At 68.9% G+C, this 55,816-nt stretch carries 50 protein-coding genes (2 of these 50 cut by a window edge); 27 read left to right on the top strand and 23 right to left on the bottom strand.

The window, feature by feature from the left end; translation table 11 throughout:
* Window positions 1-414 carry the 5' end (the start) of an aromatic ring-hydroxylating dioxygenase subunit alpha gene (locus tag P8934_RS18120; RefSeq protein ID WP_278032244.1) on the bottom strand. The gene continues 873 nt to the left of window position 1, outside the view, so the window shows 414 of its 1,287 coding nt (coding positions 1-414); the start codon lies at window positions 412-414; the stop codon falls past the left edge of the window.
* 329 nt (window positions 415-743) lie between these two features.
* Between P8934_RS18120 and P8934_RS18115 the strand changes: the two genes are divergently transcribed.
* Window positions 744-1,850 (top strand): hybrid-cluster NAD(P)-dependent oxidoreductase, encoded by a 1,107-nt coding sequence (locus P8934_RS18115; RefSeq protein ID WP_278032243.1) that lies wholly within the window; start codon window positions 744-746, stop codon window positions 1,848-1,850.
* Window positions 1,851-1,869: 19 nt separating this feature from the next.
* Here the strand turns inward: P8934_RS18115 and P8934_RS18110 are convergent, their stop codons facing one another.
* Together P8934_RS18110 and P8934_RS18105 are read right to left on the bottom strand one after the other, a co-directional pair.
* Window positions 1,870-2,646 (bottom strand): SDR family NAD(P)-dependent oxidoreductase, encoded by a 777-nt coding sequence (locus P8934_RS18110; RefSeq protein ID WP_278032242.1) that lies wholly within the window; start codon window positions 2,644-2,646, stop codon window positions 1,870-1,872.
* Window positions 2,647-2,716: 70 nt separating this feature from the next.
* A complete protein-coding gene (locus P8934_RS18105) occupies window positions 2,717-4,513 on the bottom strand; it encodes an NAD(P)/FAD-dependent oxidoreductase (RefSeq protein ID WP_278032241.1) in 1,797 nt (598 codons plus the stop codon).
* 353 nt (window positions 4,514-4,866) lie between these two features.
* Between P8934_RS18105 and P8934_RS18100 the strand changes: the two genes are divergently transcribed.
* A complete protein-coding gene (locus P8934_RS18100; RefSeq protein WP_278032240.1) occupies window positions 4,867-6,822 on the top strand; it encodes a sigma-54-dependent Fis family transcriptional regulator in 1,956 nt (651 codons plus the stop codon).
* A 62-nt stretch (window positions 6,823-6,884) separates the two neighbouring features.
* On the opposite strand, the gene P8934_RS18095 is transcribed toward P8934_RS18100, so the two are convergent.
* Window positions 6,885-7,916, bottom strand: coding sequence for a LacI family DNA-binding transcriptional regulator (locus P8934_RS18095; RefSeq protein WP_278032239.1), 1,032 nt, complete (start codon window positions 7,914-7,916; stop codon window positions 6,885-6,887).
* A 119-nt stretch (window positions 7,917-8,035) separates the two neighbouring features.
* Here P8934_RS18095 and ltnD point away from each other — a divergent pair, with 119 nt between their 5' ends.
* From ltnD to P8934_RS18040, 11 genes are all read left to right on the top strand, one after another.
* Window positions 8,036-8,971, top strand: a complete 936-nt coding sequence (gene ltnD, locus P8934_RS18090) for an L-threonate dehydrogenase (RefSeq protein WP_278032238.1) — start codon at window positions 8,036-8,038, stop codon at window positions 8,969-8,971.
* 2 nt (window positions 8,972-8,973) lie between these two features.
* Window positions 8,974-10,281: a 3-oxo-tetronate kinase gene (gene otnK, locus P8934_RS18085; protein ID WP_278032237.1), complete on the top strand. Its 1,308-nt coding sequence runs from the start codon at window positions 8,974-8,976 to the stop codon at window positions 10,279-10,281.
* Window positions 10,278-10,925: a 3-oxo-tetronate 4-phosphate decarboxylase gene (gene otnC, locus P8934_RS18080; RefSeq protein ID WP_278032236.1), complete on the top strand. Its 648-nt coding sequence runs from the start codon at window positions 10,278-10,280 to the stop codon at window positions 10,923-10,925. Before otnK ends, otnC begins: the two co-directional genes overlap by 4 nt.
* A gap of 24 nt (window positions 10,926-10,949) precedes the next feature.
* Complete coding sequence (otnI, locus tag P8934_RS18075) at window positions 10,950-11,744, top strand: 2-oxo-tetronate isomerase (protein WP_278032235.1); 795 nt, start codon at window positions 10,950-10,952, stop codon at window positions 11,742-11,744.
* 40 nt (window positions 11,745-11,784) lie between these two features.
* The gene (denD, locus tag P8934_RS18070; RefSeq protein ID WP_278032234.1) at window positions 11,785-12,747 is read left to right on the top strand and encodes a D-erythronate dehydrogenase; all 963 of its coding nucleotides are present in this window, start codon (window positions 11,785-11,787) and stop codon (window positions 12,745-12,747) included.
* Between the two features lie 62 nt (window positions 12,748-12,809).
* Window positions 12,810-13,811 (top strand): TRAP transporter substrate-binding protein, encoded by a 1,002-nt coding sequence (locus P8934_RS18065; RefSeq protein WP_278032233.1) that lies wholly within the window; start codon window positions 12,810-12,812, stop codon window positions 13,809-13,811.
* Between the two features lie 64 nt (window positions 13,812-13,875).
* A complete protein-coding gene (locus P8934_RS18060) occupies window positions 13,876-14,475 on the top strand; it encodes a TRAP transporter small permease (protein ID WP_278032232.1) in 600 nt (199 codons plus the stop codon).
* Complete coding sequence (locus P8934_RS18055) at window positions 14,472-15,746, top strand: TRAP transporter large permease (protein ID WP_278032231.1); 1,275 nt, start codon at window positions 14,472-14,474, stop codon at window positions 15,744-15,746. The genes P8934_RS18060 and P8934_RS18055 overlap by 4 nt, the downstream gene beginning before the upstream one ends.
* A 23-nt stretch (window positions 15,747-15,769) precedes the next feature.
* On the top strand, window positions 15,770-17,230 hold the full coding sequence (locus P8934_RS18050) for an aldehyde dehydrogenase family protein (protein WP_278032230.1): 1,461 nt from the start codon (window positions 15,770-15,772) through the stop codon (window positions 17,228-17,230).
* 14 nt (window positions 17,231-17,244) lie between these two features.
* On the top strand, window positions 17,245-18,123 hold the full coding sequence (locus tag P8934_RS18045; RefSeq protein WP_278032229.1) for an NAD(P)-dependent oxidoreductase: 879 nt from the start codon (window positions 17,245-17,247) through the stop codon (window positions 18,121-18,123).
* A 16-nt stretch (window positions 18,124-18,139) separates the two neighbouring features.
* Window positions 18,140-19,060 carry a DMT family transporter gene (locus tag P8934_RS18040; RefSeq protein ID WP_278034062.1) on the top strand — a complete coding sequence of 307 codons (921 nt, stop codon included), beginning with the start codon at window positions 18,140-18,142 and terminating at the stop codon, window positions 19,058-19,060.
* 7 nt (window positions 19,061-19,067) lie between these two features.
* Here P8934_RS18040 and P8934_RS18035 read toward each other — a convergent pair whose 3' ends face one another.
* On the bottom strand, window positions 19,068-19,643 hold the full coding sequence (locus tag P8934_RS18035; RefSeq protein ID WP_278032228.1) for a biliverdin-producing heme oxygenase: 576 nt from the start codon (window positions 19,641-19,643) through the stop codon (window positions 19,068-19,070).
* Between the two features lie 112 nt (window positions 19,644-19,755).
* Between P8934_RS18035 and P8934_RS18030 the strand changes: the two genes are divergently transcribed.
* From P8934_RS18030 to ahpF, 3 genes are all read left to right on the top strand, one after another.
* Window positions 19,756-20,148 carry a ribonucleotide reductase subunit alpha gene (locus tag P8934_RS18030; protein WP_278032227.1) on the top strand — a complete coding sequence of 131 codons (393 nt, stop codon included), beginning with the start codon at window positions 19,756-19,758 and terminating at the stop codon, window positions 20,146-20,148.
* Window positions 20,149-20,285: 137 nt separating this feature from the next.
* The gene (gene ahpC, locus P8934_RS18025) at window positions 20,286-20,849 is read left to right on the top strand and encodes an alkyl hydroperoxide reductase subunit C (RefSeq protein ID WP_278032226.1); all 564 of its coding nucleotides are present in this window, start codon (window positions 20,286-20,288) and stop codon (window positions 20,847-20,849) included.
* A gap of 172 nt (window positions 20,850-21,021) precedes the next feature.
* The gene (gene ahpF / locus P8934_RS18020) at window positions 21,022-22,575 is read left to right on the top strand and encodes an alkyl hydroperoxide reductase subunit F (protein ID WP_278032225.1); all 1,554 of its coding nucleotides are present in this window, start codon (window positions 21,022-21,024) and stop codon (window positions 22,573-22,575) included.
* Window positions 22,576-22,683: 108 nt separating this feature from the next.
* Here the strand turns inward: ahpF and P8934_RS18015 are convergent, their stop codons facing one another.
* Window positions 22,684-24,771, bottom strand: a complete 2,088-nt coding sequence (locus P8934_RS18015; RefSeq protein ID WP_278032224.1) for a sensor domain-containing diguanylate cyclase — start codon at window positions 24,769-24,771, stop codon at window positions 22,684-22,686.
* A gap of 216 nt (window positions 24,772-24,987) precedes the next feature.
* Between P8934_RS18015 and P8934_RS18010 the strand changes: the two genes are divergently transcribed.
* Window positions 24,988-25,779 (top strand): EAL domain-containing protein, encoded by a 792-nt coding sequence (locus P8934_RS18010; protein ID WP_278034061.1) that lies wholly within the window; start codon window positions 24,988-24,990, stop codon window positions 25,777-25,779.
* A 7-nt stretch (window positions 25,780-25,786) separates the two neighbouring features.
* On the opposite strand, the gene P8934_RS18005 is transcribed toward P8934_RS18010, so the two are convergent.
* The 10 genes from P8934_RS18005 to P8934_RS17960 form a co-directional block, all read right to left on the bottom strand.
* Entirely contained in the window at window positions 25,787-26,152 is a 366-nt protein-coding gene (locus tag P8934_RS18005; RefSeq protein WP_278032223.1) for a DUF6164 family protein, read from the bottom strand.
* Window positions 26,153-26,195: 43 nt separating this feature from the next.
* On the bottom strand, window positions 26,196-26,750 hold the full coding sequence (locus P8934_RS18000; protein WP_278032222.1) for a hypothetical protein: 555 nt from the start codon (window positions 26,748-26,750) through the stop codon (window positions 26,196-26,198).
* Between the two features lie 82 nt (window positions 26,751-26,832).
* On the bottom strand, window positions 26,833-27,384 hold the full coding sequence (locus tag P8934_RS17995; protein WP_278032221.1) for a nitrous oxide reductase accessory protein NosL: 552 nt from the start codon (window positions 27,382-27,384) through the stop codon (window positions 26,833-26,835).
* 25 nt (window positions 27,385-27,409) lie between these two features.
* Entirely contained in the window at window positions 27,410-28,234 is an 825-nt protein-coding gene (locus P8934_RS17990; RefSeq protein WP_278032220.1) for an ABC transporter permease, read from the bottom strand.
* Window positions 28,231-29,169 carry an ABC transporter ATP-binding protein gene (locus P8934_RS17985; protein WP_278032219.1) on the bottom strand — a complete coding sequence of 313 codons (939 nt, stop codon included), beginning with the start codon at window positions 29,167-29,169 and terminating at the stop codon, window positions 28,231-28,233. Before P8934_RS17985 ends, P8934_RS17990 begins: the two co-directional genes overlap by 4 nt.
* Window positions 29,166-30,512: a nitrous oxide reductase family maturation protein NosD gene (locus P8934_RS17980; RefSeq protein ID WP_278032218.1), complete on the bottom strand. Its 1,347-nt coding sequence runs from the start codon at window positions 30,510-30,512 to the stop codon at window positions 29,166-29,168. Before P8934_RS17980 ends, P8934_RS17985 begins: the two co-directional genes overlap by 4 nt.
* A gap of 310 nt (window positions 30,513-30,822) precedes the next feature.
* A complete protein-coding gene (gene nosZ, locus P8934_RS17975; protein ID WP_278032217.1) occupies window positions 30,823-32,697 on the bottom strand; it encodes a TAT-dependent nitrous-oxide reductase in 1,875 nt (624 codons plus the stop codon).
* Between the two features lie 4 nt (window positions 32,698-32,701).
* A complete protein-coding gene (locus P8934_RS17970) occupies window positions 32,702-34,837 on the bottom strand; it encodes a NosR/NirI family protein (RefSeq protein ID WP_278032216.1) in 2,136 nt (711 codons plus the stop codon).
* Between the two features lie 94 nt (window positions 34,838-34,931).
* Entirely contained in the window at window positions 34,932-35,249 is a 318-nt protein-coding gene (locus tag P8934_RS17965; protein WP_278032215.1) for a cytochrome c, read from the bottom strand.
* Between the two features lie 171 nt (window positions 35,250-35,420).
* Window positions 35,421-35,882 (bottom strand): Rrf2 family transcriptional regulator, encoded by a 462-nt coding sequence (locus P8934_RS17960; protein ID WP_278032214.1) that lies wholly within the window; start codon window positions 35,880-35,882, stop codon window positions 35,421-35,423.
* 149 nt (window positions 35,883-36,031) lie between these two features.
* On the opposite strand from P8934_RS17960, the gene P8934_RS17955 reads away from it, so the two are divergent.
* The gene (locus tag P8934_RS17955; protein ID WP_278032213.1) at window positions 36,032-37,198 is read left to right on the top strand and encodes an NnrS family protein; all 1,167 of its coding nucleotides are present in this window, start codon (window positions 36,032-36,034) and stop codon (window positions 37,196-37,198) included.
* 115 nt (window positions 37,199-37,313) lie between these two features.
* A complete protein-coding gene (hemN, locus tag P8934_RS17950; protein ID WP_278032212.1) occupies window positions 37,314-38,699 on the top strand; it encodes an oxygen-independent coproporphyrinogen III oxidase in 1,386 nt (461 codons plus the stop codon).
* Window positions 38,700-38,777: 78 nt separating this feature from the next.
* On the opposite strand, the gene gdhA is transcribed toward hemN, so the two are convergent.
* Window positions 38,778-40,130: an NADP-specific glutamate dehydrogenase gene (gene gdhA / locus P8934_RS17945; RefSeq protein ID WP_278032211.1), complete on the bottom strand. Its 1,353-nt coding sequence runs from the start codon at window positions 40,128-40,130 to the stop codon at window positions 38,778-38,780.
* Between the two features lie 471 nt (window positions 40,131-40,601).
* On the opposite strand from gdhA, the gene P8934_RS17940 reads away from it, so the two are divergent.
* The 3 genes from P8934_RS17940 to P8934_RS17930 all read left to right on the top strand — a co-directional run bounded on the left by P8934_RS17940 (window position 40,602) and on the right by P8934_RS17930 (window position 44,078).
* Complete coding sequence (locus P8934_RS17940; protein ID WP_133634408.1) at window positions 40,602-41,087, top strand: SCP2 sterol-binding domain-containing protein; 486 nt, start codon at window positions 40,602-40,604, stop codon at window positions 41,085-41,087.
* A 72-nt stretch (window positions 41,088-41,159) separates the two neighbouring features.
* Window positions 41,160-43,271, top strand: coding sequence for an adenosylcobalamin-dependent ribonucleoside-diphosphate reductase (locus tag P8934_RS17935; RefSeq protein ID WP_278032210.1), 2,112 nt, complete (start codon window positions 41,160-41,162; stop codon window positions 43,269-43,271).
* Window positions 43,272-43,325: 54 nt separating this feature from the next.
* Window positions 43,326-44,078 (top strand): ribonucleoside-diphosphate reductase, encoded by a 753-nt coding sequence (locus P8934_RS17930; RefSeq protein WP_278032209.1) that lies wholly within the window; start codon window positions 43,326-43,328, stop codon window positions 44,076-44,078.
* A gap of 91 nt (window positions 44,079-44,169) precedes the next feature.
* Here the strand turns inward: P8934_RS17930 and P8934_RS17925 are convergent, their stop codons facing one another.
* The 4 genes from P8934_RS17925 to P8934_RS17910 form a co-directional block, all read right to left on the bottom strand.
* Window positions 44,170-44,448, bottom strand: coding sequence for a hypothetical protein (locus P8934_RS17925; RefSeq protein WP_278032208.1), 279 nt, complete (start codon window positions 44,446-44,448; stop codon window positions 44,170-44,172).
* Between the two features lie 133 nt (window positions 44,449-44,581).
* Complete coding sequence (locus tag P8934_RS17920; RefSeq protein ID WP_278032207.1) at window positions 44,582-45,328, bottom strand: anaerobic ribonucleoside-triphosphate reductase activating protein; 747 nt, start codon at window positions 45,326-45,328, stop codon at window positions 44,582-44,584.
* Window positions 45,325-46,257 (bottom strand): U32 family peptidase, encoded by a 933-nt coding sequence (locus P8934_RS17915; RefSeq protein ID WP_278032206.1) that lies wholly within the window; start codon window positions 46,255-46,257, stop codon window positions 45,325-45,327. Before P8934_RS17915 ends, P8934_RS17920 begins: the two co-directional genes overlap by 4 nt.
* A gap of 21 nt (window positions 46,258-46,278) precedes the next feature.
* Entirely contained in the window at window positions 46,279-47,274 is a 996-nt protein-coding gene (locus tag P8934_RS17910) for a peptidase U32 family protein (RefSeq protein ID WP_278032205.1), read from the bottom strand.
* A 199-nt stretch (window positions 47,275-47,473) separates the two neighbouring features.
* Between P8934_RS17910 and P8934_RS17905 the strand changes: the two genes are divergently transcribed.
* Window positions 47,474-47,902, top strand: a complete 429-nt coding sequence (locus P8934_RS17905) for a globin (RefSeq protein ID WP_278032204.1) — start codon at window positions 47,474-47,476, stop codon at window positions 47,900-47,902.
* Window positions 47,903-47,972: 70 nt separating this feature from the next.
* Here the strand turns inward: P8934_RS17905 and P8934_RS17900 are convergent, their stop codons facing one another.
* Both P8934_RS17900 and ytfE read right to left on the bottom strand, forming a co-directional pair.
* Window positions 47,973-48,119 carry a hypothetical protein gene (locus tag P8934_RS17900; protein WP_278032203.1) on the bottom strand — a complete coding sequence of 49 codons (147 nt, stop codon included), beginning with the start codon at window positions 48,117-48,119 and terminating at the stop codon, window positions 47,973-47,975.
* Window positions 48,120-48,353: 234 nt separating this feature from the next.
* Window positions 48,354-49,010, bottom strand: a complete 657-nt coding sequence (gene ytfE, locus P8934_RS17895; protein WP_278032202.1) for an iron-sulfur cluster repair protein YtfE — start codon at window positions 49,008-49,010, stop codon at window positions 48,354-48,356.
* A 153-nt stretch (window positions 49,011-49,163) separates the two neighbouring features.
* On the opposite strand from ytfE, the gene norR reads away from it, so the two are divergent.
* The 4 genes from norR to P8934_RS17875 all read left to right on the top strand — a co-directional run.
* Window positions 49,164-50,699, top strand: coding sequence for a nitric oxide reductase transcriptional regulator NorR (norR, locus tag P8934_RS17890; protein ID WP_278032201.1), 1,536 nt, complete (start codon window positions 49,164-49,166; stop codon window positions 50,697-50,699).
* Window positions 50,700-50,807: 108 nt separating this feature from the next.
* Window positions 50,808-51,425, top strand: coding sequence for a TetR/AcrR family transcriptional regulator (locus tag P8934_RS17885; RefSeq protein WP_278032200.1), 618 nt, complete (start codon window positions 50,808-50,810; stop codon window positions 51,423-51,425).
* On the top strand, window positions 51,422-52,804 hold the full coding sequence (locus P8934_RS17880) for an efflux transporter periplasmic adaptor subunit (RefSeq protein ID WP_278032199.1): 1,383 nt from the start codon (window positions 51,422-51,424) through the stop codon (window positions 52,802-52,804). Before P8934_RS17885 ends, P8934_RS17880 begins: the two co-directional genes overlap by 4 nt.
* Window positions 52,801-55,816, top strand: partial view of an efflux RND transporter permease subunit gene (locus P8934_RS17875; protein ID WP_278032198.1) — the 5' portion only. It continues 98 nt past the right edge of the window; only the first 3,016 of its 3,114 coding nucleotides appear in the window; it begins with the start codon at window positions 52,801-52,803; its stop codon lies beyond the right edge, outside the window. Before P8934_RS17880 ends, P8934_RS17875 begins: the two co-directional genes overlap by 4 nt.

The following is a 55,816-nucleotide window of genomic DNA, read 5'->3' as shown; positions in this document are numbered from 1 at the left end:
CATGTCGCTGCCGGCGAACAGCAGCCGGCCGTCCAGCTCGTAGGTCCACTGGTGGTAGGGGCAGACCAGCTTGGCCACCTTGCCCTTGTCGCTGACGCAGAGCCGGGAGCCTCGATGCCGGCAGACGTTGTGGAAGGCATGGATCTTGCCGTTATCGCCTCGCACGATGATCACCGGGTTGTCGCCCACCTCCAGGGTCATGAAGTTACCCTTGGCAGGAATCTCGCAGGTCATCCCGGCGAACAGCCACTCCTTCTCGAAGATCTCCTGCATGTCCAGGGCGAACAGCCGGGCATCGTTGTAGAAGGGCTGGGGCAGCGAGAAGTTTTGCCGGCGGTGCAACAGCATCTCGACGGTGGCTTCGCGTGCCGATGCCAGGGGATCATCCAGGCGTGCGGGAGACATGGGGTCCATGACGATACGTCCTCTAGCTGGGCCGCTCGGGCGGCCTCGGGGTTGTTCAGGGAAAACCGGGGTGCTGTGGATGGCCGCTCACGGGCGATGATGGTGGCGGATTGCGGCGAGTGTGGATCAGCGGCCCGGGGGGCAGTTGTCTGGCCGCGACGCGCGATGATGCGGCAGCGACGCGACAGGCCATGGTGGGAGGGGAGGCAGGAGGCCACGGGCATGTCCGTGTCGCTGGCAGGCAAGTCGCGGCCCCTCAGGCTGCGCAGAATGCGCTCAACGGCTGGCGGTGGTACCGCGGTCGGAGGCCTTCATGCTGCAGCCCGGGCGACACGACAATGACAATGAGCTTTCTCAATCCCGTCACGACCCAGACCTGGACCAACGGCCGTCACCTGGTGCGCTGCGTCAAGGTGATCCAGGAGACCTGGGATACCCGCACCTTCTGCTTCATGGCCGAACAGCCGGTGATGTTCTTCTTCAAGCCGGGACAGTTCGTGACCCTGGAACTGGAGATCGACGGCCAGCAGGTGATGCGCTCCTACACCATCTCCAGCTCCCCCTCCGTGCCCTACAGCTTCTCGATCACCGTCAAGCGCATTCCGGGGGGGATGGTCTCCAACTGGCTGCACGACAACCTGGGGGTCAACGACGAGTTGGCGGTGCACGGGCCGGCAGGCAACTTCAACGTCATCGACTACCCCGCCGACAAGGTGCTGATGCTCTCCGGCGGGGTAGGGATCACGCCGCTGATGTCCATGGCACGCTGGTTCTTCGATACCAATGCGGCGGTGGACCTGCAGTTCGTGCACAGCGCTCGGACGCCGCGCGACATCATCTTCCACCGCGAGCTCGAGCACATCTTTTCGCGGATCCCCGAATTCAGGCTGCATATCGTGTGCGAGCGCAGCGACGAGCTGGGCGACGCCTGGGCCGGCTTTCGCGGCTACCTCGGCCTGCCGATGCTCGAGCTGATGGCGCCGGACTTCATGGACCGCGAGATCTTCTGCTGCGGCCCCACGCCCTACATGCTGGCCATCAAGCAGCTGCTCCGGGCCCAGGGCTTCGACATGAGCCGCTACCATGAGGAGTCCTTCGGGGCCACGCCGGTCGAGGTGCAGGAGGAGGTCCTGGAGCATGTCGAGCAGGCAGAGGCGGAGGCCGAGGAGCTCGATGTCGCCGACATGATCAGCGTCGAGTTCCGCCAGTCCGGCAAGAGCGTGCGCATCCAGCCGGGCGACACGGTGCACACCGCGGCGGCCAAGCTGGGCCTGCACATTCCCAAGGCCTGCGGCATGGGGATCTGCGGGACCTGCCGGGTCCCGCTGGCTTCGGGCCAGGTCGACATGGAGCACAACGGCGGCATCACCGACGAGGACGTGGCGGACGGCTATATCCTCTCCTGCTGCAGCAAGCCACTGGGCGACGTGGTGGTGGAGTATTGACCGCGCCGCCCTCGGTCTTTCAGAGCGAAAAGCCACCATCGACGGCAATGGCCTGCCCCGTCACATGTTCCGCACAGGCCAGATAGACGGCCAGCTGGCCCATGTCCTCCGGGGTCTGGGCCACGCCCTGGGGTAGCAGCGTCTTCTGGTGGCGCTCCCAGGAGGCCTCCTCGCTCTCGCCCTCCTGGCGCCAGCGTCCCGAGAGCCCCTCCTCGCCTCGCCACATCCCGGTGCCGACGATGCCCGGGCAGAGCGCGTTCACGGTCACCCCCTCCGTCGCGACCTCCTTGGCGACGGCATTGGTGAAACCGATGACCGCGAACTTCGAGGCCGAGTAGTGGGACAGGTCCGGGAAGCCCACCTTGCCCGCGATCGATGCCACGTTGATGATCCGGCCGAAGCGTCTCGGGCGCATCATGCGCAGTTCCGCCTGGGTGCAGAGGAAGACCCCTCTGGCGTTGACTGCCATGATCCGGTCCCAGTCATCGGCCGAGAGCTCGGCGACCGACTTGATGCTGATGATCCCAGCGTTGTTGACGGCGATATCGAGGTGGCCGAAGGCGGCTGCCACGTCATTGACCAACTGGTTGATCGAGTCGGGCTCCGCCACGTCGACCTTCAAGGCCAGGCTTCGCCGGCCCAGTGCCTCGACCTTGCTGGCCGTTTCCCTGGCGATGTCGATATCCAGGTCAGCGACTGCCACGTCTGCCCCGGCCTGTGCCAGGGCCAGTGCGACTCCCTGTCCGATGCCGCGGCCACCGCCGGTGACCAGCGCCGTCTTGCCATTGAGTTGCATAGGGGATGCTCCCTTGAAGCGTGAAGGTGCTGGCCCGACACGCTCGGCGTGCCGGACCGTTGCGGGGGGATCAGGCGAGGTGGTGGACCTCCTGCAGGCCGTAGACCGGTGTCGGGATGCCCTCCTGGCGCGCCTTGAGCTGCAGTGCCAGGTACCGGGAGTAGTGGCGCGACTGGTGAAGGTTGCCGCCGTGGAACCACAGCGCCTCCTGCTGGGTGGGTTTCCACATGTTGCGCAGCTCGCCTTCCCAGGGCCCCGGATCCTTCGGGGTGTCGGAGCCCAGGCCCCAGCACTTGCCGACCTTGTCGGCCACCTCCTGGGAGATGATGCGTGCCGCCCAGCCGTTCATGGAGCCGTAGCCGGTGGCATAGACGATGAGGTCCGCGGGTAGCTCGGTGCCGTCGGTGAGGGTCACCGAGCGCGGGTTGATGCACTCGATGCCGACGCCACTGCGCAGCTTGATCTCGCCGTTGGCGACCAGGTCGCAGGCACCCACGTCGATGTAGTAGCCCGAGCCCCGCCGCAGGTACTTGAGGAAGAGGCCGGAGTCATCGGAACCGAAGTCCAGCAGGAAGCCGGCCTCCTCCAGCCGCTGGTAGAACTCGGCGTCCCGCTCGCGGATCTCGTCGAAGGCCGGCTTCTGGATGTCGGGCAGCACCTTGTAGGGGATCGAGGCGAAGATCAGGTCGGCCATGTCGTGGGTGATGCCGCTGCGCACGGCCTCCTCCGAGTAGAGCGGGCCGAGCACCACGTCCATCAGCGAGTCGGACTTCACGATATGGGTCGAGGAGCGCTGCAGCATGGTGACGTCGGCCTCGTTCTCCCAGAGCGCCGCGCAGATGTCGTGGGCGGAGTTGTTGGCACCCACCACGACCACCTTCTTGCCGCGATAGGCGTCCGGCCCGGGGTGCTGGCTGGAGTGCTGCTGCTCGCCCTCGAAGCGCTCGGCGCCCGGGAAGTGGGGAACATTGGGCATGCCCGACATGCCGGTGGCCAGCACCAGTTGCTGCGGCCGCAGCGTGACCCGCTCGCCGTCGCGGTTGACCTCGACGATCCACTCGCCCCTGCTCTCGTCGTAGCGGGCGCCCTCGCATTCGGTGGCGCCCCAGTAGTTGAGCTCCATCACTTTCGTGTACATCTCCAGCCAGTCGCCCAGCTTGTCCTTGGGCGCGAAGACCGGCCAGTTCTCGGGGAAGGGGATGTAGGGCAGGTGGTCGTACCAGACCGGGTCGTGCAGGCAGAGCGACTTGTAGCGGTTGCGCCAGGAGTCGCCGGGCCGCGGGTTCTTCTCCACCACGATGGTGGGGACATCCAGCTGGCGCAGGCGGGCGGCGAGCGCGATGCCACCCTGGCCGCCGCCGATGATCACGCAGTAGGGCTGGCGCGTGTAGCCCAGCTCCTGCTGCTCGCGCCGGCGCGCCTCCAGCCAGGTCTCGCGTGACTTGCTGGCCCCATGCTGGGCGCCCTTGGGGCGGCGCTCCCGGCTGGGCTCGGGATGGTCCTTGAGCTCCTGCATGGTGGTCAGCAGCGTCCAGCACCGGCCGTCCTTCAGACGCAGCAGCCCCTTGCCGTTGGCCACTGCCGTCTCGAAGGTGATCCAGGCCTCGATCACGCCATCGGCCTCGTTGGCCTCGCCGTCCAGGCGCCAGTTCGTGGGTCGCGTCTCGTCCAGGGTCGCCTCCAGCATGGCCTGGATCTCCTCCTTGCCCTCCAGCGTCTTGAGGTTCCAGGTGAAGGTGACCAGGTCCCGCCAGTAGCACTCCTCGCCGAACAGGTCCACGACCTGCTGGCGGTCTCTCTCGTGCAGGGCGGCCTCGAACTGCTCCAGCCATTGGGTGACGTCTTGGGTCGGCGTGCGTGTTGTCATCATTGTTCTCCACTGCTCGTCATGGGTAATCCCCCCTGGCTACAGCAGCATTCATGCCAGGCGCGGGACGCGATGGCCGGCATGGCTTTCAATGCATTGAAAAACAGGGAAATTGAGTTCTCTGGGCAGGGCCGGGGCCCGCCGGGCATCGGTGTCCTGGGCCGGCGGATGGCGTGCCACCTGTCACGCCCATGACGGCCAGGACGTTACAGCTGTAATGCCCGACCAAGGGCGAAGGCATTGTCGATTGACTCTCCGCCGGGGCGGCATAGGCTGGGAGCTGGCCTGCCAGACAACAACAACGGTCCCGTCACCCCTTCCTGCCTGGCGAGGCGGGACCCCGGGAGGCAGACATGAGCCTGCAAACCGAACAACGCCAGCATATCGATACCCTGATCCAGCTCAGCGAAGGCCGTGAGACGGGACTCGGTGCCTGCCGCGAGGTGATCCGTCGCTCCTGGGAACGCTGTGTCGATGAATACCGCCTCGACCCCAGCCGACCCCGCCCGGTGCGGGTGCTGACCCAGCAGGCACTGCGCGACCACCAGGAGTCGGTGGACGACCTGCTGCATGTGGCCCGTGCCGGGGTCGACCAGCTCCATGCCCAGGTGGCCCGGCTGGGCTACGTGCTGCTGCTTACCGACCATCGCGGCATCACCGTGGAGTTCCGTGGCCAGCGCCACCGGGACCGGGCGCTGCGCAAGGCGGGCCTCTATCTCGGGGCCGACTGGGACGAGCGCTATGCGGGGACCTGTGCCGTCGGCACCTGCATCCACGACACCCGGGCCATCACCTGTCATCACGGCGAGCACTTCGACGCGACCCACATCAACCTGACCTGCACGGCGGCGCCGATCACCGACCCCCAGGGCAACGTGATCGCCGTCCTCGATATCTCGGCCCTGGAGTCGCCGCGATCCCACGAGAGCCAGAATTTCGGCCTCTCGCTGGTGACGCTCTATGCGCGGATGATCGAGGATGCCTACTTCATGCACCGCTACGGCGACTGCCTGATCCTGCGCTATGACACGGCGCGAGAATTCGTTCACCTCAACGGCCGGGGGCTGATCGCCATCGAGGAGGACGGCACGCTCATCGCCGCCAACGGGAGCGGGCGCGCCCTGATCGACGAGCACCTGCACCGCTGGCCTTCCTGGTCCCCGGACCGCATGCCCTCGATCACCCAGCTGTTCGACGGCGAGATCAGCGATTTCCTGGGCATCCTCTCGGCCGGTGGCGACCAGGTTCGGGCCTTCCGCGCCCGGGCCAGTGATGCCATCTGCTTCGTCACCCTCATCGAGCCGCGAGGGCGGCGTGTCGCCGTGCGCGACCTGCCGGCATCGCCGGCGCCGGTGCCGGCACTCGACCGGCTCGCCTCGGACGACCCGGCCATGCACCGGGTGCTCAAGCTGGCGCGGCGCCTGCGCAACGAGGAGGTGAGCGTGCTGATCACCGGGGAGACCGGCACCGGCAAGGAGGTGCTGGCGCGGGCCCTGCATGACAGCGGCACGCGGGCGACCGGCCCCTTCGTCGCGGTGAACTGCGCGGCCATCCCCGAGTCGCTGATCGAGAGCGAACTCTTCGGCTACCTGCCGGGCGCCTTCACCGGCGGTCGCCGCCAGGGCATGCGCGGGCTGATCCAGCAGGCCAACGGCGGCACCCTCTTCCTGGACGAGATCGGCGACATGCCGCTGCCGCTGCAGTCGCGGCTGTTGCGGGTGCTGGCGGAACGCGAGGTGATGCCTCTCGGCGCCGAGACGCCGGTGAAGGTCGACATCCGGGTGATCACCGCCACCCACCGTGACATGAGCCGGATGATCGGTGACGGCGACTTTCGGGAGGACCTCTACTATCGGCTCAACGGTGCCCAGCTGCGCCTGCCGGCGCTGCGGGAGCGAGCCGACCGGCACTTCGTGATCCGCAGCGTCTACGAGGCGCTGGTCGCCGAGCGCGAGCAGGCCACCCGCCTGCGCGCCGATGCCATGAGTGCCCTGCTGGCCTATGGCTGGCCGGGCAACATCCGGCAGCTGAAGAATGCCCTGGGCTTTGCCCTGGCCACGGTCGAGGGGGACGAGATCACCGTTCATGACCTGCCGGAGGAGTGCCTGGTCGATGCGCCTCCCGCACCGCTCACCCTGGCACAGGGGGACGACGAGGCGGTGGACGACGATGGGCAGGCCCTTCATGAGTTATTGCAGCAGGCCCGGTGGAACATCAGCCAGGTGGCCCGGCGGCTGGGCGTGTCACGCCCCACCGTCTACCGGCGGATGCAGCGCCATGGCCTGGTGCCGCCGAACCAGCGAGGGTGAGGGCGCTCGTGATTCGACCCCGTCAGCGCAGAGGCGTAAGGCCGGCCGCGGGATTCCCAGCCTCAGGTACTCTGGCCGATCATGAGCGTGAAGCCCACATCCTGCTGCGGTTGCGTCACCGGCTGGTGGTCCAGTCGTCTCAAGATCTGCTCTGCCGCCAGTCGCCCCATGGCCTCGCGGGGTGACTGGATGGTGGTCAGGCGCGGTGTGACGTACTGCCCCAGCGGCAGGCCATTGAAGCCGGCGATGGCGATATCCTCGGGGACCCGCAGGCCGAGCCGCTGGGCATGCAGCAGGGCGCCGGATGCCAGGTCATCGTTGGCGAAGTGGATGGCGTCGGCCCCGGGATAGTGCGTTTGAACACGCTCCAGCCCTCTCGCCCCCTCTTCGAGACTGCCGAGCTGGTCGAGTTCGATCAGCAAGGGCTCGAGCCCGGCGGCCTGCAGCACTTCGCGATGTCCCGCGTAACGCATGCTTGCGCGATAGTCATCCGAGAGTCGTGCGCCGACGTAGACCGGTTGGCGATAGCCGCGCTCCAGCAGATGCCTGGCCATGCAGCGGCCCGCTTCCTGGTGGTCCAGGCCGACGTTGAGATCCAGAGCCTCCCCGAGCTCCATCACCTCCATCACGGGGCGGTCACACTCCTTCAGCAATCGACGACACGCCGGGGTGTGCTTGAGTCCCGCCGTAACCAGCGCGGAGCAGGACCAGCCCAGGAACGTTCTGACCAGTTGATGCTCTCGCTCGATGTCATAGTCGGTGTTCCCCAGCAGGATCTGATAGCCGGCCGCCTCGAAGGTGGCCTGGAGCCCCTTGATGACCTCGATGAAGACGGTGTTGGCCAGCGACGGTACGATCACTGCGATGAAGCGGGATCGAGCCGATGCCAGGCTGCCTGCGATCAGGTTGGGTACGTATCCGAGATGCTCCATGGCCTCCAGGACACGCTGTCGCGTTGTGGCATTGACGCGTTCGGGGTCGTTGAGGGCTCGTGAAGCCGTGATGGAGGACACGCCAGCCACTTCAGCCACTTGGGCGAGGGTCGGTTGGTGGGAGCCTCGTCGCTGACGTGACTGTGTCTTGTTTTTAGACATTGGTCGCACCCTCCCTCTCGGCCCTTGCTGCCTGATGATGGATCATCTACAACAATGTTAGCGCTAACATGTTAGCGCTACCAGTCACGGGAATGGTTCCATCATCAGGAGGCCAGCAGGTGAGCGATGCAACCACAGGGGCGCCCCGCGTCGGCGTCATCGGCCTGGGGGCCATGGGCATGGGCACGGCCACTGCGCTGCTTGAGAGCGGCCTGGAGGTCACGGGCTGCGATATCTCCGCCGGGGCACGCGAGGCCTTCGAGGCGCGCGGCGGGCAGAGCGCCGAGACGCCAGCGGCACTGGCGGCCTGCAGCGACATCGTGCTGCTGGTGGTGGTCAATGCCGATCAGGTCGAGCAGGTGCTGTTCGGCCACCAGGGAGTCGTGGGTTCCCTGCATAGGGGTGGCCTGGTCATGCAGTGTGCCACGGTGGCCCCCAGCATCGCGCGTCGCCTGGGCGAGCGGCTCGCCGATGTAGGACTCGAGATGCTCGATGCACCGATCAGCGGCGGCGCCGCCAAGGCGCGCAGCGGCGAGCTCTCGGTCATGGCCTCGGGCGCCGAGAGTGCCTTCGCCATGGCGGCGCCCGTCCTCGAGGCCATGGCTGCCACCGTCTATCGGCTGGGGGATACGCCCGGCGTGGGCTCGAGCATGAAGCTCGTCAACCAGCTGCTCGCCGGGGTGCATATCGCCACCGCCGCCGAGGCGATGGCCCTCGGCATCCGCATGGGACTCGACCCGGATACCGTCTACGAGGTGATCACCCACTCGGCGGGCAACTCCTGGATGTTCGAGAACCGGGTGCCGCATATCCTCAAGGGTGACTACACCCCGCTGTCCGCCGTCGATATCTTCGTCAAGGACCTCAATATCGTCCACGAGACCGGGCGTGAGCTGGCCCTGCCGACCCCGGTCGCCTCTTCGGCACTGCAGCAGTTCACCGCGGCCAAGGGGGCCGGCTTCGGCCGCGAGGACGACGCGGCCGTGATCAAGGTCTACGAGCGGCTGTCGGGCATCACGCTGCCCGAGGCCGCCAACGACGCCGAAGGAGCCTGACCATGGCAATCGTGCTGGGTGCCATCGCCGACGACTTCACCGGGGCCACGGATCTCGCCAATAACCTGGTGCGTGCCGGCATGCGCTGCGTGCAGGCCATCGGCGTGCCCACCGCCGAGGCAGACATCGGTGATGTCGATGCGGTGGTGGTGGCGTTGAAGTCCCGCTCCTGCCCTGCCGGCGAAGCCGTGACGGAGTCCCTGGCAGCGCTGGAGTGGCTGCAGGCCCGGGGCGCCAGGCAGATCTTCTTCAAGTACTGCTCGACCTTCGACTCCACCGACGCCGGCAATATCGGTCCCGTGGCCGATGCCCTCCTGGAGCGATTGGGGAGTGCCCAGACGGCGATGGTCCCGGCCTTCCCGGCCAATCGCCGTACCGTCTATCAGGGCCACCTGTTCGTCGGCGATCGCCTGCTCAACGAGAGCGGGATGGAGCACCATCCGCTCAACCCGATGACGGATGCCGACCTGGTGCGCTTCCTGAGCCGCCAGACCCCCCATGCGGTGGGCCTGGCGGCGCAGCCGGTGCTGGCCCGTGGTGCCGATGCCACACGCGACCATCTTCGTGGCCTGTCGGAACAGGGCGTGCGTCATGTGATCTGCGACACCCTGGACGAACGGGATCTCGAGGTGCTCGCCGAGGCACTGGTCGACTATCCCCTGGTGACCGGTGGGTCGGGGCTGGGACAGGCGCTGCCCGAGCAGTATCGCCGACGTGGCTGGCTTGACGAGGTCTCCGAGCCGGGGCGACTGTCGCCGGCCACTGGCAGTGCGCTGGTGCTGTCGGGGAGCTGCTCGCGTGCCACGCTCGGCCAGGTCGCTCAGTTTCTCGAGCACCACCCCGGCTTCGCCCTGAACCCGCTGGCGCTGGCGGAGGGCGAGGCCCACCTGGCCGAGGCCCTGGCCTTCGCCCGCGAGCAGCTGGCTAACGGCAACCCGGTACTGGTCTATGCCTCGGCGGATCCCGAGCGCGTCAAGGAGGCCCAGGCGGCACTCGGGGTCGAGCGTGCCGGTGACCAGGTGGAGCAGGCCATGGGCCAGCTGGCACGCACTCTGGTCGACGAGGGCGTCGGCCAGCTGGTGGTTGCCGGGGGCGAGACGTCCGGTGCGGTGGTCTCTGCGCTGGGCGTCCGTCAGCTGCGCATCGGTGGCCAGATCGACCCCGGGGTGCCCTGGACCCAGGCGCCTCTGGCGGGCCGCGCGGCACCGCTGTCGCTGGCGCTCAAGTCCGGCAACTTCGGCGCAGAGGACTTCTTCACCCGGGCCTTCACCGTGCTGGAGGAACTGACCGCAGGGGAGGGGAGCGCATGAGCCGACACGACGAGACGCGACTGCGTGAACAGATCGCCACGCTGGGCAAGTCGCTGTTCGACAGGGGCCTGACCATGGGCTCCAGCGGCAACATCAGCCTGCGGCTGGACGATGGCGGCTGGCTGATGACTCCCACCAACGCTTGCCTGGGACGGCTGGACCCGGCGCGCATCTCGCGGCTCGACGGCGAGGGGCGCTGGCAGGAGGGCGACAGGCCGACCAAGGAGCATTTCCTGCACATGGCCATGTATGCCGAACGCCCCCAGTCCGAGGCCATCGTGCACCTGCATTCGACCCATTCGGTCGCGGTCTCCTGCCTGCCCGATATCGACCCCTGTGACTGCATTCCTCCCCTGACCGCCTACTACGTGATGCGAGTGGGCAAGCTGCCGCTGGTGCCCTACCACCTGCCGGGCGATCCCGCCCTGGGGGATGCGGTGCGCGGCCTGGCGGGGCAACACAGTGCCGTGCTGCTCGCCAATCACGGCCCGGTGGTGGCCGGCAAGAGCCTGGAAGCAGCGGTCTATGCCACCGAGGAGCTCGAGGAGACCGCCAAGCTCTATCTGCTGCTGCACGGCCGAAATCCGCGCGCCCTGACACCGGAACAGGTGGCCGAGCTCGAGGCCCGCTTCCCCCGCGACTGACCCGATGCGAAAAGGAAACCGACCATGATCCGACTGGCCGCCAACCTGAGCATGCTGTTCACCGAGCATGACTTTCTCGACCGCTTCGGGGCCGCGGAAGAGGCCGGTTTCCGCGGTGTCGAATACCTCTTCCCCTACGCCCATGCCCCCGAGGCGCTTCGCATGGCACTGGATGAGGCCGGCCTCGAGCAGGTGCTGTTCAACCTGCCGCCCGGCGACTGGGAAGCGGGGGAGCGAGGCATCGCCAGCCTGCCGGGCCGGGAGGCGGAGTTCCGTGACTCCGTGGTCGAGGCGCTGCGCTATGCCGAGGCGCTCGACTGTCCCCGCGTGCATGCCATGGCGGGGCTGCTGCCCCCGGATGCCGATGCCGAGACCCAGGCGGCCCATCAGGCCACCTATGTGGCGAACCTGCGGTTCGCCGCTCGTGAGGCAGCGAAATGCCATCGCGAGGTGCTGGTCGAACCGATCAACACCCGCGACATGCCGGGCTATTTCCTCTGCCGGCAGGGCCAGGCGATGGCGACCCTCGAGGCCGTAGGGGCCGACAACCTGAGGCTGCAGCTCGACTTCTATCATTGCCAGGTCATGGAGGGTGACCTGACCCGCCACCTGGAGCGGCAGTTCGAGCGGGTCGGCCACGTGCAGATCGCCGGCGTGCCGCAGCGTCACGAGCCGGATGTCGGCGAGGTGCACTATCCCGCCCTCTTTGCGCGACTCGAAGCCCTCGGCTACACGGGCTGGGTGGGTTGCGAGTACCGCCCGGCCGCTGGCACCCGCGAGGGCCTCGGGTGGGGCCGTGAGCATGGCCTGAGGCCGTGAACGACGCATGAACCAGGACAACAAGAGGACACCAGACCCCATGCATATCGTCATCACCGGTGCGGCCGGCTTTCTCGGCCAGCGACTCGTCAACCAGTTGCTGGCCCGGGGCGAGCTCAACGGCAAGGCGATCACTCGCCTGACGCTGATCGACCAGGTCGAGGCCCCCAGGCCCGAGGCGGCCGGGATCGAGAGCGACTGCCTGGCGCTCGATATCACGGTTCCCGGCTCCCTCGACTCGGTCCTGCGGGCCCGTCCCGAGGTGATCTATCACCTGGCGGCGGTGGTGAGCGGTGCCGCCGAGGCAGACCTGGATCTCGGCATGCGCGTCAACTTCGATGCCACCCATGCCCTGCTCGAGGGCTGCCGTGCCCATGGCCTGGCCGGCACGCGGTTGATCATGGCCAGCTCCGTGGCGGCCTATGGAGGCGATTTGCCCGAGGTGCTCGACGACATGACGGCGTTGCACCCGCAGAACTCCTACGGCACCCAGAAGGCGATGTGCGAGCTGCTGATCAACGACTACAGCCGTCGCGGCCTGGTCGATGGGCTGGTATTGCGCCTGCCGACCATCGTGATCCGCCCCGGCCGTCCCAATGCGGCGGCCTCGAGCTTCGCCTCCAGCATCCTGCGCGAGCCGCTGAACGGCGAGGAGGCCGTCTGTCCGGTCCCCACCGACCTGGAAATGTTCGTGATGTCGCCGGGCAAGGTGGTCGAGGCGTTGCTGCACGGGGCCGAGTTGCCGGGCGAGGCGCTGGGGCCCTTCCGTGCCTTCATGCTGCCGGGTATCACCGTCAGCGTTGCCGGGATGCTCGCTACCCTGCGCGAGGTGGGCGGCGACGAGGCCCTGGCGCGGGTTCGCCACGAGCCCGATGCGCGCATCCAGGCGATCGTCTCCGGCTGGCCGAGGCGCTTCACTACCCGGCGGGCCGATCAGCTGGGCTTCCACAGCGACAAGGACTTCCGCGAGATCGTCGAGGCGTTCCTGGACGACCGTGCCTGACCCCGGTGCCAACCGGCCCGGGGTCCTTCCCAAGCGTGTCACTGCAAAACGAGGTCATAACAATGAAAGCCACATTCGCACGCCGTACCCTCGCCACCGCCATCGCCGGTGCCACCAGCGCCGCCCTGGCCATGACCGCCCTGAATGCCCAGGCGGCGCAGACCATCAACCTGGGGCATACCCTGTCGGACAGCTCGCACTACTCGGTGGGGGCCGACGCCTTCAAGGAAACCCTCGAACGGCTCAGTGACGGCGAGTTCGAGGTGGTGGAGCACACCTCAGGCGCCCTCGGCGGCGAGCGCGCCATGATCGAGGGATTGCAGATCGGGACCGTCGATGTCGTGATCACCTCCACCGGGCCGCTGGGCAACTTCGTGCCGGAAACCTATGTGCTCGACCTGCCGTTCCTGTTCGAGGACTATGACCAGGCGCGCTGCGTCCTGGACGGCGAGATCGGCCAGGAACTGCTCGACAAGATGGGCAACCATGACCTGGTGGGGCTCGCCTGGAGCGAGAACGGTTTCCGACACATGACCAACAGCAAGCGCGCGGTCAAGACCCCCGCCGATGCCGAGGGCCTGAAGGTCCGCACCATGGAGAACAAGGTGCACATGGAGGCCTTCGAGCAGATGGGCGTGCATCCCACGCCCATGGCGTTCCCCGAGGTCTTCACGGCCCTTCAGCAGGGCACCGTGGATGGCCAGGAGAACCCCATCACGGTGATCGTGGCGACCAAGTTCTGGGAAGTGCAGGACCATCTCTCCCTGACCGGCCATGTCTACTCGCCGGCGGCCGTGCTGGGCTCCCCGATCCTTCTGGATGGGCTCTCCGAGGAGCAGCGCGGCTGGTTCGAGCAGGCTGCCCAGGCGTCGGCCGAGGCCACGCGTGAGGAGGTCTCGCGCCTCGAGCAGGAAGGCGTGGAGCTGCTGCGCGAGAACGGCATGACCGTGGAGACGGATATCGACAAGGCGCCGTTCCAGGAGGCCGTCAAGCCTGCCTACCAGATCTACACCGACCAGTACGGCAGCGAGATGCTCGACAGGATCCGTGCCAGCGACTGCTGATCCGCCGAATCGACCCCCGGCATCCAGGCGGTGCCGGGGCCCTGCCTCACTGCGGGTGGACGAGATGCTTCAACTCTTTCTAAGCATCGAGCGCCAGACCACGCGTCTGGCCCTGCTCGGTGCCGTTCTCATGCTGGTCGTGTCGGTCGCGCTGGGCTTCTACCAGGTGCTGACGCGGTTCGTCTTCGATGCCCCCTCGACCTGGTCCGAGGTCATCTCCCGGTCGGCCATGGTCTGGTGCGTCTTCCTGGGGGCGGCCGCGGGCTTCCGGGGGGGCTTCATGATGTCCGTGGAGGTCATCTACAAGCTGGTGCCGGGACGCCGGCTGGTGTGGCTGGAAGTGCTGATCGCGCTGTGCTGCTCGATCGTCCTGGTCGTGCTGATCTACTTCGGCACGGCGATGATGTTGCGGGTGCGCAGCCAGATGCTCTCCGGCCTCGAGGTATCGATTGCCTGGGCCTACGCCGCCATGCCCGTGGGGGCGAGTTTTGCCCTGGTGGCCGTCCTGGCCCGCCTGCTGGCCCAGGCCAGCGGCCTTGAATCCATCGGGCCGGCCAACGAGGAGGCGGAGATCCCCGAGACACCGGCCCGGGTGGGAACGCCCGAGGCAGGCGCGGCCGATGACACCGCTGCCCCATTCCGTGACAGGAGCGAACGCCAATGAATGCCGCCATCGGTCTGGCCCTGATCATCCTGTTCAGCCTGGGCGTGCCCATTGCCGTGTCCATCGTGCTGGCCTCGATCATCGGCATCGAGTTCTTCTCGCCGCTCCCTCTGCTGCTGGTGCCGCAGCAGATGTTTGTCGGCATCGACAACTTCCCTTTGCTGGCCATCCCCTTCTTCATCCTGGCCGGCAACCTGATGGCGGCGGGGGGCATCTCGCGCCGCCTCGTGGACCTCGCCAAGTCGCTGGTGGGCGGGCTGCAGGGCGGCCTGGCGATGACCTGCGTGCTGACCTGCATGATGTTCGCCGCGGTATCGGGGTCCAGCGTGGCGACCACCTTCGCTATCGGCTCGATCCTGATCCCCGCCATGGTCAAGCACGACTACCCGCGTCCGCTGGCGGCGTCGATCCAGGCATCATCGGCCGAGCTGGGGGTACTGATCCCGCCCTCCATCCCGTTGATCCTCTACGGGGTGAGCACCGATACCTCGATCGGCAAGCTGTTCATCGCCGGCATCGGTCCGGGCCTGCTGATCGGCGGTGCCCTGCTGCTCTTCCTCTACCTGTTCTGCAAGGTGCGCGGCTACGGCCTGCGCGACCGCGAGGACCGCCACGACTTCCCCACGGCCTTCAAGCGCGCCTGGCTGGCGATGCTGATGCCGGTGGTGGTGATCGGTGGCATCTACGGTGGCGTGTTCACGCCCACCGAGGCCTCGGCCGTGGCGGTGGTCTATGCCCTGATCGTCGGTGGCCTGATCTATCGCGAGCTGTCCCTGGCCGAGCTGCTGCCCATCTTCAAGCAGAGCGTGATCTCGACCGCGGCGGTGATGCTGATCATCGCCGCGGCGGCCCTCTTCAGCTTCCTGATCAGCCGCTCGGGGCTGCCGGGCGAAGTGGCCGGCTGGGTGACCCGGGTCTTCGAAAGCCCCGTCTCCTTCCTGCTGGCGGTCAACGTGATGCTGTTGATCGTGGGGATGTTCATCGAGACGTCGGCGGCGATCCTGGTGCTGGCGCCGATCTTCACGCCCATCGCGGTCCAGTACGGGATCGATCCGGTGCACTTCGGCCTGATCGTCGTGGTCAACCTGGCGCTGGGCATGTTCACCCCGCCCCTGGGCGTGAACCTCTTTGCCGCCTGCGCCGTGGCGAGGCTGTCGGTGGACCAGCTGCTGCCCTGGCTGATGCGCTTCGTGCTGGTGGTGCTGGCCTGCCTGATCGCCATTACCTACCTGCCCTGGATCTCGCTGGGGCTGGTCGACCTGCTCTACTGATCACAATGACAAGGAATGACGACATGCAGTCCCTTCCCCAGATGCCGCCGAGCCAGGCCCTGATCGGTGGTGAGTGGGTTGCGACCCAGGCGACCCTGGACGTGGAGGCGCCATCATGCGGCGAGACCATCACCTCCATCGCGCGCGGCCAGCAGGCGGATATCGAGCTGGCCATCTCGGCGGCCGGCCGCGCCTTTTCCGGCCTGCTCGGCGAATGGTCTTGCTGGACGGCCCGGCGGCGCAGCGAGTGGCTGCTGGCCTTCGCCACGGCCATCGAGGCCGACCACGAGCGGCTCGCCGCCCTGGAGTGTGTGGATACCGGCAAGCCGATGACCCAGGCGCGCGGCGACATCATTGCCTGTGCCCGCTATTTCCGCTTCTATGGTGGCGCGGCCGACAAGCTGCATGGTGAGACGATCCCCTTCGAGAACGACTTCGCGGTGATGACCCTGCGCGAGCCTTACGGGGTCTGTGGGCAGATCATTCCCTGGAACTACCCCGCGCAGATCTTCGGTCGCTGCGTCGCCGCGGCCCTGGCGGCCGGCAATACCGTGGTGCTCAAGCCCGCCGAGGACGCCTGCCTGAGCGTGCTTCGCCTGGCCGAGCTGGCCGTGGAGCACGGCCTGCCGGCGGGCGCGCTCAATGTCGTGCCCGGCCTTGGCCGCGAGGCCGGTGCCGCGCTGTCGGCGCACCCGTCCATCGACCATCTCTCCTTCACCGGTTCCCCGGAAACCGGCACCCTGGTGGCCCAGGCCGCAGCGGTCCACCATGTGCCGGTCACCATGGAACTGGGCGGGAAGTCGCCACAGATCCTCTTCGCCGATGCGGACCTTGAGGCGGCGCTGCCCTTCGTGGTTCGCGGCATCATCCAGAACGCCGGCCAGACCTGCTCTGCGGGCAGTCGACTGCTGGTGCAGCGCGAGGTGGCCGATGAGCTGCTGGGGCGCCTGGCCGAGCGCTTCGAGGTCCTGCGCTGCGATGCCGGCGAGGCGGACGCCGACTGCGGTCCGCTGATCAACGCCCGCCAGAAGGTAAGGCTGGAGGCCCGCCTGGAGGCGGCCCGCGCCGACGGCATCCGCACCCTGGCCCGGGGACGGCTGGCGGAGGGGGCGCCCGCCGGCGGCCATTTCGTGGTGCCGCAGCTGCTGGTCGATATCCCGGCAGGGCACGAGGTGCTGCGCGAGGAGCTGTTCGGGCCGGTCCTGGCGGTGCAGGTCTTCGACGACGAGGCCGAGGCCCTGGCACTGGCCAATGGCACCGATTTCGGGCTCTGCGCCGGCATCTGGACCCGTGACGGCGGCCGACAGCTGCGTCTGGCCAAGGGCGTGCGCAGCGGCCAGGTCTTCGTCAACAACTATGGTGCCGCCGGGGGGATCGAGCTGCCGTTCGGCGGCGTCGGTCGCTCCGGCCACGGTCGCGAGAAGGGCTTCGAGGGGCTGCGCAGCTATACACGCATCAAGACCGTCGCGATCCACCACGGATGAACAGGGAGGCAAGCATGACACAGACACCGCGTATCGGCCTGGTCGGGGCCGGGCTGATGGGCCATGGCATCGCCCGCAACATCCTTCGGGCCGGTTATCCACTGACGCTCCTGGAGCATCCCGGCAACCAGCCGGTGGATGACCTGGTGCAGGCGGGGGCCCAGCTGGCGAGCACGGGGCGCGAGGTGGCCGAGGCCGCGGATGCGGTGTTGCTCTGCGTGACCGGCTCGCCCCAGGTCGAGGCGGTGCTCTTCGAGTCCGGCGGGGTGCTGGAGGGGCTGGCGCCGGGGGGCGTGGTGATCGACTGCTCCACGGCGCTGCCCAGCTCCACGGCCCGGGTCGCCGCGCGGGTGGTGGAAGCCGGCGGCCACTTCATGGATGCCGCCATGACCCGGACGCCGCGGGAGGCGGAGGAGGGGCGCCTGAACCTGATCGTGGGGGCCCCTTCGGCGCTGTTCGCCGAGATGCGGCCGCTGCTCGAGAGCTTTGCCGAGAACATCACCCATGCCGGCGAGGTGGGGGCCGGGCATACCCTGAAGCTTGTGCACAACTTCGTCTCGCTGGGCTTCTCGGCGGTGCTGGCCGAGGCGGCCGCGGCGTCGCGCCGGGCGGGCATCGACGATACGGCCTTCCTCGAGGTGGTGGGCAAGGGCGGCGGTGGCGGAGTGGTCTTCGACCGCCTGAGGCCCTTCATCGCCGAGGGCGATGCGTCCGGCTTCCGCTTCAGCGTGGCCAATGCCAGCAAGGACCTGGGCTACTACCATGCCATGACCGACGAGCTGGGGGCCGGTCGCAGCGTCGCCGAGGCGGTGGAGGCACTGTATGCGGGGATCGACGACCAGGGCCTGACGGTGCCGGAAATCATCCGTGTCCTGGAGGGGGAAAAGGCGTGAGGGAGGCGCGCCCGTGATGGGAGGGCGGTCGGGTGCCGGGCTCTCCCACCGCCAGCAGGGCCTGCTGCTGACCGGGGGCGGGGCATTGATCATGTCGCCGGATGCCCTGCTGATCAAGCTGGCGGCCCTGCCGGACGCCGAGATCCTGATGTGGCGGGGGCTGCTCTCGGCGCTGGGCTTTCTGGTGATCGCCCTGGCGCGCTACGGCCGCGGCACCCTGGCCGCCTACCGGCGCTGCGGCGGCACCGGTATCGCCGTGGCGCTGCTCTTCAGCCTGACGACCTGCGGCTTCGTGCTGGGCAACCAGTACACCAAGGCGGGCAATGTCCTGCTGATACTCGCAGGGGCGCCGCTGATCGCCGCCCTGCTGTCCCGCGCGATCCTCGCCGAGCGGCTGCCGCGCCGCACCTGGCTGGCGATCGGGCTCTGCATGCTGGGCATCGGGATGATCGTGATCGACGACACCGGGGCCGGCTCCTGGGTGGGCAATGCCTTCGCCCTGATGGCCGCCACCACCCTGGCGCTCAACTTCACCCTCTGCCGTCGACGCCCCGGCGTGGACATGAGCCCGATGCTGGTGTTCAACGGCCTCATCGTGGGCGGTGGCGCTGCCCTGGTGCTGCTGCTGGGCGGTGGCGGAATCGTCATGCCGCCCATCGATCGCTGGCTGCTGGTGGTCCTGCTGTGCCTGTTCATCGTGCCGACGGGGGTGACCCTGCTGCAGCGCGGGCCCCTCTACCTGCCCGCCGCCGAGGTCGGGCTGCTGCTGCTGCTGGAGGTGGTGGTCGGCACCCTCTGGGCCTGGTGGCTGCTGGGCGAGACCCCGGCACCGATCGCCCTAGTCGGGGGCGGGCTGGTGCTGGGCACCCTGGTGACCAAGGGGCTCTATGAGCGGCGCCTGGAGCTACGCCTGCGCCAGGCGATGACCTCCCGCTGAACTCAGGCTACGCCCGGAAGTGAGTGTCCAGCTTATGGTGGAAGCGGGCGAAGGCCTCGCGGGCGCCCGCCACGGTGGCCTCCCTCTGCCCGGGTGGGCAGAGTGCCTCGAGCTCGGCCAGGCGCCGCGACCACTCCCCGGGGACCATGGCCAGGGAGAAGAAGGCGTGTGGCACCCCGGGGCCCAGGGTCCGGCGCAGCCGGTCGGCAATCATCTGCCCGCCCAGGCGGGATCCCTCCAGCACATAGAGTTCTCCCGCCAGGGTGGCGGGGGAGGCCGGGGGAGGCCCGACCTCGGAGGCGAGCGCCTCCGGGGTCAGGCCGAGGGTGCCGAGGTCATCGGCGAGGCGCGGCAGCCGCCGTGGCACCCGGAGTCGCAGCCCGAGCCGCGTGATCTCCCGGCAGACGCGGCTCTCCAAGGCCGCATGAGCGGGATACAGGGCCAGCAGCGAGGCACCGTAGGCCTCCCGGGTCAGGGTGGGGGCGAGCAGGCACTGCAGGGCCGGGTGATGGTCCAGGGTGCGGTGGGCGTCGCGGGTGGCATCGCGCAGCTGACGGGCCAGCGGTGGGGTCGGGGGGCTCATCGGCGCTCCGGAACGTGATCTGGGTCGCATGGGCCGCGAATACCCCTTCCCGAAGCGGAGCCGGCCCGTTACGCTGCCCGCCACGATACCATCCCGAACCTGAGGAGTGCCCGTGGCCATTTCCTGTTATGCCGACCTGCTGGACGAGGCGCGTGCCCAGCCAGAGCCGCAGCGCCTGCTGTTCGTCTTCACCCGCGCCGAGCTGCCGGACCATCCCAGCGAGGAGCAGCGGCGTCGCTTCGAGCAGGGCGAGGGCGGCGTGCTGACGCCGGTGGTCTGCGTCGACAAGGCCCCCGAGGAGCTCTCCGACATGGCCGCGCTGGTGGCGGAATCCCGGGAGACCGGCGTCGACTGGGACATCGTCTTCGTGGCGGCGCTGGCTGGCGAGGACGCCCAGGCCCAGGCCGAGCAGCACCTCAACCGCATGGTCGAGTCGCTCAAGATGGGCAACATCTCCCAGTTCCTGGCCTTCGACCGCCAGGGCGAGGCGGTGGACATCGGCTGACGCCCGCCATCATGGGTCATAGGGTTGAATTATCAGATCCATGGCACCATTCAATTTACGCTATCAGGAGATACGGGCTAACATGCCCCTCGTATCGCCGCCAATCATTCAACGAAAGTCGAAAGGAGCATCACCGAATGTCCCTGCTGAACACCGAAGTCAAGCCGTTCAAGGCCACTGCCTATCACAATGGCGAGTTCGTCGACGTGTCCGACGAGAACCTCAAGGGCCAGTGGAGCGTCTTCTTCTTCTACCCGGCCGACTTCACCTTCGTCTGCCCCACCGAGCTGGGTGACCTGGCCGACAACTACGCAGAGTTCAAGAAGCTGGGCGTCGAGATCTACAGCGTCTCCACCGACACCCACTTCACCCACAAGGCGTGGCACGATAGCTCCGAGACCATCAACAAGCTGACCTACCCGATGGTCGCCGACCCGACCCACGCCATCTCGCGCAACTTCGAGGTGCTGATCGAAGATGCCGGCATCGCCGAGCGCGGCACCTTCGTGGTCGACCCGGATGGCAAGATCCAGATCATCGAGCTGAACGCCGGCAACATCGGCCGTAACGCCGAAGAGCTGCTGCGCAAGGTCAAGGCCGCCCAGTACGTGCGCGCCAACCCGAACGAAGTCTGCCCGGCCAAGTGGGAAGAAGGCGAAGAGACCCTCTCTCCCTCTCTGGACTTGGTCGGCAAGATCTAAGCGATCTGCCCCTGCCGGCGAGGCCCGTCCCGGCCTCGCCTGTCCCCACCCGGGCATCCCCTGCCCGGGTCCCGATTCAGGAAGCTTGAGTGAACCGAGGCGCCCCGTGCGGGAAGCCATGGCACCCTCATGCCTCCGTCCCGACACCCGAACATGAAGGAATGCCGCTGTCATGTTGGACGACAATCTGAAAAGCCAGCTCCAAGCCTATCTGGAAAAGGTCACCCAGCCCTTCGAGATCGTCGCGTCCCTCGATGACGGCGCCAAGTCGAAGGAACTGCACGGTCTGCTGACCGATATCGTCGGCCTGACCGACAAGATCACCCTCAAGCTCGATGGCCAGGACGCGCGCCGTCCCTCCTTCGCGCTCAATCGCCCCGGCGAGGAGACCGGCGTGGTGTTCGCCGGCCTGCCCATGGGCCACGAGTTCACCTCCCTGGTGCTGGCGCTGCTGCAGGTGGGTGGCCATCCGCCCAAGGCCTCGGCTGAGGTGGTCGAGCAGATCAAGGGCCTCGAGGGCGAGCTCAACTTCGAGACCTACTTCTCGCTCTCCTGCCAGAACTGCCCGGACGTGGTCCAGGCGCTGAACCTTATGGCGATCCTCAACCCGAACGTCCATCACGTCGCCATCGACGGCGCGCTGTTCCAGGACGAGGTGAAGGCGCGCGAGATCATGTCGGTGCCGAGCGTCTACCTCAACGGCGAACCCTTCGACCAGGGCCGCATGAGCCTGGAACAGATACTCGCCAAGGTGGACACCGGCGCCGCCGAGCGCGAGGCCGCCAAGCTCAACGACAAGGACACCTTCGATACCCTGATGATCGGCGGCGGCCCGGCCGGCGCCGCGGCAGCGGTCTATGCCGCCCGCAAGGGGATCCGCACCGGGGTGGCCGCTGAGCGCTTCGGCGGCCAGGTGCTCGACACCCTGGGCATCGAGAACCTCATCTCCGTGCCCCACACCGAGGGCCCCAAGCTGGCCGCGGCGCTGGAGGAGCACGTCAAGGAGTATGAGGTCGATATCATGAACCTGCAGCGTGCGGTCAAGCTGCTGCCCGGCCAGCCCGGAGAGGAGCACGAGGTGCGCTTCGAGTCCGGCGCCAGCCTGCGCGCCAAGACCCTGGTGCTGGGTACCGGCGCCCGCTGGCGCGAGATGGGCGTGCCCGGCGAGGCCGAGTATCGCAACAAGGGGGTGGCCTACTGCCCCCACTGCGACGGGCCGCTGTTCAAGGGCAAGCGCGTGGCGGTGATCGGCGGCGGCAACTCGGGCGTCGAGGCGGCCATCGACCTGGCCGGTATCGTCGGCCACGTCACCCTGATCGAGTTCATGGACGAGATGCGTGCCGACGCCGTGCTGCAGAAGAAGCTGCGCAGCCTGCCCAATGTGGAGATCATCCTCGGCGCCCGCACCACCGAGGTGAACGGCGACGGCAAGCGCGTCAATGGCCTGACCTATGAGGAGCGTGCCAGCGGCGAGATCCGCCATGTCGAGCTTGAGGGGATCTTCGTGCAGATCGGCCTGGTGCCCAACACCGAGTGGCTGCAGGACTCGCCCATCGAGCTCTCCGAGCGCGGCGAGATCGTGGTCGATGCCCACGGCATGACCTCGGTGCCCGGCATCTTCGCCGCCGGCGACGTGACCACCGTGCCCTACAAGCAGATCGTCATCGCCATGGGCGAGGGGTCCAAGGCCGCTCTGGGCGCCTTCGACTACCTCATTCGTCAGTGACCCGCGCTCGCCAGTGATCCAGCGCCCCGGGCGTCGTCGACGACCCTGGGCCCTTCCCCTGCCCCCGCCGGCTTACCGGCGGGGGCAGGCTCGTTTATGGCCGGCGCCTCACGCCTGGGCGGCGCTCTCCGCTGCCTGCTCCACCCGGTTGCGCCCGTTCTGCTTGGCCCGGTACATCGCCTCATCGGCCCGCGCGACCAGCCGCTTGCGGGTGTCGCCGGGATGCCAGCCGGTCACGCCGATGCTGATGGTCACCCGGCCCAGCTCGCCCAGCTCGACGCCCTCCACGCACCGGCGCAGGCGCTCCGCCAGGTGCAGGGCCCCCTGCCCGTCGCAGTGGCTGGCCAGCACCAGGAACTCCTCGCCGCCCCAGCGCCCCAGGGTGTCGCTGTCGCGCAGGGAGACCTGCAGGGCCCGGGTGATCTCGACCAGCACCCGATCCCCGGCCTCATGGCCGTGGGTGTCGTTGAACTGCTTGAAATGGTCCACGTCGAACAGTAGCACCGCGCAGGGGTGGCCGTAGCGCTCGGCGGCGCTCAGGGCCGCGTCGATGGCCTGCTCCATGCGATAGCGGTTCCAGCTGCCGGTCAGGCTGTCGCTGAAGGCCAGCGACTTCAGCTGCTCGTTGGCCTGGCTCAGCTGCACGTTCAGCCGGTGGATCTGGTGGCCGGAGGCCAGCACGGCGAGGTCCTCGGCGAGGTCGCCGGCGGCGCGGCGTTCCATGGCCCCCCAGGCCCGACTGCGCCCCGCGACCTCCTCCTGCCACTGGGCGAAGGAGCGGCGCGGGGACATGATTAGCCGGCCGTCCCGCTCCATGGGCACGTCCTCGGGCTTGCCGGCCCAGCGGCGCGCCTCGCGCTGCTCGTGCCGGAACAGCATCAGCCAGGCGGGCCGCCGCTCGTCGCTGGGCAGCGGGGCGGCGAGCAGGCCGCAGAGGTCACCCTGCTGCCACTCGGCCAGCGGCGTCTCCCCCAGGGTATGGGTGGCCCAGGGCATGTCATGGCGCTGGTGGCGACCGAGCCACGCGGCCATGGCCTCGAGCCGACGGTCGTCCGGCCGCCGACCGACCCCGTGGACCCGGTCCTCCTGGACCAGCGCCACCCCGGCGGCACGCAGCAGGTCGAGCCACTGCTGGCCGTGGCGCTTGACCATCTCGCCGGGGTCGACCAGCAGCCCTCGCTCCCCGGCCAGCAGGTCGCGGCTGTCGTGGATGCTCTGCAGCAGTCGGGCCTCGGCACGGGCGTGTATCAGCATCAGTCGCGGAAGGGCGATCTGCACCAGGGCGCGTGCGGCATCCCGGTCCGCCGCGGACAGGGGGCTGGGGCCCAGGCCATGGCAGGCCAGCAGGCCCCACAGCCGTCCCTCGTCATGCATGGCGATGGAGAGGGAGGCGCTCACCCCCATGTTGCGCAGGTACTCCTGGTGGATGGGCGAGACGGCGCGCAGCACGCCCCGCGAGAGGTCCAGCGGGGCGGGGTCGTGCGGGTCCGTGGCGGGCACCAGCGGGATGGGTGGCGCGGCGGCATCGGGGATGCTCCGGACCCGGTTGATGTCGTAGAGCCGGCGGACCTGGGCGGGAATGTCGCTGGCCGGGAAGTGGTGTCCCAGGAAGCTCTCGGCCGGGGGAAGGCGGTGCTCGGCGACCACCCGGCCGTTCCACTGATCGTCGAAGCGGTAGACCATCACCCGCTCGTGGCCGGTGAGTCGCTGGACCATGCGGGTCAGGGCCTGGAGCAGTCGCTCCTCGTCATCGATCTCGCCCACCTGGACCAGCCATTCGTTGACCAGCGCCAGCAGACGTCGCTCATCGGGCCGGGCGAGGGGCTCGAGCTCGACCACCAGTCGTGAGCCGCTGCGATAGGCGACCACGTGCAGGTGGCGCACACGCCCCTTCACCCGGGTACGGGTGGTGAGCGCCGCCGGCAGTCGCTCCTGGTCGGCCAGCTCCTGCTGCAGCCGGTCGACCAGTCGCTCGCCGAGGAGCTCCCGTGGCGAGAGGCACAGGGCCTCGGCGACGCCGATCCCGAGCACCTCCTCGAGGTTGGCACTGACCTGCCGGACCTGGCGCATGGTGCCATCGAGGCTGACCAGGCCCCCTGCCGGCTGGATGGCTCCCGGAATGTGCACCGGCTCCCGCGCGCAGGTCTCCAGGGCGGCGGCGATCTGGGCATCGCTGTAGCGTGTCGGGGCGTTCAAGGGCTGGTGTTCCTCGTGGGGTCTGGCGATGACCCTACACCCTTGCCGGCGCGTCGTGAACTGCCCGATGGCAACGGGCCGTGCGCGGCCCGGAGATTGCGTCACCCCCTCGCGCTTGGGATAGTGGGTGCGTCGTTGCCTGCCCTCGGCCAGGCCGAAAGCGCCCCGCACCGGTTGCCGGGTAAGAGATCGATGAGCACTGACAAGGAGTCACCGATGTCGAGCTGTGCGCGAGTCGCGGGGCACTGCGGCCGCTGCGAAGGGGAGCTGCCCTTCGACTTCACCATGGCCTTCCAGCCGATCGTCGACGTGGACGCGGCGCGGGTCACCACCTACGAGGCGCTGGTGCGGGGGCCGGATGGGGAGTCGGCCTGGAGTGTCCTCTCCCAGGTCACCGATGACCTGCTCTACCGCTTCGACCAGGCGTGCCGGGTGCGGGCCATCGAGATGGCCAGCGAGCTGGGCATGCGCGAGAGCCTGTCGATCAACTTCCTGCCCAATGCCGTCTACGAGCCCGAGGCCTGCATCCAGGCGACCCTGGACGTCTCGGCACGGGTCGGCTGGCCCACCGAGCGCATCGTCTTCGAGATCACCGAGACCGAACGGGTCAGGGACCGCCAGCACCTGCGCAGCATCATCGAGGCCTATCGCGCCATGGGCTTCGCCACGGCGCTGGACGACTTCGGCAACGGCTACGCCAACCTGGACCTGCTCACCGACCTCACCCCCGACCGGCTCAAGGTCGACCGCGAGCTGATCATGGGCTGCGACGGCGACCGCCGCCGCCAGGTCCTGCTGCAGGCCGTGAAGTCACTGGCCGACGAGCTCGACATCCTGCTGATCGCCGAAGGCGTGGAGACCCGGGAGGAGGCTCTGTGGCTGGCGCGCGCCGGGATCAGCCGCCAGCAGGGCTACTTCCATGCGCGGCCGGCGGTGGCCGCGCTGGCCGGGGACCTGGGGCCTGCGCTGGCCGCGCTGCGCGACGAGAGTCGCCGGCCACGCGCCTGAGGCGGCGTCAGCCGGCCAGCCACAGGAAGGGCAGCAGCGAGAGGGCGAGCACCGCGGCGGCGAGCAGGGCGAACAGCAGCGTGCGGATCGGCTGGCGCGCCAGGCGCCGCCACAGGGTGGGCGCCTCGCCGCGTTCGGCGAGGGCATCATGCTCGCGTCGCACGCGCTCACCGAGCGCCTGCTGGTAGGTGTCGATCAGCGCGCGGGCCCGTGCCAGCTCGTGCGGGTCACGCAGCCAGATTGCGGCCACGCCGAGCCCCCAGAAGCCCGCCCGGGTCTCGAAAGTCTCCAGGCCGTGCTCGTCGAGCAGCTGGCGTACCTCCTCGGCCTCCTCCTCGGGCACGTTGCGCAGGTGGAACAGCAGCACGGCCACGGCTTCTCCTCCTCTCGATCTCTGCGAACCCTCCGCGGTCCCCTCAGCGCTCGGCCGTGTCGCACAGGCGACGCAGGCGGGCGATCGCCTCGCCGGCGCCCGCCAGGCCGAAGACCATGAACCAGGGGTCGTCGGGGCCGCGCATCATGCGCAGGCGCAGCAGCTCGCCTTCGGCCATCTCCTCGAGCAGCAGCGCCAGGTCGGGGAGCGCGAAGCGCACGTAGAAGCCATCGTCGCCGCGCTCGGTGACGAAGGCGGCGCTGCCGCTGTGGATGGTCGCCTGATCGACGCGCAGGTCGGCAGGCACGCGGTTCACCGTGGCGCTCTCGGCCTGGTTCTCGGCGAGCGCCACGCGCAGCTCCAGCCAGGGCACGTCGCAGGCCCCGGCGCTGGCGTTGACGCTGAGGATGGCGTCGCTGTAGCTCTGCTGGTCGATGGCCCGGAAGTGGCGTTCCTCGCCCAGCGACAGCACCAGCGAGTGCCAGCCGCCATGGGCCCGGACGTCGCCGGTGTTGAAGTCGGTGGCCGACACCGTCCCGGCCAGGGCCAGGCAGAGCGGCAGCAACAGAAGCAGGGCGAGACGGGAGAGGCGGGGCATGGCGTGGGGTTTCCTCGGGCGGCGATGCGCCGAGGCTAGCATGGAGACCAGGGGCTGTCCTGCCCCGGTGCCCGCGCCCTCGTCAGTCGTGGTCGGGCATGCCGCCCATGCCCGGGTCGACATGTCCCCCCAGCTCGCCGCGCCCCAGGCGGCCCAGCAGGTCGAGGTCGATCTCCTCGAAGCTCACCCGCTCGCCGCCGTGCGCCTCGCGGAATGCCTCGGCGTCGGCCTCGTCGGCGAAGGAGGCCAGGGTATGGCCCATGGCGCCGCGCCGGTCGTGGCCCACCACATAGACGGCCTCGCTTGCCAGGATGAAGGCCTCGTCCGCGGGCTCGCCCCAGGACGTTACCCCGATGTCGTGGACATAGGCATGGGAGAGGCGGGTCTCGTTCTCGGGCTGCCTGAGGAAGGCGAAGAGGTCCATGGTGGAGCAGAACTTCAGCGCCTCGCCCTGCCTGTCGAGGAAGGCCTCGCCCTTGGGACCGGGGTGCTCACCGATCAGCATGCCGCAGACATGGCAGCTATCGCCGGACTCGATGGGCACGGCGGCGGCCAGCGTCTCGGGTTCGGGTTCGCTGCAGCCAGCCAGCAGCAGCGGGAAGAGTAACGGGACCAGCATCAGCAGACGGGGCATGGGATGGCTCCGGTAAGGAAGGGGGTCAGGCCGAACGGTGCCGGAAACGCAGCAGCGCCAGGCCCAGAGGAACCAGCACCCAGGCCACCAGGATGGCGGTCACCACGGCGGGGCGGAAGGCGCTGCCCTCGGCGATGGAGGTGAGGCCGCTATAGTCGCGTGCCGCCTCGAAGCCGGCCAGGTTGATCAGGCGGAAGCATTCGGTGGGGTTGAGCAGCAGCAGCCAGGGCAGCCAGTCGCCGCCCTGCTTGACGCTGACCAGCAGCGCCAGCAGCCCCAGGTCGAAGACCAGCACGAACAGGAACCACACCACCAGCGCCAGGCCGGCGGCACGGGCCTTCTCGGAGACCCACACGCTGATCAGGTAGGCGAAGGCGATGAACACCCAGCCCAGCAGGATGCTGCTGCCGATCAGCAGGCCCATGCCGGCGGCCAGCTCGCCGAGCGCCACGCCCTCGGCGCCCACCGCGATCACCGCCCCGGCGACCCCGAAGCCCAGCGCCGTGGCGGCGCCGAGGATCAGGCCATGGCCGAGGAACTTGCCGAGCAGCAGCTGGGTGCGGCTGATGGGATAGGTAAGCAGCAACAGCAGGGTGCCTGCCTCCTGCTCGCCGACCACGGCGTCATAGGCCAGCAGCAGGGCGATCAGCGGGATCAGGAACACCGCTAGTGTCGCCAGGCTGACCAGGGTGGTAGCCAGCGAGGTGAAGCCCAGGCCGCCGCTGGCGGCGGCGCCGAACCCGGCGATGCCCACGGCGAGGAAGGCCAGCACCAGGGCGATGGCCAGCACCCAGCGGTTGCGCAGGCCGTCGCGGAACTCCTTGCCGGCGATGGTCAGGATTGCGTTCATCGGGGGTCTCCTCGTTGCGCGGGCGAGAGTCCGGTGGAGAAGTGGGTGTAGAGGTGCTCGAGGGTGGGTGGCAGCAGCTCGATGTCCTCGACGCCGGCGGTGTCGGTGAGCCGGCGCAGCACGGCGAGCTTGGCATCCGGCGGCACGCTGAGGGTCACCTCGTGGCCGTTGACGGGATTGGCCGCGATGCGCGGGTCGTCCCAGCCCGAGAGCCGCTCGGCGAGGTCGCCGCCATGGCCCCGGGCGCGCACGGTGAGCGGCAGCGCGGCCTGCTTGCGCAGGTCCGCCAGGCTGCCCAGCGCCAGGCGCTTGCCGCCGCCGAGGATCAGCGCGCGGTCGATATAGGGCTCCACCCCGGGCAGCACGTGGGAGGAGAGCAGCACCGTGCAGCCGCGCTCGCGCAGGCCGCGCACGGTGTCGTAGAAGTCGCGGGTGGCGGCCGGGTCGAGGCCGGTGGTGGGCTCGTCAAGCAGCAGCAGGCGAGGGTCGCCGAGCAACGCCTGGGCCAGCCCCAGGCGCTGGCGCATGCCCTTGGAGTAGGTCTTCACCCGACGATGGGCGGCATGGCCGAGGCCGACCCGATCCAGCAGTTCGCCCACCTGGCCACGGTCGACCCGCTTGAGGCGGGCGAAATAGTCGAGCACCTCCTGGCCGCTCAACTGCTCGTAGAAGCTGACGTTCTCGGGCAGGTAGCCCAGGCGGCGGCGCAGCGTCTCGGCGTGGGCGCCGTCGGGGGCGCCGCCTAGCACCGCCACACGCCCCGCGCTGGGCGAGAGCAGGCCGAGGATCAGGTGCATGGTGGTGGTCTTGCCGGCGCCGTTGTGGCCCAGCAGGGCCAGTACCTCGCCCTCGCTCACCGCAAGGTCGAGGGCGTCGAGGCGCACCAGCTCGCCGTCGCGGCGGGTGACGCCCTGGAAATCGATTACCGCGCTCATGCGTCGGCGTCTCCGAGGTTGCGTTGGTTCAAGCCGGGTCCATTCGGGTCGGGTTCGTTCATCAGCGGGTGGCTGTCCTTGACCCCCTGGGGGCGGAACACCGGGAACTGCCGCTGCACCCAGCGCAGAGCCAGCACCGCCGGGCTGTGCATCAGCAGCCGCGCCACCGGATAGCGCCACAGCAGGCGGTCCATGGCGTCGTTGGGCTCGTAGGGGGTGTCGCCGATGCCGTCGCCGGCCAGGTCCCAGCCCAGGTAGTCGCTCCAGTAGTTGCCGCGCCCCGCCTCGGACCACTCCTGGGCGCGGGTGGCCACGTACATCACCTGCTGGCGGTTGTCGACGAAGGCGTTGCCCACCAGCTCGTTGTCCTCGGAGCCGGCAGTGAGGTGGATGCCGATGTCGCTGTCGGCCAGGCGGTTGGCCTCGAAGCGATTGTACTGGGCGTTGTAGACGAACAGCGCCTTGCCCTCCGCGCCGCTGACCAGCCCCTGGCCCTGGGCATCGCGGCGCTGGTTGACGCCGCTGACGCGATTGCTGCGCAGGGTGGAGTGAGTGATGTTGTTCATCAGGATGCCGTAGTGGCGGTCATCCTCCGAGCGGTTGCCGATCACCTCGAGCCGCTTGGACTGCATCAGCGCGTAACCGGTGCGGGTGTCGCGGGTGGTGTTCCCCTCCAGGCGGTTGTCGTGGGCGTACATGTAGTGCACCCCGTAGCGCAGGTCCTGCATGTGGTTGTCGCGCAGCAGGCTCTGGCTGCTGGTATCGATATAGATGCCGTCGCGGGTGTGGCGGATGTCGTTGCCTTCCACCGTGACGTCGCGGACGTTGAACAGGTGGATGCCGTTGCCGCGATCCTGGGAGCGCAGCGATTCGTCGCCGCGGATCACGTTGTCGCGCACCGCCACCCCGGCCACGGCGTCGAGCCAGATGCCGAAGCCGGGGCCCGTGAGGCGCGAGTCGCGAATCACGCTGCCGGTGGCGCTCTCCTCGACGAAGATGCCGGCGTCCATGTCGGTGAGGTTGGCACCCCAGTTCTCGATGGTCACGCCCTCGAGCACGATCTTCGGGGCCTCGAGCACCACGGCGTGGCCCTCACCGCCGGCGTCGATCACCGCGCCTGGCGCGCCCGTGAGGGTGAGCGTGCGGTCGATGACCAGCGGTCCGGGGTAGCGTCCTTCGGGCAGCATCAGGCGGTCACCGTCGCTGGCCTGCTCGATGAGCGGCTGCAGCGGCTCGCCGGGGCTGGCCGTGAAGTCGCCGGCCAGCAGGTCCCCCGGCAGCCACATGAGCCACCAGGCGACAAGAAATAGTCGGGGGACGACGTCTCGCAGTCGTCGGGTCATGCGTCTCTCCGCGAAAAGGCGGGGGAATTCCGAGGGGCAGTAGGGTTGGCTTTCATCGTTCGAGGCTGACCCGGCGACAAGCCTGCGAGGAGGCGCTGTGAATACATCCTTGTACGCTACCGACGCCCTGCGGCGCTCTCGCATCCTGCGCCGCTTGCAGGGCCGGTGCGGGCCATCCATGGCCCGCCCGTTCGGAGCAGTGCTCCTCACCCCTGGCGTAGGACCTCCTCTTCGGCTTGTCCCCGGCGCCTCTCGCTTCATGAGGCTAACGGTGACCCTCCCTTGGCCTGCTACCTTGATTCGATAGCGATCAGGCCTTCTCGACCAGCATGCGGCCGGTCATCTCCATATGCATGGCATGGCAGAACCAGGAGCAGTAGTACCAGTACACCCCGGGCCTGTCGGCGGTGAAGGTGACGCTGGAGGTCTGCTGCGGGCCGATCTCCATGGAAGCCCCGTGATTGACCATGACGAAGCCGTGGGTCAGGTCCTCCACCTGGTCGAGGTTGGTCACCACCACGGTCACCTCGTCGCCCTGCTTGACCTTGAACTCGGTCAGGCCGAACTGCGGGGCGATGGAGGTCATGTAGACCCGCACCTTGTTGCCGTCACGGATCACCTTGTTGTCGCTTTCCAGGGTGACGCCATCGGCCTCGGCCATGGCACGCGTCTCGGCGAAGAAGGGGTCGTCGCGCGTCCAGGTCCGCGAGGGGTTGAGCTGGTCGGCGCGCAGCAGGATGCAGTCGTGGGGCTCGGCGAAGGTAGGGCCGTCGTGGACCAGCTTCATCTCCTCGCCGGAGATGTCGATCAGCTGGTCGTTCTCCGGGTGCAGCGGGCCCACCGGCAGGAAGCGGTCCTTGGAGAACTTGGAGAGCACCACCAGCCACTTGCCGTCGGCATCCCGGGACTCGGTGAGGCTGGCGTGGTTGTGGCCCGGCTGGTAGTGGACGTCGAGCTTCTGGCGCAGGTAGTTCACCTCCTCGCCGTTGTAGGCGCGGATGGCGTCCTCGATGTTCCACTTGGCCACCTGGCTGTCGATGAACAGCGTGGTGTAGGCGTTGCCGCGGCCATCGTAGGTGGTGTGCAGCGGCCCCAGGCCCAGCTCCGGTTCGCCGACCACGGTGTCGCGCGGTTCGATGGCGCCGTCGAACAGCTCGGGGAGCTTGTCGATGGCGATGATCGAGACGGTCGGCGAGAGCTTGCCGTTGGCGATGAAGTACTTGCCGTCCGGCGAGGTGTTGAGGCCGTGGGGGTTCTTGGGCACCGGGATGTAGCGGGTCAGCTTCGAGCCCTTGCGGCCGTCGAGCACCGGCACCTCGCTGTCGCCCAGGGTCTCGTACTCGCCGGCGGCCACGGCGGCCTCGATCGCCTCGACGTCGAACACCACCACCCAGTCGCGCTCGGCGCGCATGGTGTCGGCCAGGGTCATGCCCTTCTCGGAGTTGTAGCAGGTCGAGGCCACGAAGCGGCCGGTGTAGTCGGCATCGGTGTTGTCGAGGTTGCCGTCGACGATCACTTGCCAGGCCACGTCCATGCTCTCGGCATCGATGGCGTTGAACATGGTGAAGTAGTTGTCCGGCGTCTCCAGGTCACGGCCATCGTTGACCTGGGGGATCGGCAGCTCGGCGTTGGCGAACACGTACTTGGTGTGCGGCACCTTCTGCAGGCGCAGGCCGTGGATCGCCTGGACGTTGGGGATGGTGGTGATCCTGTCCGTCTTCATGATGTCGAGACGGATGCGTGCCACCCGGGTGTTGGCCTTGTCGTTGATGAACAGGTACTTGCCGTCGTAACGGCCGTCGGTCATCGAGATGTGCGGGTGGTGGCAGTCGCCGTTGAGGAAGCGCGCCGAGTCGCCGAGGATGCGCTTCGACTCGTTGGTGATGCCCCAGCCGGTGGCGCTGTCGATGTTGAACACCGGGATGCGCATCAGCTCGCGCATGGAGGGGATGCCCAGCACCCGGACCTCGCCCTGGTGGCCGCCGCTCCAGAAGCCGTAGTACTCGTCGAGCTCGCCGGGCGCGACCTCGATGCCTTTCTCGGCGGCCTGGGCCTCGCGGCTGCTCATCAGCGCCCCGGCGCCGAAGCCGCCGGCCAGGCTCGCCCCGGCGACGCCGGTCACCGCGCTGTTGCGCAGGAAGTGGCGGCGGCCGAGGTTCTCGATCGCTTGCTTCTTGTCACTCATGGATTCACTCCTCCTGAAGGGTCGGGATTCGCTGCAGCTTGTGTTGTCCGGCACTGCCGGGGTCGTGGGTCTCGACGCCGCCCTGTCCCGTGGCCAGACGGGCCGCCTTCTCGTAGCGTTTGCGACGCTTGATCACCGGCGGGCAGCGCTGGTCGTCGTGGTAGGTGATCTGGCAATCGAGACAGTAGTGGCACTCGTTGGCATTGATGCGGCCATCGGGATGGATGGCGGCCACTTCGCATTCGTTGGCGCAGATCTGGCACGGCGTGCCACAGCTGCCGCGGTGCCGCTTCAGCCAGTCGAACAGCCGCAGGCGCGCAGGGATCGCCAGGCCGGCGCCCAGCGGGCAGACGTAGCGGCAATAGAACTTGTGGTTGAAGGCGGAGATCGCCACCAGGCCCAGGGCGTAGAGCAGGAAGGCCCAGTCGCGCTGGAAGCGCAGGGTGATGGCGGTCTTGAAGGGCTCCACCTCGGCGTAGCGCTCGGCGGTGCCCAGCGAGTGCAGCGAGAGGGCGAAGAGCCCCAGCAGGATGATGTACTTCAGCGCCCAGAGCCGCTCATGCAGGCCGAAGGGTGGCTCGAACTGCTTCACGCCGAGCTTGCGGGCGGCCTTGTTGACCAGGTCCTGAAGGGCGCCGAAGGGGCAGAGCCAGCCGCAGAACACCCCGCGGCCCCACAGCAGCAGGCTTACCGCCACGAAGGACCAGAGGATGAACATCATCGGGTCGATCAGGAAGGAGCTCCAGCTGAAGCCGCTGATCAGCGAGTTGGTGAAGGTCAGGATGTTGACCACCGAGAGCTGGGCCAGGGAGTACCAGCCGATGAACACCAGGGTGTAGACCAGAAAGCCTAGGCGCAGCGGGCGCAGGATCCTCGGGTGGCGCGCCAGCACGTCCTGGAACAGCATGATGCCGGTGAGCACGATCAGGCCGGCGGCGAGCACGGCGATCTGGAAGGCCTTGTCGCGCCATACCTGTACCCAGATCGGTTCCTCCACCGGCGGCTCGGGGCGCTCGATATAGGCCTCGGGGACGCTGTAGTCGGCGCTGAAGCGGCTGAACTCGGTATCCAGCGGCCCCGAGGCGCGGCGTACCAGCAGCTCCAGCTGCCAGGGCTGGCCGGGGTCGAAGGCGGCCTGGTCGCGAACGATGAAGATGTCGCGCTCGTCGAACGGCGGCGCTCCCTCGATGCCCAGGCCGCCCAGGCGGATATGGTCGCGGTCGTGGAAGCTGACGTTGGTGTTGCCCTGGGAGAGCTCGAGGCGGTCGAAGATGCCGCCGCGCACGTAGCCCGAGCCCTTGAAGGAGTAGTCGCCGCGGCCCATCACGGCGATGGCGTGCTCGCCCTCGTCGAGCTCGCTCATCAGCTGGTCATAACCGGTATCGCCCAGCAGGTTGCGGCCGGCGGTGGGCGGGTTCAGGTAGGTGTAGAAGAGCTCGATGAAGGTGCGGTCGGCCGGCTGCGGGGTGTGCAGGTAGTCCTCGGCGGGGGTGCCGGCAAAGGTCTCGTCCACCTCGCCGTGGGTCAGGTGCAGGCGGCGAATGGTGCCGTCACCGGTCAGCGTCGACCAGTCGGCGGGCTCGAAGACGTCCTCCCGGACCGTCGCCGCCGGGGCGGCGGAGGGGTCGGCGATCAGCCCCTGCTCGGCGGCCACCTGGCGCGCGGCGCGCATGATGGTGTCACTGACCACGATGACGGTGACGGTGGCGCCGGAGATGGCGTCCAGGTTGTCGCCGACCTTCATGCGGTCGTTGACATGGGCAGGGATGTGGGCGTCGGCGAAGCCCTCGAGCTTCGACTCCGGGATGCCCACCAGCATGATGGGCTCCTCATGGCCGAGGACGTCGGCCTGGACGATCTTCCCTTCCAGGTCGATGCCCACCAGGAGGTTGACCGGCTTGCCCGAGTAGGCCGGGATCGGCGCGATGTCGACGCTCTCGAAGGCGTAGCCGAGCAGCTCGTCACCGGCGTGCACCTCGCTCACCGGCCACTGGGACTCCGCCGGTTCCAGGCGCTCGGCGGCGGGGAAGCCCTCGCGGACCTGCTCCAGCTCCAGGGCGTGGAGGGCCGGGGTGATCAGCAGCAGCAGGCCGAGCAGCAGGCCGGCGACGCCGGCTGGCCGAGGGGGTCGTGCGGGCATGGCGAGGTCCTTGCGGGCATGAGCCTGGGCGGTGCAGCGCGGTAACCCGGCCGCCACCCATCAGGGGGAGGCCGGCCCGAGGGCCGGCCGGGGATCAGGGCTCGAGGCTGGCGTAGTAGGCGGAGATGTCGGCGATGTCCTCGTCGGAGAGACCCTGGGCCTGGGGCGCCATGATCGCGGACATGCCGCCACCGCGCTGGCCGTCGCGGTAGGCCTTCATGGCGCTCTCCAGGTAGGCGGCGGACTGGCCGGCGAGGTTGGGATAGATCGGCGCGGTGCCCATGCCGTCGGTGCCGTGGCAGGCAGCGCAGGCCGCGATCTTGCCCTTGCCGGCCTCGGGGTCACCGGCGGCCTGGGCGTCCATGGCCAGGAAGGCCCCGCCCAGCAGGGCGGCTACGAGCAGTGACTTCATAACATACCTCCGAAATGCATCTTTAAGTGCTTGAAAAAGCCCGAATCGGGCAGGGCCCCATCGGGCGATCGAGGTCATGATGCCAGCCGTCGCCCGGGCGAGGCTTGACGTGCGTCATGTTCAGCCTAGACCCGGAGGCGGAAAAGGTAAAAGAGGGTGCTAATGCAGGGGTCAGGGGGGCTCGGGCGTCGCGGGGGTATCGTCGAGCTGCAGCAGCCGCACCAGCCTGGGGCGCTGCGGGCCGAGCAGGTCGGCGAGGGTGTAGTGGTCGAGCACGGCGAGGAAGGCGGCGAGTGCCTCGGCCAGGATCGGCTTGAGCCGGCAGGCGGGGGTGATGATGCACTCGTTATCGTCGCCGAAGCACTCCACCAGGTGCAGGTCACGCTCGGTGTCGCGAACCAGCTCGCCCAGCGGGATCGTCTCCGGAGCGCGCTTGAGCAGCAGGCCGCCGTTCTTGCCACGGATGGAGGTGATGTAGCCTCGGTGGTTGAGGTCCTGCACGACCTTCATCAGGTGGTTGCGGGAGATCTCGAAGCGCTCGGCGATCTCGGTGATGGTCGAGCGCTGCTCGCCCTTGACGGCCAGGTAGATCAGCACGCGCAGCGAATAGTCGGTGAAGCGGGTCAGGTGCATGGGAGTCCCGGCGCGTCGGACGCCTCGCGAGGCGTGGTGAGAAAACCAATCATCTTAACATCATGCCTGTTAGGTTTGATTCGCGACCGCGGCATTCGGTCGCGTGGTGGGCGATTGGCGTGGCCACCCGTAAGATGTAACTTATATGCATGTTATGGTTCCTTGCCAGTGATCCAGGTCAAGCCGGTGGCACTCGCCGCACCGACCGGCGTCCCGCCTGGGCGCTGTTCTTTCCGCTCGCCGCCCTGCACGCGGCCCTGGCGGTGCCGCTGTCGCTGGCGGGGATGTTCGGCGGGCTGCCGATGCTGGCAACGCCGGCGTCCCATGGTCGCGAGCTGCTGTTCGGCTTCGCCCTGGCGGTGATGGCGGGCTACCTGCTGGGGCCGCTGCCGCCCCGCCGGCTGGCGCTCCTGGCGGGGTTGTGGCTGGTCGGGCGTCTCGGCGGACTGGCGGGCTACCCGGCCTGGCCCTTGCTGCTGGCCGATGCCGCCTTCGCCCTGCTGCTGGCCGTCTCGCTGGTGCCGCGCTTCCTGGCGGCCAAGAAGTGGCGCAACCGCCTGCTCTCGCCGCTACTGGGGCTGCTCTGCCTGCTGGCGGTGGCCAGCCTCGCGGCGCGTCCGGTCCTCCCGGGGCTGCTCTCGCCCCTTCTCCACCAGGGGGTGCTCTGGCTGCTGCTGCTGATGACCTTCATGGGCGGCCGGGTGATCGCCCCGGCGGTGAACGGGCACCTGATGGCACGCGACCGGGTGGCCGGAGCCGGTGTCCAGCCACGGCTCGAGGCGGCTTTGATCGGCCTGCTGGGCGCGGCGGGGCTGCTGGCGATCTGGCCGCTGTTGTGGCCGCTGGCCGGCGCGCTGCTGGCGCTGGCCGGGGCACTGGTCCTGGGGCGGCTCTGGCGCTGGTCGCCCTGGAGGCTCCGCGATCGGCCGGACCTGCTCGGCCTGCTGCTCGGCTATGCCTGGCTGGGGGCGGGGGCCCTGCTTATGGCGGGCGACCTCCTGGCGGGGGACTCCCCGGCGGGCGGGTTGCACGCGATCACCATGGGGGCGCTCGGCACCCTGGCCAGCGGCATCATGCTGCGCCAGGCGATCCTGAGGGCCAGGGGGCGCCCCGGGGAGGAGCGGTGGCTGGCGCCCCTGGCCGGGCTCTTCACCCTGGCGGCGGGGCTGAGGCTTGCGCTGCCTCTCGCCGGCCTGCCGGCGCTGTGGGGCGCCGCCGGTGCCTGGAGCCTGGCCTGGCTGCTGGTGGCATGGCGCCTGGTGCACTGGCGCCGCCGGGGAGAAGCCGCTGCCAGGGTGCCTTCTACCTCGACTTGATCTGGGTCAGCTACCCCTTGAAGGGTACCGACGCGCCCGGTCATGGCTGGCATAATTCGCCCATGCGGTGGCGGCTCCGGCCGCCGCCTTACGGTTCCAGAGGCTCGATTCGATCATGCAAGACACCCTGCCGTTCATCCGCCCCCTGGTCGAGAAGTACGACCGCCCGGGGCCGCGCTATACCTCCTATCCCACGGCGCCGCAGTTCCAGGCGGCCTTCGCCGAGGACGACTACCGGGCCGCCGCCGAGCGCAGCAACCGGGCCGCGACGCCCAAGCCGCTGTCGGCCTACGTGCACATCCCGTTCTGCGAGAGCCTCTGCTACTACTGCGCCTGCAACAAGATCATCACCCACAACCGGGAGCGCGCCGCGGAGTACCTCGCCTGGCTCAAGCGGGAAATCGAGCTCCAGGGGGCGCTGTTCGACGACTCGCGGCGCATGACCCAGCTGCACCTGGGCGGTGGCACCCCCACCTACCTGAGCAACGACCAGCTCGGCGAGCTGATGGGCGCGCTGGATACTGCCTTCCACTTCGCCGAGCCCGAGGCGCGGGAGTTCTCCCTGGAGGTGGACCCCCGCACCGTCACCCCCGAGCAGATCCACGAGCTCCATGCCCTGGGGTTCAACCGCCTGAGCTTCGGCGTGCAGGACTTCGACACCCGGGTCCAGGAGGCGGTCAACCGCATCCAGAGCGAGGCCCAGGTGGTGGAGCTGGTGGCCGCGGCCCGCGAGGCCGGCTTCCAGTCGGTGAGCGTCGACCTGATCTACGGCCTGCCGCTGCAGACCGTGGCGAGCTTCGACGAGACCCTTGCCAAGATCATCGCCCTGCGTCCCGACCGCATCGCCGCCTACAGCTACGCCCACCTGCCGGAGCTGTTCAAGGCCCAGCGCCTGATCCGCCCCGAGGACATGCCGCCGCCGGAGCGCAAGATCGAGCTGCTGGAGCTGACCATCCGCCGCCTCACCGAGGCCGGCTATGTCTATATCGGCATGGACCATTTCGCCCTGCCCGAGGACGAGCTCTCGCTGGCGAAGGAGAACGGCACCCTGCAGCGCAACTTCCAGGGCTACTCGACCCATGCCGACTGCGACCTGATCGGCCTGGGCAATACCGCCATCGGCAAGGTGGGCGACAGCTACAGCCAGAACGTCAAGGAAACGGCCCAATACCAGGCGCGCCTCGAGGCGGGGCGGCTGCCGGTGATGCGCGGTTATCGCCTCAATGACGATGACCTGCTGCGTCGCGATGTGATCAACGCCCTGATGTGCCATGGCCGCATCGACTTCGCCGCGATCGAGGCGGCCCACCACATCGATTTCCGCGACTATTTCGCCGATGCGCTCACCGAGCTGGAGGAGATGGCGGACGACGGCCTGCTGGCGATCGATGAGGGGAGCATCGAGGTGTTGCCGGCTGGGCGGCTGATGATGCGCAACGCGGCCATGGCCTTCGATGCCTACCTGAGCCACGGCCCGGGACGCTACTCGCGCACCGTCTGAGCCCCGACCCCCTGCCGACACGACACGGCGCCCCGCGGGGCGCCGTGTCGCGTTGCATGGAAGCCGGTCGGGCTGGGCTCAGACGACGCCCTGCTCGATCATGGCATCGGCCACCTTGCGGAAGCCGGCGATGTTGGCGCCCAGCACCAGGTTGGTGGGGTCGTCGAACTCCTCGGCGGTCTCGGCGCACTGGCGGTGGATGTTGGCCATGATCTCCTTGAGCCTGGCGTCGACCTTCTCCAGCGGCCACTGCTCCATGCTGCTGTTCTGGGCCATCTCCAGCTGGCTGGTGGCCACGCCTCCGGCATTGGCCGCCTTGCCGGGGCCGTAGGCGACCTTCGCGGCCAGGAAGCGGTCCACTGCCGCGGCGGTGGAGGGCATGTTGGCCCCCTCGCTGATGCAGGTCACGCCGTTGCCCAGCAGGGCCTCGGCATCGGCCTCGGTCAGCTCGTTCTGGGTGGCGCAGGGGAAGGCCACGTCGCCCTCGATGCGCCAGACCGCATGGCCGTCGGCCGGGTAGTCGCCGGCCGGCAGGTAGCGGGCCTCGGGATGCGTCTCCAGGTAGGCCTCCAGCGAGACGCGCCTGACCTCCTTGAGCTCCTTGAGCAGGTCCAGGTCGATGCCGTCGGCGTGATGGAGGGTGCCCCGGGAGTCCGAGCAGGTGACGGGGATCGCGCCGAGCTCATGGAGCTTCTCGATGGTGTAGATGGCCACGTTGCCGGCACCGGAGACCAGGCAGGTCTTGCCCTCCAGGGTCTCGCCGCGGGCCTCGAGCATGTTCTCGGCGAAGTAGACGGCGCCGTAGCCGGTGGCCTCCTTGCGCCCGAGGGAGCCGCCCCAGTTGAGGCTCTTGCCGGTCAGCACGCCCTCATAGCGGCCGGACAGGCGCTTGTACTGGCCGTAGAGGAAGCCGATCTCGCGGGCCCCTACGCCGATGTCGCCGGCCGGCACGTCGGTGGTCGGGCCGATGTGGCGATAGAGTTCGCTCATGAAGGCCTGGCAGAAGCGCATGATCTCGCCGTCCGACCGGCCCTTGGGCTCGAAGTCCGACCCGCCCTTGCCGCCGCCGATGGGCAGCCCGGTCAGGGCATTCTTGAATATCTGCTCGAAGCCCAGGAACTTGATGGTGCCCGAGGTGACGCTGGGGTGGAAACGCAGCCCACCCTTGTAGGGGCCGAGGGCGGAGTTGAACTGGACGCGGTAGCCCTTGTTGACCTGCACCTTGCCGGCGTCGTCGGTCCAGCAGACGCGGAACATGATCTGGCGCTCCGGCTCGACGATGCGCTCGATGATGCCGTGGTCGAGGTAGTGGGGGCTGCGCTCGAAGAGCGGACGCAGGCACTCCAGTACCTCCTCGGCGGCCTGGTAGAACTCGGTCTGGGCCGGGCTGCTCCTGCGCAGGGCCTCGAGGGTGTCGTGGACGTAGGGCATGGGAAGATTCCTGTGCGGTCGAAAACGGGTCGGCAGCACTATAAGGCAATGCACCATTATGCAGCAACTGCATGGGCCATGCGGGGATTAGACATAGTATTGAGCCGAAATCCCTTCAAAATCGCAAAAAGTTATGCACCAGTTTGATGCATTAAAATTACTTCATAGATGGTGATTCAACGAAGTCGCGCCGGCGGATGGTCGAGCGACTCTCGTGCCGGCCCGTCATGTCGGCCTCTGCGCAAGCTGCGCGCCCGCCGCATCGCCGGCGCGGCGGCGCCCTGGGCGACTTAGTGACATTTTTTGCACATCTTGTGCTTGAGTCCGGCCAGTGGTCTATATATGGTACTGGCCCGGCGTGATCCACGGTGCCGGCGACGGCTTGACGCACGTCAGTGCAGGCGGTTTAGATGGCCCCTAGGATGAGCGGTTCGGCGGCCCAGCCGCGTCGACGTCATCAGGAGAACCTCCATGTCCCTGCCCCTACCGTCACTGTCGCTCCCGCGCCCGCCCGTGCCGAGCCGTCTGATCCGCACCCTGGACCCCTGCGTGCCGCTGGCCGCCAAGAAGCGGCTGGTGGAGCCGGTGCTCAACCGCACCTTCGCCGAGCCGCTCGCGGAGGGCGAGTTCGATGCCCTGGAGGGGCGCCGGATCAGCCTAGCCATCGAGGACCTCGGCGTGACGCTGACACTGAGCCTCGAGGCGCAGCGCCTGGTGCTCTGCCGCGAGCCGGGCGAGGCCACCATCCGCGGCGGCTGGCGCGAGTTTTTATGCCTCGCCACCCGGCGCGAGGATCCCGACAGCCTGTTCTTCCAGCGTCGCCTGTTGATCGAGGGCGACACCGAGCTGGGCCTGATGGTCAAGAACCTCCTCGACGGACGCGAGGAGGGCCTGGCCCAGGGCCGCCTAGGCGAATGGCTCCACCGTCTGGAGCGCCTCGCGGCCCGCGATCACTGACCTGCCGCCCGCGGCATCCGAAGACCGACAGCGTTACATCGACAACGACGACACCGCTCTGGAGACCCCCGCATGAGCACATCCGCCAAGGCCGTCAAGACCTCCAACGAGGTGCCCCTGCAGTTGCCCTCCCGCGACATCTGGGATGCCAAGTACCGCCTCAAGGACCGTCACGGCCACCCCGTGGACAAGGACGTCACCGCCACCTGGGATCGCGTGGCACGGGCCCTGGCGGCCGTGGAGGGCGACAAGGCCGAGGAGTGGCTGCCGAAGTTCCGCTGGGCGCTGGAGAACGGCGCCATCCCGGCCGGGCGGATCATGTCCAATGCCGGCGCCGAGGCCTACAAGCCGGCGGTGAGCCTGATCAACTGCACTGTCTCGCGCACCATCCGTGACTCCATGCACGACATCCTCGACTCGGTGGTGGATGCCGGCATGACCCTCAAGGCGGGCTGCGGCATCGGCTACGAGTTCTCCACCCTGCGCCACAAGGGCGCCTTCGTGTTCGGCGCCGGCGCCGGCACCAACGGCCCGCTGGCGTTCATGGATATCTACGACAAGATGTGCTTCACGGTGGCCTCGGCGGGTGGGCGTCGCGGCGCCCAGATGGGCACCTTCGACGTCGGTCATCCCGACGTCCGTCAGTTCATCGAGGCCAAGCGCGAGGCGGGCCGCCTGCGCCAGTTCAACCTCAGCCTGCTGATCACCGACGAGTTCATGGAGGCGGTGAAGCAGGACACCGACTGGCCGCTGGCCTTCCCGCTCCACGAGGGCGAGAAGGACGACGTCGAGGAGAGCCAGCTGATCTACCGCGACTGGCCGGTGATCGAGGAGGGCTATACCGTCGACGCCGAGGGACGCGTGGCCTGCCGCATCGTCGAGGTGATCAAGGCCCGCGAGCTGTGGGACACCATCATGGCCTCGACCTACGACTTCGCCGAGCCGGGCTTCATCCTGATCGACCAGGTCAACCGCATGAACAACAACTGGTTCTGCGAGGAGATCCGCGCCACCAACCCCTGCGGCGAGCAGCCGCTGCCCCCGGAGGGCGCCTGCCTGCTCGGCTCGGTGAACCTGACCCGCTTCGTCATCGACCCCTTCGGCAAGAAGCCGCGCTTCGACTGGGAGCGCTACCGCCAGGTGGTGGCGATCTTCACCCGCATGCTCGACAACGTGGTGGAGATCAGCGGCCTGCCGCTCCCGGGCCAGCGCCGCGAGATCGAGGCCAAGCGCCGCCACGGCATGGGCTTTCTGGGCCTGGGCTCCACCCTGACCATGCTCAAGATCCCCTACGGCTCCCCCGAGTCGCTGGCCTTCACCGAGGAGGTGAGCCGCAACCTGGCCCTGGAGGGCTGGAAGCAGGCGCTCGAACTCTCCCGCGAGAAGGGCGTGGCGCCGGCCCTGGCCGAGGACTACGAGATCACCCCGCGGATGATGCGCGAGCGCCCCGAGCTCAAGCAGGACGGCTACGAGGTGGGTGACAAGGTCCCCGGCCGCATCCTGCACGCCCGCTACAGCCGCTACATGCAGAAGGTCGCCGAGGTGGAGCCGGAGCTGGTGGCGCAGCTCGCCGAGCACGGCGCGCGCTTCACCCACCACAGCTCCATCGCGCCGACCGGCACCATCTCGCTGTCGCTGGGCAACAACGCCTCCAACGGCATCGAGCCCTCCTTCTCGCACCGCTACTTCCGCAACGTGATCCAGTCGGGCAAGAAGACCAAGGAGCAGGTCGAGGTGGTCTCCTTCGAGCTGGCGGCCTATCGCCACTTCATCGCCGCCGACGCCGTGGAGAGCGACCTGCCCGACTACTTCATCACCGCCGACGCGGTGAGCCCCAAGCAGCACGTGGCGGTACAGGCGGCGGCCCAGGTGTGGGTCGACTCGGCCATCTCCAAGACGGTCAACGTGCCTACCGAGTTTCCCTTCGAGGAGTTCAAGGACCTCTACCTCGACGCCTACGCCAGCAAGCTCAAGGGCTGCACCACCTTCCGCTTCAACCCGGAGGCCTTCCAGGGCGTGCTGGTGCGCGAGGACGACCTCAAGAACACCACCTACGTCTTCGAGCTGGAGAACGGCGAGACCGTGGAGCTGGCCGGCGATGAGAAGGTCATCTACGACGGCGAGGAGCACAACGCGGCGAACCTCTACGACGCGCTGAAGGAAGGCACCTATGGCAAGTGGTAAGCCGATCTGCCTGATGCCCAGCGTCAATCACCAACTTTCCGGAGGAGCCCCCTGATGGCCGTCGAGATCAATTCCAAGATCGTGTCCTACAGCGTCAAGAAGGCGGTGGAGGAGCCGCCCCTGGCCGAGGAGAACCCGCTCACGGTGCGCATTCCCTCGCGCCCCGAGGGCACCCTGGAGGCCGTGTCGGAGAAGATCTCCTACGTCGGCGCCGAGGGGCGCAAGAAGGTCTACCTGCTGGTGTCGTTCATGCCGGTGGAGGGCGTGCTCAACGGCAAGCGGGTGGTGATCGAGCGCCCGGTGGAGTTCTTCTTCCCCTCAGGCCAGCTCTCCAGCGAGCACCAGTGGATCACCGCCACCATGCGCAGCCTGTCGCTGGCCGCCCGCGGCGGCTACGTCACCCAGGCGGTGGCCGACCTGCGCAAGGTGGCCTGGGACAAGGGCCTGGTGCGCTGCGGCATGAACCGCTGGGGCAAGCCGATGTTCCATGACTCCGAGGTCGCGGCCATCGCCTGGTCGATCCAGCAGATCCTCTACCGCCGCGGCTTCCTCGACCAGGACGGCAACCAGGTGCCGGTGGAGGAACTGGTCAGCCGCTATGCCCAGCGCCTGGCCAGCGGCCATCCCTGGCAGCCGCCCACCCCCGAGGAGATCGAGCAGGCCGAGCGCAAGGCCCAGGAGGCCTCCCAGGCGAAAGGCGACGGCCCCACCGTAGTGGGCCACTGCCCCGAGTGCAACGGCGAGCTGATCATGATGGACGGCTGCCCCACCTGCTACTCGGGCTGCGGCTGGTCCAAGTGCGGCTAGCCGGATTTCGCGATCCTGACCGCCCCCGGAGTCGCCTCGGCGCCCCCGGGGGCTTGTCGTCGACGGCCCCCTTGGCGAGGGCCGCCCTCGCCTAGGCCTTCTTGCCGCCGTCGAAGTCGATATCCATGCGGATGTGCCAGTCGGTCGGGGGCAGGCTGACCACCTCGATGGCGTGGTCGGTCATGGCCCGGCGCAACGCTTCATACTCCGCGCCACCGGCCGCCTTGAGCCGGGCCAGTTCGTTCTCGGTGTGGCCCTGGCTCCCCAGGTAGTTCTTGGCCGTCTGTCGAAGGGCATCGCCGGTCTCACCGCTGATGAGCTGGTGAAATTCCTCATTGGCCATGCTGACGTTCTCGATGACGATCTCCATGCATCGCTCCTTGCTGCGTGGGCTGTCTGTGTGTCCGAGCCGACTGCTCCATCCCCGAGGCTTCGGGTGACGGCTCGCCCACAGTGGGCAGCGATGGGAGGCGAGGAGTTCCCTGGTCACCGGCCTGGCCCGTTCAATGACGCAGCGTAAGCCGCTCGAAGTGGGGCGCCAGCCGGCGCACCAGGGCCTCCAGGGCCTCCCGGGGCGGGGCGCCGGCTACCGGCAGGCAGTAGTCGGGGTCGCGGCAGCGCTCCACGCGGGCCACCTGCAGGACATAGTGACGCACGCCACAGTCGGCCAGCGTCATGGCCAGTCGCTCCAGGTCCTCCAGGGCGAAGTCCCGCCAGTGCACCGTGGTGCGACACTCGAAGGGGGTGTCGCCCTCCAGCAGCAGCGAGAGGCTGCGGGCATGCTGCTGCCAGATGCCGCGACGGCCGCAGACCCGGTCGAAGTCCCGTCCGCGCCCCTTGACGTCCAGGGCCACCCAGTCGAGCCGCGGCAGCAGGGCGGCCAGGCGCTCCGGGTAGGGGCCGGCGGTATGCAGCCCCACGGCCAGCCCCATCTCGCGCGCCTCCGCGAGGGCGCGGGGGAGGTCGGCATGCAGGGTGGGCTCCCCGCCGCTGAACACCACGGCATCCAGCCCATCGGGCCGGGCCTCCAGGAAGGCGCGCATCGCCTCCCACTCGCCGGGTTCGCCGCGGCGGGGGCTGGCCATCTCGCTCACCTCGCAGTAGCCGCACTGCAGGGGGCAGCCCTGCAGGTGGATCACGGCGGCGCGCCGGCCGGGGAAGTCCGTCGTGCTCGATGCGGTCAGGCTCGCCACCGGCAGGCAGAGGTCGGCTGCCTCGGCCGGCTCCAGGCGCAGGAGCGGCCCGATCATGGCGTGGCCACCCCGCGGGTGTTGTCCATGCCGGGCCGTCCGTGCCAGTAGCCGTCGCAGACCTCGGCGTCCACCAAGGCCAGCGGGTCGGGGGCGGGGAGTGCGCCGCGGCGGGCCGCATCGAAGGCGCTGACCACCTCGGCCATGCCGTCGGGGCGCGGGCTCAGCCGGGCAATCCCGACGCCCATCCCGGCCATGTCGCCCACCTCGTGGCGCAGGTCCTGGCAGGCGCCGGAGAGGGTCTGGATGCCGTTGAGGGTGAAGACCTCCTTCGACTCCTGTGAGCGCAGTGCCAGGCCCTGGGGATACTTCTGGCAGACGAACCGGCAGCGGTCCTTGGGCCTCTGGTGGCGGCGCGCGGTGAAGCATCGCGACGACCAGGCCAGCGGCAGGTGGCCGTAGGCGAACACCTCGCAGGGCTGCTCGAGCCCCTGCTCACGGCAGTCGGCCAGCAGCCGGGCGAGGTCACTCCGCGACATCTCCACCGGGGCCTGCCAGCCCTGCATGCCGGCGCGGGCCAGCACCGCCAGGGTCGCGGGGTTGTAGAGGTTCAGCGCCGCGCCGGCGACGAAGGGCAGGCCGGCCGCCGAGAGGCGCTGCACCGCACTCTGGTCGTTGGCCTCGACGGTGAACTCGCCGTTGTCGCACAGCTTGCGCAGGTCGCGCAGGTCGGCCTCGGACTCGATCAGGGTCTGGCTGGCCAGCACGACCCGCTTGCCGCTCTGGGCCAGTTCGCGGCCCAGCCCCAGCCAGTCGTCGAGCTTCATGTCGCGACGCCGGGAGCAGACCGTCTCGCCCAGGGTGACGACCTCCACGGGCCAGTCGGCGGCCTCGCGGTAGAAGTCGGCATAGTGCTCGCGGGTCCAGTAGAAGAGCACCGGGCCCAGGGCGAGCTGCAGGGAAGACGAGGGGGAGGAGGAAGTCGGCATGGTGGCTCCTGTGAGGTGGCGCTATTTCCAGCGGCGCTCGTAGGCACCCAGGGTGGTGGTGGCGCCCTCGGAGAGATCGCCGAGACCGGCCATCCAGGCGGGGTCCGGGTGGAAGTGCCCGGGAGCCCGATCGACACGATCCAGTGCCTGGCGCCAGATGCCGGCGACCTTCGAGACGTAGGCGGGGCTGCGCTGGCGGCCCTCGATCTTCACCGCGCTGATGCCCAGCTCGCGAAGCTCCGGGAGCAGCTCCAGGGTGTTGAGGCTGGTGGGCTCCTCGATGGCGTGGTAGGTCTCGCCCCCTACCTCGAAGCGGCCCTTGCACAGGGTCGGGTAGCCGGCGCGCTCGCCCTCGGCGTAGCGGTCGATCAGCACGCCATTGAGGCGGGACTCCAGCCCCCGAGGGGTCTCCTCCCAGCGCACATGGGCCGCCGGCGAGCAGACGCCGCGGGTGTTGGGCGATTCACCGGTCAGGTACGAGGAGAGGTAGCAGCGCCCCTCGGCCATGATGCACAGGCTGCCGAAGGCGAACACCTCGAGCTCCACCGGGCTCTGCTTCGCCAGGTCGCGCACCTGGGTGATGGAGAGCACGCGGGGCAGCACGGCGCGCCGGATGCCGAACTGCCCGTGGTAGAAGCGCAGTGCCTCGTGGCTCGTCGCCGAGCCCTGCACCGAGAGGTGGCGGGCGAGGTCCGGATGGCGGCGGGCGGCGTAGTCGAGCAGCCCCATGTCGGCCAGGATCAGGGCATCGACGCCAAGATCGGCGGCCTGGTCCACGGCGCGGGTCCACATCGCCCAGCCCTCCGGCTGCGGGTAGGTGTTGATGGCGCAGAACACCCGCTTGCCACGGGCATGGGCGTAGTCGATACCCTCCCGGGCGCGCCTGTCGGTGAAGTTGAGGCCGGCGAACTGGCGGGCGTTGGTGGTGTTCTGGAAGCCGAAGTAGACGGCATCGGCGCCCTCATCCACGGCACGCTTCAGGGCGGGCAGGTTGCCGGCGGGGCAGACGAGCTCCATGGCGAGACTCCTCTCGATGAAAACCCGACCATGCTAGTCGACCATCTCGGCCGGGCCCTTGACTGGCGTCATGGCGAGGCGGCATTCGTGTTGGGCGTGATGCAGGTCATGCCGGGGCCATGGAGGCGATATCCGGCGAGGCCTGGCGCCAGCGTCTGACCTAGTCTTGAGTCAGGCCTGTTCATCGGGTGGGGTGGTCATGGACATCGAAGGCCTGTTCGATGCCAGTTACGTGCGGGTGCTGAGCCGGGAGGTCGAGGGACAGGCGTTCTTCGAGGCCTTCTACGAGCGCTTTATTGCGGCCTCCCCGGAGGTCGCGGTGAAGTTTCGCCATACCGACATGGCGCGCCAGCGGGCCATGCTCAAGAAGGCCTTCTATCACCTGCTGGCGTTCTACGCGTCGAGCCATGCCGACTACTACCTGCAGCAGGTGGCGATCAGCCACGACCGCGCCCACCTCGATATCGCCCCGTCGCTCTATGACCTCTGGCTCGAGAGCCTGATCGACACGGTTCGCACCTTCGACGAGCAGTTCGATGACGAGGTCGAGCTGTCCTGGCGGCTGGTGATGACACCGGGCATCGTCTTCATGACCTTCCACTACGACCGCGGCACCCTTTGCGACTAGGCGAATGCAGTGAGCTCCCATCGGCGGATCCCCATGGGAGCCGATACCGTGGAACCAGCAGGTTGTCGGGTCAGGAAGCGGCCGCCGGCCTGGCATCGCAGAGCGGGCAGAAGTCGGCCTGCTCGCCGTGGCCAAGACGCAGGCCGGTGTGGTGATCGGCGATCTGCCGGTAGAGCCTCTGGAAGCCGGCCAGGCGGGCGAAGAGGGCGTCCTCCACCGGGGTGGTGCCACTCCTCGGGCTGGTGGGTCAGGTAGTGGCAGAGCCTGGCCAGCAGTCGGTAGTCGGGGAGTTCGTCGCAGGCGGCGATATGCAGCTGGCGGTCGAGGATGCAGAGCAGCGCCGCATAGCGATGGTGGTCGGCGCGCAGGCGTTCGAGAATGATGGCTTTCATGGTGGCCTCCTTGACGCACCGCCGGGTGGCGGTGCGTCGCGGCTGGGCGCCGCCCGGGTTCAGCCGGCGCGTTCGAAGAGCAGGTTGTTCTCCAGGTGGATGTGCTGCATCAGGTCGTCACGGAACTCACGCAGGCCGGTGTAGAGCGCGCGCCAGGTGGTGCAGGCGCCCTTGGGCGGGGTGATGTCGTCGGTCAGCGCCGCCAGCTGCTCGAGGTGTTCGCCGTGGTCGTCGTGCTCGTGGCGCATCACCGCGATGGGCCCCTGGGCCTGGGCGCCCATGCCCCGGCGAAGCATCGGGAAGAGGATCTGCTCCTCCTTCTGCATGTGGCTCTCCATCTCCTGGTAGATCGTGGTGAGCAGGTCGGCCAGGCCGTTGGGGCAGGTGTCACGCTCGCCGTGGACCTGCTCGACGCGACGGGCCATGCGCACCAGTTCGGGCAGCTGCTGGCGGTGGACGTCGTGGTAGCGGGTCAGGATATGGTCGATCAGCTCGTCGTTGCTGGCCGACTGCCAGTCACGCTCGTCGCTTTCACCGGCCGGCAGCGCCTCGAGCGCGTCCACCAGCGCCTGGGCTGACAGGCCGATGCGCTCGGCGGCCTCGCGCAGGCTGATGCGGCCGCCGCAGCAGAAGTCGATATTGTGGTCGCGGAACACCCGGGTGGCGCCGGGCAGGGTCAGGGCGGTGCGGCCGACACTCTGTTCAATCAGGCTCATGGCAGGAGCTCCTGGGTCAGGTAGGTGACAGCTTACATGGAGCAAGCGGCGTGCCAGTTTTCAACTGCCTGTTTTATTGGGCGACGAGGCCAGGATGGTGAAAAATACCCGAGTCGATTAGGGTAGAGTGAACCCTTCAAGGTGAATATCACCATGCTCGACGAGACCCTGCTGGCGGACCTGGTCGCCGACCTGCCCAGCGCGGTGCGCCTGCAGCGCCTGGTGCGCACCCTGCGCGAGGGCTTCCGCTGCGGCGCCGTCTGCCTGCTGCGACTGGAGGAGGGCAGCCTGGTGCCGCTGGCCGTGGACGGCCTGGTGCGCGAGGCGCTGGGACGGCGCTTCGAGGTGGCCCAGCATCCCCGCCTCGCCACCATCCTCGCCAGCCGGCGCACCACCCTCTTTCCGCCCGATGCCAGCCTGCCCGACCCCTATGATGGCCTGGTGGAGCAGCAGCCCGGTCAGCCGCTGCACGTCCACGACTGCATGGGCATCAGCCTGCACGTGGAGGGCGAGCCGTGGGGGGCACTGACCCTGGATGCGCTGGAGGCGGGGACCTTCGATACCGCCGACCGGGCGGCCCTGGAACGTTATGCGCTGCTGGTCGAGGCGGCGGTGCGGGTCAGCCGCCTGGAGCGTGACCTGCGCGCCCTGCGCATGGCCCGGGAGGAGAGCGGCCTGCCACTGGCGGCCCCCGAGGCGCGCGATATCCTCGGCCACAGCGCGGAACTCCAGCGGCTGCTGCGCGAGCTCGACGTGGTGGCGGGGGTGGACCTGCCGGTGCTGCTCAGCGGCGAGACCGGGGTGGGCAAGGAGCTCTTTGCCCGCCGCCTCCACCGTCGCTCCGCGCGCCACGCCGCGCCGCTGGTGCAGGTCAACTGCGCCGCCCTGCCCGAGTCGCTGGCCGAGAGCGAGCTGTTCGGCCATGTGAAGGGGGCCTTCTCCGGTGCCACCGCCGAGCGCGCCGGGCGCTTCGAGACCGCCGACGGCGGCACCCTGCTGCTCGACGAGGTGGGCGAGCTGTCGCTGCCGGTCCAGGCCAAGCTGCTGCGCGCCCTGCAGGAGGGCGAGGTACAGCGCCTGGGCGAGGATGTCCCGCGGCGTGTCGACGTGCGCATCATCGCCGCCACCAACCGGCAACTGGCCGAGGCGGTACGCGAGGGTAGCTTCCGCGCCGACCTCTACCACCGCCTGTCGGTCTATCCGGTGGCGATACCGCCGCTGCGCGAGCGGGGCAGCGACGTGCTGGTGCTGGCTGGCCACTTCCTGGAGATCAACCGCACCCGGCTCGGGGTGCGCAGCCTGCGCCTCTCGCCGGATGCCGAGGAGATGCTGCTGGCCTATGCCTGGCCGGGCAACGTGCGCGAGCTGGAGCACGTGATCAGCCGCGCGGCGATCAAGGCCCTGAGCCACGGCGCGCGGCGCGACGAGATCATCACCCTGGTGCCGGCCTGGCTCGACCTGCCCGTCCCCGAGGGGGGAGGGAGCCGCGCATCGCAAGCGTCGGAGCCCGCCGATGAGGGCGGTGCATCGAGCCTGCGCGAGTGCGTGGAGGGGGCGCAGCGGCGGGCGATCCGCGAGGCGCTGGACGCCTGCGACGGCCGCTGGGCGGCGGCAGCGCGGCGCCTGGAACTGGACCCCAGCAACCTGCACAAGCTGGCCCGGCGGCTGGGGCTGAAGCCTGGTCGCTGAGCCTTTCCATTGCCCCTTGATCGAGGTCATCCTGCGACAGCTTTCCGCTGGCGGAGGCATCGTCCCCGTGCTAGATAGTGACTGATTACTATCTTCTGAGGCTCGAGCATGTCGCAGCGCCAGCATCTCCCCGCCGACGAGCGTCGGGAGCGCACCGTGGAGGCCGTCATCGAGCTTTGCGGCCGCGAGGAACCCGCCACCCTGACCACCGGGCGAATCGCCCGACGCATGGGTGTTACCCAGGGGGCGCTGTTTCGCCACTTCCCCAGCAAGGAGGCCATCTGGGAGGCGGCGGTGGCCTGGGTCGCCGAGCGGGTAATGGCGAGGGTTGCCGCCGCTGCCGAGGGCAGAGAGCCCCCCCTGGAAGCGCTTGAGGCGATGTTCCTGGCCCATGTGGCCTTTATCGCCGAGCATCCGGGGGTGCCGCGGCTGCTGATGGGCCAGCTGCAGCACCCGCGGCCGACCGCCGCCAGCCGCCTGGTGCGCGAGCTGCTGGAGCGCTATCGGCGACGCCTGCTTGGCCTGCTCGAGGAGGCCGGGCGTCGGGGGCAATTGCGAGCCGGGCTCGACCTGGACACGGCGGCGACGCAATTCATTGGCTGCGTCCAGGGGCTGGTGCTGCAGTCGCTGATCGCCGATGACGTGGCGGGCATCGTCGACCGGGCGCCGGCGGCCTTCGAGCTCTACCGACACGGCATCCGGGCGGATGCGGGAGGTGGCGCATGAGGCCCTCGATACGCCGGCTGGGGCGAGGACTGGCGGTGCTGATCGGCGTCGTCGTGGGCGTGGCGCTGCTGGTGGTCTTCGTGGCCAACCGGCAGGCCCCCGAGCGCCAGGAGGCGGCGGCCTCCGCCACCCCGGTCAGGTTCGTCGAGGTCCGCCCCCTGGACCTGCGCCTGGAGGCGCGCGGCCACGGCGTGGCGCGCCCCGCCGAGACCTGGCAGGCGACGGCCAACGTGGCGGGACGCGTCGTCGAGCGCCACCCGGAACTGGAGAGCGGCACCCTGCTGCCCGAGGGCACTCTGCTGGTGGCCCTGGATCCCAGCCGCTATGAGCTGGCCATCGCCGAGGCCCAGGCGGAGCTGGCCAGCCTGGCCGGCGAGCTTACCCAGCTCGAGGCTGAGGAGGAGAACACCCGCCGCCTGCTGGAGCTGGAGCAGCAGGCGCTCGCCCTGGCCGAGCAGGAGCTGGTGCGCATCGAGCGCCTGGCGGCCAGCGGCTCGGTCTCCGGCTCGCGGCGCGACGAGCAACGCCGCAGCACCCTGGGCCAGCGCCAGGCGGTCGCTTCCCTGGAGAACAGCCTGGCGCTGCTGCCCGCGCGGCGCGCTGTGCTCGAGGCCCAGCGTGAGCGCGCCGCGGTGCGACTGGCCCAGGCCCGCAAGGACCTCGCCGATACGCGCTTCGAGGCGCCCTACGACCTGCGCCTGGCCGCGGTGGAAGTGGAGCTGCACCAGTTCGTCGGCACCGGGCAGCGGCTGTTCCAGGCCGAGAGCCTGGCTGCCGCCGAGGTGGAGGCGCACATTTCCATCGCCATGATGCGCCGCCTGCTGGGCGCGATCCTGCCCGATGACCCCTTCGGCCAGGGACTCGACCTGGACGAGCGGCTGGACTTCTCGGCGGTGCAGGCCGAACTCTTCCTGGCCGGCGCCGAGGGCGTGGGCTGGTCGGGGGAGCTGGTTCGCGTGGCCAGCGGCCTGGACCCGACCACTCGCACGGTGCGTGCCGTGGTGCGGGTCGATCATCCCTACCGTGATGCCCGGCCGCCGGATCGCCCTCCGCTGCAGCGCGACATGTACGTGCGTACGCGGCTGTCCGCGCCCAGCCCCGAGCCTCGGCTGGTGATACCGGCCAGTGCGGTGCACCAGGGTGAGGTGTGGCTGGTGGATGCCGAGGATCGCCTCGAACGGTGTGCGGTGAGCGTGGCCTTCGAGCAGGGCAACCTGGCGGTGATCGCGACCGGTCTTGCCCCGGGGGATAGGGTGGTGGTCGATGACCTGCCCGCGGCGATCGCCGGGATGGCCCTCGCCCCACGTCGCGACGAGGCCCTGGAGGCGAGTATCGCTGAGCAGGCGCTGGGCCAGGGGCATGAGGAAGCCCAGCCATGATCCGCTGGTTCGCCGCCCACCCCACCGCCGCCAACCTGCTGCTGGTGCTGCTGCTCGCCGCCGGGCTCTTCACTGCCCCGTCGCTCAAGCGCGAGACCTTCCCCGACTACCGCCCGGTGGAGGTGAGCGTCGAGGTGGTCTATCGCGGGGCCAGCGCCGCCGACGTGGAGGACGCCGTGTGCCGCCGCCTGCACGAGGCGGTGAAGGGGGTGGAGTTCCTCGACGAGTTCGTCTGCGTGGCCAAGGACAACCTGGCCAGCGCCACTGCCACCATGCAGGCCGGCGGCGATCCCCTGCGCTTTCTCGGCGAGATCGATACCGAGGTCGGTGCCATCAGCGAGTTCCCGGCCCGGGCCGACCCACCGGTGGTGCGCGAGCTGCACCGCAGCGACGCGGTGGCGGCGGTGGCGGTGTCAGCCGACATGCTTGCCTCCCAGCTCGAGGAGTACGCCCTGCGCCTGGAGGAGCGCATCATGGCGCTGCCCGGCGTGGCGGACGTGGCGATCCACGGTATATCCCAGCGCCAGTGGCAGGTGGAGGTGCCCGGCGAGGTGCTCGGCCAGCACGGCCTCTCGGCCCGCGAGCTGGCGCGGCGGATCTCGGCCCAGAGCCTGGACCTGCCGCTGGGCACCCTGGAGACCCCCGAGCGCGAACTCCTTCTGCGCTTCACCGACCAGCGCCGTTCGCTGGTCGAGCTTGCGCGCCTGGTGGTGGTCTCCGATCCGGCCGGCGGCGAGCTGACCCTGGGCGACATCGCCACCCTGGCCGAGACCGGGGAGCGCGAGGAGGAGAAGATTCGCTTCAACGGCGAGCCGGCGCTGGTGCTGGAGGTCAGCAAGAGCCTGCGCGACGACGCCCTGACGGTGAAGGAGCGCCTCGAGGGACTGATCGCGGCGGAGCGCCGCCGCTTCGATGATGGCATCACGCTGACCCTGACCCAGGACATGACCAGCATCGTCCGCGACCGCCTGCAGATGCTGGTGGGCAACGGTGTCATGGGGCTGGCGCTGGTGGTGCTGGTGATGAGCCTGTTCTTCCGCCCGCGCCTGGCGCTGTGGGCGGTGCTGGGGCTGCCCGCGGCCTTCATGGGGGCCTTCCTGGTGATGGGGCTCGCCGGCCTCTCCGTGAACATGATCACCCTGGTGGCACTGCTGATGGCCATCGGCATCGTCATGGACGACGCCATCGTGATCACCGACAACATCACCGCCCACGCCAGGGAAAACGCTACGCCGCTGGAGGCGGTGGTGGCGGGGACCCGCCAGGTGCTGCCCGGGGTGCTGTCGTCGTTTCTGACCACCGCCTCGGTCTTCGTGCCGCTCTCCTTCCTGGCCGGCGAGCTGGGGGCGGTACTGGAGGTGCTGCCGGTGGTGCTGATCGCCGCCCTGGCGGCGAGCCTCATCGAGGCGTTCTGGATCCTGCCCCACCATCTCAAGGGCAGTCTCAAGGGCAGCGTGAAGGACCTGCAGCGGGGCCATGATTCCCGCTTTCGCAGCGCCTTCGACCGCGGCTTCGAGCGTTTCCGCGAGGGCGTGGGGCGGCTGGCCGACCGGGCGATCCGGTTTCGCCATGCCGTATTAGGGCTCGTCTTTACCGTGCTATTAGCGTCTGTCGGCTTTATGGCCGGCGGCCACGTCGGCAGCGAGGCGATGCCCGATATCGACGGCGACGTGCTGGAGGCACGCATCCTGATGCCCCAGGGCACGCCGCTCGAGCGCACGGAGGCGGTGGCCGCGCGGGTCGAGGCGGCGATGGGCGAGCTCGATGCGCGTCATTCGCCCGAGCAGCCCGGAGGCGAGGCGCTGGTCGAGGCGATCCAGGTGCGCTTCAACCACAATCCCAGTGCCCGGGAGGCGGGGCCCCACGTGGCGACGGTAAGCGTCGACCTGCTCACCGCCGAGCGCCGCTCGGTCACGCTGGACACCCTGTCCGCCGAGTGGCGGGAGGCGATCGGCGAGATCGCGGGAGTGCAGCGCCTGATCATCCAGGAACCGGGCTTCGGCCCCGCCGGGGTGCCGGTGGAGGTGCGCCTGGCCGGCGAGGACCTCGAGGCCATGAAGGCGGCGGCGCTCGAGCTGGCCACGCGGCTGGAAGGGTATTCGGCGGTCTACAACGTCATGGATGACCAGCGCCTGGGCAAGCCCCAGCGCGCCTACTCCCTGGCATCGGGTGCCCACGGCCTGGGGCTCACCGCCGAGGAGGTGGCGAGCCAGCTGCGTGCCGGCCTGCTCGGCGAGATCGCCGATACCCAGCGCATCGGCGAACAGGAGATCGAGGTGCTGGTGCGCCAGGCCGAGGCCGACCGCGACGGCCTCGACGACCTGGCCGACCAGACCCTGGTGCTCCCCGACGGCAGCCGGGTGCCGCTCTCGGTGGTGACCGAAGTGGCCGAGCGCCGCGAGTGGGCGCGCATCACCCGCATCGACGGGCGGCGCACCGTCACCGTGGAGGCCAACGTGGACGCCCGCCAGGCCAGCGGCCAGGCCATCGTCGACGACCTAGTCGACAGCGGCTGGCTGGCCGACTTCGAGGCGCGCCATCCCGAGGTAGCGGTCACCTTCGAGGGACAGGTGGCCAGCTCCGCCGAGACCGGCGGCTCCATCGCCCGCGGCCTGCTGATTGGCCTGGTGGGGATCTTCGTGATCCTCTCCTTCCAGTTCCGCAGCTACGTGGAGCCGCTGATCGTCATGCTCTCCATCCCGCTGGCCTTCATCGGCGCCCTCTGGGGGCACGTGATCATGGGCTACTACCTCTCCATGCCCTCGCTGATCGGCGCCGCCTCGCTGGCCGGCATCGTGGTCAACAACGCCATCCTGCTGATCCACTTCATCAAGACGCACCGCGAGCGAGGCATGGACGCGGCAGCGGCCGCCGGCCAGGCCTGCCGCGACCGGCTGCGCGCCATCCTGATCTCCTCCATCACCACCATCGCCGGCCTCGCGCCACTGCTGGCCGAGACCAGCAGTCAGGCGGATGCCATCAAGCCGCTGGTGATCGCCGTGGTGTTCGGCC

Origin of the sequence: Halomonas sp. CKK8, assembly GCF_029625235.1 — a bacterium.
Classification (GTDB): Bacteria; Pseudomonadota; Gammaproteobacteria; order Pseudomonadales; family Halomonadaceae; genus Halomonas; species Halomonas ventosae.
This window is presented reverse-complemented; position numbering and strand designations above follow the sequence as displayed.

What these genes read in the sequence shown, in the direction of transcription:
- P8934_RS18115 (WP_278032243.1), top strand. Translation starts at nt 744, where the DNA reads ATGACAATGAGCTTTCTCAATCCCGTCACGACCCAGACCTGGACCAAC.
- P8934_RS18110 (WP_278032242.1), bottom strand. Translation starts at nt 2,646, where the DNA reads ATGCAACTCAATGGCAAGACGGCGCTGGTCACCGGCGGTGGCCGCGGC.
- P8934_RS18105 (WP_278032241.1), bottom strand. Translation starts at nt 4,513, where the DNA reads ATGACAACACGCACGCCGACCCAAGACGTCACCCAATGGCTGGAGCAG.
- P8934_RS18100 (WP_278032240.1), top strand. Translation starts at nt 4,867, where the DNA reads ATGAGCCTGCAAACCGAACAACGCCAGCATATCGATACCCTGATCCAG.
- P8934_RS18095 (WP_278032239.1), bottom strand. Translation starts at nt 7,916, where the DNA reads ATGTCTAAAAACAAGACACAGTCACGTCAGCGACGAGGCTCCCACCAA.
- otnK (WP_278032237.1), top strand. Translation starts at nt 8,974, where the DNA reads ATGGCAATCGTGCTGGGTGCCATCGCCGACGACTTCACCGGGGCCACG.
- otnC (WP_278032236.1), top strand. Translation starts at nt 10,278, where the DNA reads ATGAGCCGACACGACGAGACGCGACTGCGTGAACAGATCGCCACGCTG.
- otnI (WP_278032235.1), top strand. Translation starts at nt 10,950, where the DNA reads ATGATCCGACTGGCCGCCAACCTGAGCATGCTGTTCACCGAGCATGAC.
- denD (WP_278032234.1), top strand. Translation starts at nt 11,785, where the DNA reads ATGCATATCGTCATCACCGGTGCGGCCGGCTTTCTCGGCCAGCGACTC.
- P8934_RS18065 (WP_278032233.1), top strand. Translation starts at nt 12,810, where the DNA reads ATGAAAGCCACATTCGCACGCCGTACCCTCGCCACCGCCATCGCCGGT.
- P8934_RS18060 (WP_278032232.1), top strand. Translation starts at nt 13,876, where the DNA reads ATGCTTCAACTCTTTCTAAGCATCGAGCGCCAGACCACGCGTCTGGCC.
- P8934_RS18055 (WP_278032231.1), top strand. Translation starts at nt 14,472, where the DNA reads ATGAATGCCGCCATCGGTCTGGCCCTGATCATCCTGTTCAGCCTGGGC.
- P8934_RS18050 (WP_278032230.1), top strand. Translation starts at nt 15,770, where the DNA reads ATGCAGTCCCTTCCCCAGATGCCGCCGAGCCAGGCCCTGATCGGTGGT.
- P8934_RS18045 (WP_278032229.1), top strand. Translation starts at nt 17,245, where the DNA reads ATGACACAGACACCGCGTATCGGCCTGGTCGGGGCCGGGCTGATGGGC.
- P8934_RS18040 (WP_278034062.1), top strand. Translation starts at nt 18,140, where the DNA reads ATGGGAGGGCGGTCGGGTGCCGGGCTCTCCCACCGCCAGCAGGGCCTG.
- P8934_RS18035 (WP_278032228.1), bottom strand. Translation starts at nt 19,643, where the DNA reads ATGAGCCCCCCGACCCCACCGCTGGCCCGTCAGCTGCGCGATGCCACC.
- ahpC (WP_278032226.1), top strand. Translation starts at nt 20,286, where the DNA reads ATGTCCCTGCTGAACACCGAAGTCAAGCCGTTCAAGGCCACTGCCTAT.
- ahpF (WP_278032225.1), top strand. Translation starts at nt 21,022, where the DNA reads ATGTTGGACGACAATCTGAAAAGCCAGCTCCAAGCCTATCTGGAAAAG.
- P8934_RS18010 (WP_278034061.1), top strand. Translation starts at nt 24,988, where the DNA reads ATGTCGAGCTGTGCGCGAGTCGCGGGGCACTGCGGCCGCTGCGAAGGG.
- P8934_RS18000 (WP_278032222.1), bottom strand. Translation starts at nt 26,750, where the DNA reads ATGCCCCGCCTCTCCCGTCTCGCCCTGCTTCTGTTGCTGCCGCTCTGC.
- P8934_RS17995 (WP_278032221.1), bottom strand. Translation starts at nt 27,384, where the DNA reads ATGCCCCGTCTGCTGATGCTGGTCCCGTTACTCTTCCCGCTGCTGCTG.
- P8934_RS17990 (WP_278032220.1), bottom strand. Translation starts at nt 28,234, where the DNA reads ATGAACGCAATCCTGACCATCGCCGGCAAGGAGTTCCGCGACGGCCTG.
- P8934_RS17985 (WP_278032219.1), bottom strand. Translation starts at nt 29,169, where the DNA reads ATGAGCGCGGTAATCGATTTCCAGGGCGTCACCCGCCGCGACGGCGAG.
- P8934_RS17980 (WP_278032218.1), bottom strand. Translation starts at nt 30,512, where the DNA reads ATGACCCGACGACTGCGAGACGTCGTCCCCCGACTATTTCTTGTCGCC.
- nosZ (WP_278032217.1), bottom strand. Translation starts at nt 32,697, where the DNA reads ATGAGTGACAAGAAGCAAGCGATCGAGAACCTCGGCCGCCGCCACTTC.
- P8934_RS17970 (WP_278032216.1), bottom strand. Translation starts at nt 34,837, where the DNA reads ATGCCCGCACGACCCCCTCGGCCAGCCGGCGTCGCCGGCCTGCTGCTC.
- P8934_RS17965 (WP_278032215.1), bottom strand. Translation starts at nt 35,249, where the DNA reads ATGAAGTCACTGCTCGTAGCCGCCCTGCTGGGCGGGGCCTTCCTGGCC.
- P8934_RS17960 (WP_278032214.1), bottom strand. Translation starts at nt 35,882, where the DNA reads ATGCACCTGACCCGCTTCACCGACTATTCGCTGCGCGTGCTGATCTAC.
- P8934_RS17955 (WP_278032213.1), top strand. Translation starts at nt 36,032, where the DNA reads ATGTTATGGTTCCTTGCCAGTGATCCAGGTCAAGCCGGTGGCACTCGC.
- hemN (WP_278032212.1), top strand. Translation starts at nt 37,314, where the DNA reads ATGCAAGACACCCTGCCGTTCATCCGCCCCCTGGTCGAGAAGTACGAC.
- gdhA (WP_278032211.1), bottom strand. Translation starts at nt 40,130, where the DNA reads ATGCCCTACGTCCACGACACCCTCGAGGCCCTGCGCAGGAGCAGCCCG.
- P8934_RS17940 (WP_133634408.1), top strand. Translation starts at nt 40,602, where the DNA reads ATGTCCCTGCCCCTACCGTCACTGTCGCTCCCGCGCCCGCCCGTGCCG.
- P8934_RS17935 (WP_278032210.1), top strand. Translation starts at nt 41,160, where the DNA reads ATGAGCACATCCGCCAAGGCCGTCAAGACCTCCAACGAGGTGCCCCTG.
- P8934_RS17930 (WP_278032209.1), top strand. Translation starts at nt 43,326, where the DNA reads ATGGCCGTCGAGATCAATTCCAAGATCGTGTCCTACAGCGTCAAGAAG.
- P8934_RS17925 (WP_278032208.1), bottom strand. Translation starts at nt 44,448, where the DNA reads ATGGAGATCGTCATCGAGAACGTCAGCATGGCCAATGAGGAATTTCAC.
- P8934_RS17920 (WP_278032207.1), bottom strand. Translation starts at nt 45,328, where the DNA reads ATGATCGGGCCGCTCCTGCGCCTGGAGCCGGCCGAGGCAGCCGACCTC.
- P8934_RS17915 (WP_278032206.1), bottom strand. Translation starts at nt 46,257, where the DNA reads ATGCCGACTTCCTCCTCCCCCTCGTCTTCCCTGCAGCTCGCCCTGGGC.
- P8934_RS17910 (WP_278032205.1), bottom strand. Translation starts at nt 47,274, where the DNA reads ATGGAGCTCGTCTGCCCCGCCGGCAACCTGCCCGCCCTGAAGCGTGCC.
- P8934_RS17905 (WP_278032204.1), top strand. Translation starts at nt 47,474, where the DNA reads ATGGACATCGAAGGCCTGTTCGATGCCAGTTACGTGCGGGTGCTGAGC.
- ytfE (WP_278032202.1), bottom strand. Translation starts at nt 49,010, where the DNA reads ATGAGCCTGATTGAACAGAGTGTCGGCCGCACCGCCCTGACCCTGCCC.
- norR (WP_278032201.1), top strand. Translation starts at nt 49,164, where the DNA reads ATGCTCGACGAGACCCTGCTGGCGGACCTGGTCGCCGACCTGCCCAGC.
- P8934_RS17885 (WP_278032200.1), top strand. Translation starts at nt 50,808, where the DNA reads ATGTCGCAGCGCCAGCATCTCCCCGCCGACGAGCGTCGGGAGCGCACC.
- P8934_RS17880 (WP_278032199.1), top strand. Translation starts at nt 51,422, where the DNA reads ATGAGGCCCTCGATACGCCGGCTGGGGCGAGGACTGGCGGTGCTGATC.